Below are 56845 nucleotides of genomic sequence, written 5' to 3'. Positions count from 1 at the left end.
CGCCGCTCGGCGTCGATCTCTCCGGTCAGGCGATCGTCGTCACCGGCGCCACCGCTGGCATCGGCCACGAGGCCGCGCTCGAGCTGGCCCGGCTCGGCGCCGCGGTCACCGTGGTCGGGCGCACGCGCGCCAAGGCCGAGGCCGCGATCGCGGCGCTGGCGGCGCGCGGCGCCGCGGTCGAGCGGCTCACGCCCGAGCACGCCGATCTCGGCCGGCTCGATGACGTGCGCGCCCTGGCCGACCGGCTGGCGGCGCGCTTGCCGCGCCTCGACGTGCTGCTCAACAACGCCGGCTGCTACCCGGGCGCGCGGGTGCTGACGCCCGCCGGCCTCGAGGAGAGCTGGGTCACGAACGTGCTGGCGTACGAGATCCTGACGACCCGGCTGCGCGACGCGGTGGTCGCGGCGCGCGGGCGCGTCGTCTACACCGCGTCGACGATGGCCGGCGATCTCGACGTCGACGATCTGGCGTGGACGCGCCGGGGCTGGAGCGGCATCAAGGCCTACCGCCAGAGCAAGCAGGCCAACCGCATGCTGGCGTGGGCGTGGGCGCGGCGGCTCGACGGGTCGGGCGCGACGATCAACGTCGCGCACCCCGGCGGCGTGCGCACCAACATCGCGCACCGCCAGCGCGGGCTGTGGGGCGTGCTCAACCGGCTGGCGTTCTTGACCCAGCGCAGCCCGCGCCGCGGCGCCGACACGCTGGTGTGGCTGGCCGGCGGCGCCGAGGTCGCCGGCACCAGCGCCGGCTTCTACAAGGACCGCCGCGCCATCCCGTGCCAGTGGCGCGACGACGTCGACGCGCAGGAGCGGCTGTGGGCGCTGTGCCAGGCGCAGCTCGCGGCCGCGTGAGCGCTCACCGACACAGCGCGCGCAGGTCGTCCTCGAAGGTCGGGAACTCGGCCCGGGCGTCGGCGATGATCGCGGCCGGATCGCGCGGATCGCCGAGCGTCGCCGCGAACGCCGCCAGGGCCGGCTGGGCCGCGCGCGCGGCCTCGGCGCCGTAGCTGGTCGCCTCGTAGGGACCGACGCCGGCGGCGAGCAGCCAGACGAAGTCGCGGACCGAGCCCGCGACCACGCCGAGCTCGCCCTCGGAGCCGAACATCACGACCGGCTGGGCCTCGAGCGGCTGCGCGGCGCGCGTCAGCCACAGCGCCGCGTAGCCGCCGCTGCCGTCCTGGCCGAACACCCGATACGCGGCGCCGTCGAGGTCGTCGTTGCCGGTCCACGCGCGGATCCACGCGCCCGTGTCCTCGGCTGACAGGAACTGGTCGTACGGCTCGAAGTCGATCCCGTCGCCGTCGGCGTAGTCGAACGGCAGCGCGGCGAGCGCGGCCAGCGTGGGCGGCAGCGTGCGATCGAAGGTCATGGCGTGAGCCTGCGCCCGGCCAGCGCCGGCGGCAACGGCTCACGCCATCTGCGCCAGATCCTCGAACGACAGGTAGTAGCTCTTGCGGAACGCCTCGAGCGTGGCCCCCGACGCGGCGGCGCGGTGGGTGACCAGGTTGCGGACCGCGGCCAGCGTGTGCAGGCGGTGGGCCAGGCGGATGACCTGATCGCCGCCCTTGGCCGGCAGCTTGAACAGGTTCTTGATGCCCGACGGGTGGTCGACGGCGAAGAACACCATCAGCCGCGCCCACTCGGTCACCGACAGCGGCGAGTCGAGGCGCTTGCGCTTGTGGTCCTGGAAGTCGCGCAGCGTGTTGGGCAGCGAGCGGGCCGGCACCTCGACCCGGGCGGTGCCGAGCTCGACCTGATCCTTCCAGCGCTCGCCGACGTAGCGCTGGTAGGTGCCCCAGGCCGCGCCGACCCGATCGACGTAGTCGAACAGCGCGCTCGGCTCGCGCTGCACGGTCGACAGCCGCGCGCCGAGCCAGGCGTGGACGTAGTTCTCGAGCACCTTCATCCACAGCACGATCGGCGGCGACTGATCGGCGTCGGCCAGGCTGCCGGTCGAGCGGTACAGCGCCTCGGCGGTGCGCACGCTCTTCACCAGCGTGTCGAAGCCCTTGAGCTTGATGAAGTGCTCGAACGACGGGAACGCGCCGACGATGGCCGCGTCGATGTCGCCGGGGTTGGCGGCGCCGCCGGCGCGGGCCTCGAGCAGCTCGAGCTTGGCCGCCAGGATCGGCTCGTAGGCCGGATCGTCGGGGCCGAGCTTGGCGAGCGCGGCGTCGAGCCGGGGCAAGAAGTGCGGCGCCTCGCCCGGCGCGATCGCCAGGTGCGCGGCGACATGGCCGCGGGCGGCGTCGTCGCCGTCGCCGGCGACGTAGGCGAGGACCTCCTCGAGGGCGCGCCGGCCGCCGAGGTCGATCAGCGCCCGGGCCGCGCGCTCGTGGATGGCCGGGTCGGCGTCCTGGAACGCGGCGATCAGCAGCGGCTCGGCGTCGCGGGCGCCCAGCCGGCCGAGCGCGGTGAACGCCTCGGCCCGGACCCGGGCCGACGGATCGCCGGCGAGCTTGGCGACCGCCGGCGGCGGCACCGCGCCGCGGGCCAGGCCGGCGATCCTCACGGCGGCCTCGCGCACGAGCGCGTCGGCGTGGCCGAGCAGGCTCTGCGCGCGCCCGGCCAGCGGCCCGAGGTCGAGCGGCGTCGACGCGTGGGTCGCGACGATCGACGACAGCGCCCGCAGCGCCGCCACGAGCACCCGGGGCCCGGCGGCGCCGTCGAGCTTGCGCGCCAGGTCGAGGGTGTCGGCGAAGGCGTCGGCGGCGCGCAGCTCGCCGAGCGCGACGAACACCGCGATCCGCTGATCGTCGTCGGTGTCGCCGCGCGCGGTCGCGATCAGCGCCGCGGTCAGCTCGGTCAGCGCCAGGTTGCCGGCGACGTACGCCGCGCGCCGCCGCACCAGCGGATCGGCGTCGGCCAGGAGCGCCTTGACCGCGTCGAGGGTCTGCTTGCGCTGGGGCCCGATCAGCTTGACCGGGCGGGCCGCGAGCTGCAGCGCCCACAGGAACGCGCCGCGCAGGGCCGGCGCCGGCGCGGTCGCCAGCGCGCCGATGCGCGTGAACAGCTCGGCCAGGTCGGCGAACGCGCCCATCGTCTGGGCCGCGGCCACGCGCACGGCCTCGGGCTGGGTCGCGTCGGTGATGAGCGCGGTCAGGGCCTCGCGCTCCCACGGCTGGTTGGCCTCGATCGCCAGGGCCGCGCGCGCGCGCACGACCTCGGACAGCGCGCTCGTGCCGACCAGCGCCAGCAGGTACTTCGTGACCTCGGGCTCGCGCAGCTCGGCCAGCACCTGGACCACGCCCTCGGCGTCGTCGCTGATCAGCACGTCGGCCTGCTCGAGCACGTCGGTCACCGGCAGCGTGCGCAGCCGGCGGGCCAGGGCCGCGCGCACCGCGCGATCGCGCTCGGTCAGCGGCACCAGGAACCGCTCGCCGGCGTCCTTCTGCTGCTCGGCCTTCCACGCGCGCGACGCGAAGCTGGCGGCGGTGCGCAGCTCGGCGTCGTCGTCGCGCGCCAGCCGGCGCAGCACCGGCAGCACCTCGTTCGACCCGAGCTCGGCCAGGTAGCGGACCGCGGCGATCGTCACCTCGGGCTCGAGCTCGGCGGCCAGGAGCGCGGCGGCGTCGGCGATCGCCAGCGGCGAGCGGATCTCGGTCAGCGCGGTCAGCGCGGCGCCGGCCTCGCGCGGATCGCCGTGGACCAGGGGCACCAGCCGCGCGGCGGCGCCGGTCGAGCCCATGCGGCCGAGCGCGGCGATCGCGGCGAGCCGCAGCGGCGCCGGGGCGTCGTCGACCAGGAGCTCGGCGACCGCCTCCTCGAGCGCCGCGAAGCCGAGGCCGCCGGCGGCGCTGGCGGCGGCGACGACGGTGTCGGGATCGGCGTCGGACAGGCGCCGGTGCACGTACGGCAGGAGCCAGGCGTTGCGGAAGCCGCGGCCCATCGCGACGATCAGCGCGCGGCGCTCGTCGGGCGCGTCGACCACGCGGGCCAGCTCGAGCAGGCCGAACGCGGCGCGCTCGGCCACCTCCCACGGCGCGCCGAACGCGCGCCCGGCCAGATCGCCGAGCAGCCCGTAGGCGTGGGTGCGTTGACCGCGGGTCGGCGCGCCGCGCGCGAGCTCGACGATCGCGGGCAGCGCCTCGTCGGGCGCGGTCGTGCCGGCTTCGAGCGCGCCGCGGAGCGCGCGCGCATCAGTGGCTGTCCCCATGCCGGCAGTATCACCCGCCGGCGGCGGTCGCGGTGGCGAGAGATCCCGCCAGCGCGTCGATGATCGCGGCCAGCGCGGCGGGGCGCTCGAGCGTCGGATCGTGGCCGCTGCCGTCGACGACGGTCGGCCCCAGGGCCGGGGCGCGGGCCGCCAGCTCGACCGCGCGCTGCCGGAACGTGCCGTCGTCGGCGCCGACCACCAGCCGCGCGCGCGCGGCCCGCGCCACCAGCGCGTCGGCCAGATCCGGCATCGCCCCGAGGCCGAGCACGTCGAGGGCGTCGGCCAGCGCGCGCGGATCGAGCGCGGCCCGGGCCGCGCGGCGGGCGGCGCGGACGTCGGCGTCGGCGCGGGCGGCGGTGGCGAAGATCGGCTGCGCCTCCCACGCGGCGAGGAACGCGGCCATGTCGCCGGCGCGCAGGCGCGCGGCCCAGGCGTCATCGGCGGCGCGGCGCGCGGCCCGGTCCTCGGCGCGCGCGAGCCCCGGTTGGCGCTGATCAGGATCGCGCCGGCGATCGCGTCCTGCGCCAGGAGGCCCAGCGCGACCCGCGCGCCCAGCGAGTAGCCGACCACGATCGCGGCGCGCGGGATCCGCTGCGCCAGCGCGGCCAGCGTCGCGTCCCAGTCCGCGGCCACCGGCCAGCGCGGGTCGTGGCCGGGCACGGCCAGCGCGCGCGCCGGTCGCGCCAGCGTCGCGACCACCGGGGCCCACGCGCTCGGCGGGTGCGCGAACCCGTGCAGCAGGATCAGCTCGGGCATCGTGCGCCACCTATATACTGCAACCGCGCGTGGGCGACTGGAGACACCAGGCCCCGGCAAGTGCGGCTGATCGATCTTCCAGTGGACTGGCGACCCCACTAGCCAACTTCAAGCAACACCTCGTAATTCCTGGCCAGACCACCTGGCAAACGGATTGCTTGATGGTCGGACCATGCGCCTTGTCCATCTCGCACCGTTGTTTGCCCTGGCCGTGGCCGCGTGTGCCGGAGAATCGCCGGTGATCGACTCGCTCGATCAAGCCAACGCGATCGACGACTACATCCGGACCCTGCCGTACCTCCCGGCCGACCCGCCGGGCGTGGTCGAGGGGGACACCACCAGCCCCGCCCGCGAGGGCGACTACCAGTGCGTGCGCCAGAACCTGACCGAGACCCGGCAGTTCGATCGCATCGTCGCGTACGCCGCCAACTCGGACTCGCTGTGGCCGGGGGCGATCGTCGCCGGCGAGTCGGTCTACTCGGGCCTGTTCGCGCAGATCGGGTTCGAGCGCAAGCCGCTGACCATCTCGATCGGGCTCGAGAACCTGAACGGCACCAAGAGCGCGGTGCTCGAGTCGCCCAGCCTGTCGAGCTACCGCGACGCGCTGACGACGATCCTCGACAGCGAGCTCGACGGCGCGACCCCCGCGAACATCTACTCCGAGATCGAGGAGGTCCACTCGGACGAGCAGCTGGCCCTGGCGCTGGGCGCCGAGGTGTCGTGGCTGGGCTCGGCCGGGCGGGTCAGCGCGTCGTTCGACTGGAGCTCGCAGCAGACCCGGAGCCGCTACCTGGTCAAGTACACCCAGGCCTACTACACGGTCGATCTCGACGCGCCGCCGCGGCCCAGCGCGTTCTTCGCCGACTCGGTCCAGCTCGGCGACGTCGAGGACCGCCTGAGCGAGGACAACCCGCCGCTCTACGTCGCGAGCATCACCTACGGGCGCATGGTCGTCTTCACGTTCGAGTCCGAGTACTCGGGCGAGGAGATGGAGGCCGCGCTCGACTTCGCGTACTCGGGCGGCGTCGACGTGTCGGGCGACGTCTCGGTCACGTACAAGGACATCATCTCGAAGTCAAAGATCACCGCGTTCATCCTGGGCGGCTCGGGCGGCGAGGCGGCGCGGACGATCGACAGCTACGAGGCGCTGATCGACTTCGTCAAGGCCGGCGGCAACTACTCCAAGGACTCGCCCGGCGCGCCGATCGCCTACAAGCTCAACTACCTGCGCGACAACTCGCCCGGGCGCATCTCGCTCACGACCGACTACGAGGTCAAGAACTGCGAGCGCGTCAGCCAGAAGGTCAAGGTCACGCTCAAGAGCATCCGCGTCGAGAGCGACGGCGGCGACGCCGGCAACGACCTCGAGCTCTACGGCCGCATCAGCGCCACCGGCGAGTCGACCGCGATGCTGTTCGACAAGGGCACCAGCAACTACGTGACGATCGGCGAGGGCCAGACCTGGCCCCAGGGCACGTTCGTGAGCGAGGCCATCCTCAACGTCAAGCCCCAGGGCGGCAACGCGATCTCGTTCGACCTCGACCTCTGGGACTACGATCCGATCGGCGCCAACGACTCGATGGGCCGCGAGACCGTGCGGGCCGCGTTCGAGGCCGGCTGGCGCCGCGACGTCACCGCGATCCTCACCGGCGACAGCGCCCGGGTCGTGGTCACGTTCGGGCTGCAGCCCATCTGAGCTGGCGCGGGCTCGTGGCGTGCGCCGCGTTCGTGCTGGAGCCGACGGGCGCTCGTCGCCGACGCCCCGCGCGGCGCGCCACGTCGGCGTCATGACGTCACAGCGGGACCAGCTTCCAGTAGGCCCACTCGCCGAAGCGGGTCGTGAGGTAGTCGGGCTGGACCAGGTCGGCGGTGAGGCGCTGGTACGGGAACGCGCGCGACAGGAAGATGACCTCGTCCTCGAGGTAGATCGGCGCGCCGGCGACGCGGTACGACGGCAGCCGCAGCTCCCAGTCCTGGCCGCTGTGGCCGACGGTGTAGTAGTAGAGGAAGTGATTGCCCGACCACGCGCCGAGCGTGTTGTACGTGCCGACCGAGGCCTCGGTGGTGACGAGCTGGACGATGTCGTTGTTGCCGACCGGCGCGCCGTTGGTCTTGGTGGCGGAGGTCAGCTGCAGCTTGATCGCGCCCTCGGCGGCCAGCGACGGGAACCAGTTGGCGAGCCGGTTCGCCTGGGTGGCGGGGCCGACGTAGAGATCGCCCGGCGGCGGATCGGGCGGCTCGACCCCGGGCCCCTGGTAGGGCCACTTGTTGCCGATGTACTTCAGCTTGAACGTGGCGCCGTAGGTCAGCGCGGTGGCGTTGGGCGCGCGGCGCGGCGGCGCGCCGAACTTGATGCCGACCTGGGCGTCGGTGGGATCGCGCTGCTGCCCGCCGATGACGGTGTCGAAGGTCGGGGCCGCCGCGGTGCGCTGGCCCAGGTTCCACTTGCTCGGGTCGATCTTCTGCCACTTCAGGATGGTCGCGATCACCGAGGTGTGATCGAACGGTGTCGCGGTGCCGGAGCGGAACACGGTGCTCTTGGCGATCCACGGTGACACGGCGATCGCCGGCACCCGCACCCCGTAGTAGTTGAAGCGGAAGCCGAACTGGGTCTGGGTCTGCGGGTCGAGGTCGTTGTTCTGGTAGTTGCTCGGCGCCTTGTCCTGCGACGACGCGATCGCGGCCGGCGGGGGCACGTGATCGTAGGTGCCGCCGTTCTCGTCGAACGTGATCAGCAGCAGGGTCTTGCCCCATTTGGGGCCGGTGGCGAGCGCGTTGTAGACCTTGAGGACGAAGTCCTCGCCCTTGGTCGTGTCGCTGACCGGGTGGTAGTCGTTGCCGTTGCTCTGGGGCTCGCCCTTGAGCGGCTTGCTCGTGAGCTGTTCGCCGCCGCCCCACTCGGGCTCGAGGATGCTGATCGCCGGCAGCGTGCCGAGCGCGCACCGGTCGTAGAAGTTGTCGAGCTTGGCGAAGCGCGCGTCGTAGCGATCGTCGAGCAGCTTCGGGAACATGATCCGGACGTACTGGTTCTCGCCGTAGGCGGTCGGCGGCCAGTTGGCCTGCCAGAACAGCATCCAGCTGTCGCCCTTGCCGTTCTCCTCGAGCACGTCGAAGATGGTGCGGGTGTCGGCCGGGAGCTGATCCGACGCGAGCTTGCCGCCGAGCGCCTTGCTGCCGGCGGTGCGGCGCGGATAGAAGCCGTTCTTGACCATGCCGCGCGCGGTGCCGGCCAGGAGGAACGCGCGGTTGGTGTTGGTCTGACTCGGGACCGAGCAGAACCACTGGTCGGACACCCCGTAGTGCTTGGCCAGCCCGTTGAGCACCGGCAGCTGCTCCGGGGCGTACGTGTCCATGATCTCCGAGATCTGCTCGGCGCTGCCGTAGTTGTGGAAGTGCGTCGAGTAGTCGAGCACGTAGCCCTGCTGATCGATCTTGGCCGGGCTGAAGTCGATGATCTGCTCGTAGGGCTGCGTGAACAGATCGGCGAGGATGTTCTTGTAGCTCTCGTGCGGGTTGTGCAGCGGCGAGCTCGGCGTCCGGGCGCCGCGGACCGGCGGGTAGATGCCCGTGGTCACCAGCACCTCGCCCTCGTCCTGGACGTCGTACATCTTGTTGGCGAGCGCGTCGAGATCGGCGCCGGCCAGGCCGACGTACGCCGGCTGGTTGGGCCCGAGCGGCGGGATGTTGACCGCCGGGGCGTCGTCCTCGTACAGCCACCCGAGGACGTGATCGAAGCCCCGGTTCTCGAGCATCAGCACGACGACGTGATCGATGTTGTCCATGGAACCTCCGGCCTGACCGTCGTTCGACGCGCGCTGGGCCCAGGCGCCGGCGACGCCGGCGACACCCTGCCAGGCGGCGTGGTCGAGCGCGTCGAGCGACGGCTGCGGCTGCGTGATCGTGATGGGGATCGTCGCCGGCTGGGCGCCGTCGGCGGTGAGGGTGAACGTGAACGTGCCGGTGTAGCCGCCCTGGACGGCCTGCGGATTCTTGGTCGTGAGCGTGATGGTCGTGGCCACGGGGGCTCCTCCAGCGGGCGCGCGGGCGGCCGCGTCCCGGCTCATCAGGACCTGCAAGAGGGCGAGCGTCTTGCGCGAGGGCATGGGGGCTCGATGCGGAAGATCCGCGGTTCACATCTGACCGATCCCGGCGCGGTCACGCCATGGTCATCTGGATGACCGTGGCGTCGGCGTGCCCGCGGCGATGCGGCGCTCGATCGCGGCCAGCCGGCGCGCGATCAGCTGCTCGGTGGCGTGGATCCGCGCGCCGGTCGCGCGGGCCGCGGCCTTGAGGGCCTCGGGCGTCGGCAGGGGCGTGGTCGTCGTCGGGGGCGTCGTCGACGACGGGGTGATCGTCGGGGGCGTGATCGTCGGGGGCGTGATCGTCGGGGGCGTGATCGTCGGGGGCGGGGTGGTCGTCGGGGGCGTGATCGTCGGGGGCGTGATCGTCGGGGGCGTGGTCGTCGGGAGCTGGTACTCGGGGACCGGCACCGTCGGGATCGTGATGGCCGGTGGCGTGAGCTCGGGCACGACGATCGACGGCAGCGAGTAGTCTGGCGACCGTGGCGGCGGCGCCTCGTCGTCGGGGCCGGTGGTCATGACGGGCCCATCATGAACGGGCCGACCGGGGACGTCGGCGTGGCCCGGGGGGTGAGCACGTCCAGCAGCAGCTGGGCCAGCGCGCGCGCGTAGCGCACGTGGTCCTCGTTGGCGCGGCGGCCGATGTGCTCGCGCGCGAACCCGGCGTTGATCGAGCGGACCAGCTGCGAGCTGACCCAGGGCAGCTGGTGGTTCTCGGTCTTGTTGCCGAGCGCGCACAGCGCGGCGTCGAGCTGGAACCAGCGGACGTTGTTGTACGCGAGCGACCCGGTGCGGCCCTCGCCGATGGCGAGGTTGATCGCGTCGGCCTCGACGCCGGTCGGGTTGGTGACCTGGAAGAACGTGTCGACGCTGTCGGCGCACAGGGGGGACAGCGCGCTCGGGTCGAGCTTCACGCCCAGGTCGCCGAGCTCGCGCACCGCGGCGTCGATCGGCTGCTCGCCGCTGCGCACCAGGCCGCCGGGCAGGACGTACTGCACCGCGCTGCGGCCGATCGTGACGAACTGGTAGCGGCCGTGGGGCGGCAGGTAGATGTTCTTCTGGCCCAGCAGCACCTCGGCGGGCGAGCCGGGGCTGCGGCGGACGACGGCGGCGTAGGCGTGCATGGATCCTCCTACGCGCCGCCGCCGGTCCCGCCGGGCGCGGGCGGCGCGCCGCCAGCCGCGGGGGTCGCGTCGGTCGGCGGGGGCGGGGGCGGCGGCACGGTCGCGCCGGGCTGGAAGTAGCCCATCACCTGGGCCGCCGCGTTGCCGACCTGGACGAAGGCCTGGCTGGCGGTGGTCAGGTTGGTGGTGACGGTCGTGAACGCCTTGACCCAGTTCGGGTCGGCGCCCTCGGTCTGGACGATCTTCTCGGTGATCACCGCGAGCGCGGCGGTGGTCAGCGTCCCGAGCTGCCGCATCAACGAGGCCGCGTCCTGGACGACCATCGCCGACGCCTGCGACACCGCCTCGTAGGCGAGGCCGGGCCCGAGGAAGACGCCGGTCGTCTTCGACGGGGCGGCGGCGGTCGGCGCGGGCGCCGCCTTGACCGGGAGGTTGGTGGACACGGGCATCGCGGGCTCCTGCGGGCATCGAGGTGGGGCGCGCCGCCTCGGGCCGGTCGTCCGGGCGGGACGGCGGCCGGGGCGACGCCGGCGATCACGGCTTCGACAGGAGCGCCATGATCTTCGCGGTCGCGACCGCGGTGATGGCCTCGCCGATCTGGTTGATGTTGTGCTGCGAGGTCACGGCGTTCTGCATCCCCTGCGCGAACGCCTGCGCCTCGGCCTGGAAGAACATGCCGAGCGCGACCGAGGCCGACTGGCCGACAGTGGCGGTCACCGTCTGGGTGATCGCGTCGGTGATCTGGGGGTTGACAGCGTCGGCCATCGGCGTGCTCCTGGCGGCAGAACGAGCGGCGGATCAACGAGCGGTCGGGGCGCGCGCGCCGGTCACGGGTACGGCGGCTTGGTCGCGCGGAGGATCTCGGCGATCCCGACCGACTCGGCCGCGGTGTCGACGCCATACATCAGCGCGACGCCCTGGGTGGTGACCGCCTGCAGGACGGTGTTGGCGTTCTGGCCTGCGGCGGTCGCGTTGTGCGCGGCGTTGCCGAGCGCGTTCGCGGTGGCCTGCAACAGGTTGCCCATCGCGCTGCCGGGCGCGCTGCCCAGGATCTGCACGTTGGTCTGGGTGACGGCGTCGGTGATCTGCGAGTTCACAATGTCGGCCATGACGGCTCCTGTCGCGGGTTGGGACGAGCGGGCGGTTCAGGACGAGCGGACGCTCACTTCTTGCCGGCGGCGAGGATCTCGGCGATGCCGACCGACGTCGACGCCGTGTCGACGCCGTAGAGCAGCGCGACGCCCTGGGTGGTCGTCGCCTGCAGGATCGTGTTGGCGTTCTGCTGCGCGGTCGTGGCGTTGTGGGCCGCGTTCGCGAGCGCCTGGGCGGTCGCCTGGTACAGCGCGCCCATGGCCATGCCCGGCGCGTCGCCGAGGATCTTCACGTTGGTCTGGGTGACGGCGTCGGTGATCTGGGGGTTGACGATGTCGGCCACGGTAGTTCCCTTTCTCGGAGGTTGTCAGCGCAGTGGAGGCGGCGCGCGGCGCGCGCCCAAGGTGGTTGTCGCTGATCGCCGCGCGATCGATCCATGGTCATTTCGTCGACGGGCGAACGATCGTGGTGACCAGATCGCTGAGCTGCGCGGGGCGGTCGCCGGCGAGCACGACGCTGCCGTCGACGGCGCCGAGCACCGGCGCGGCCGCGGGGAAGTCGGTCGCGTTGATCGTGCCGTCGGTGTACTGCCACAGCACGACCTGCTCGATCGGCCAGCCGGCGGCGGGCACGGGGTGCGCGGTGTACGACGGGTTCCACAGGTACGCGGCGCCCATCTGCGACCGGATGCCGAGGTCGCGCATGGCGCCGCGGCCGTAGAGCAACACCCGCTGGCCGGTGGCCCGGATGACCGCGGCGATGAACGCGCTGGTGGTGTCCTCGACCTGCTGCGCGCTCGCGTGGAAGTTCGGGCCGCGCTCGCCGCCGCGCTCGACGTCGACGATCGGGATCAGGTCGCCGACGTCCCAGCCGCCGCCGGCGTCGATGGTGCGCAGGTAGTAGTCGGCCTGGTCTTGCACGCGCGCGGCGTCGAAGATGAGGTAGTGGTACGCGCCGCGGAAGAAGCTCTGGCCGTAGCGCGCGCCCGCGGCGGCGCGGACCTGGGGCCAGGTCGCCTTGAACCACGCGTCGCTGCGCACGCTCCACGGCGCGGCCGAGCCCCAGGCCTCGCTGGCCTTGAGGATCGCGCCGACATAGCGCGGGTCCGCGACCAGCCCGGCCCAGTCCGAGGCGTCGCCGTGGAGGAAGTGGGTGTCGTGGTAGACGTCCACGATCAAGAGCTCGGTCATCGGCCTTCTCCGAGGGCGGCGATCGGCAGCGCCTGCACCAGCTCGGCGCGTGACGCGAGGTTGAGCTTGGTCATCGCGCGGCGCAGGTAGGTCGCGATCGTCGAGGTCGTCAGGCCGAGCTCGAACGCGGCGACCTTGTTCGAGTGCCCTTGCACGGCCAGCGCGAGCACCTGGCGCTCGCGCGCGGTGAGCGCCGCGCGCGGATCGGCGGTGGCGCGCTTGCGCGCGACCACGAACCAGCGGTCGTCCTGCTCGAACGAGTCGAGCAGGGCCCAGCCGCCGTCGACCAGGCCGCGCCACACCGCGCGCACCAGCTCGGCGGCCTCGGCCGTCGGCGGGACCTCGTGATCGAGCATCGCCGCCAGGCGGCGCAGGTCGGGCACGAGCCGGCGGTCGTGGTGATCGGGCGGCTCGTCGAGGTCGATCGCGAGGGTGCGCTCGATGCGGATGGACCGGACCTGCTGGGTCATGGGGGGCGCCTCGCGATCATGGGCCGAACAGGGTGACGAGGACGTCGCCGCCCTCGACGGTGGTGGCGCCGCGCGGCGCGCGCGGCAGGACGATCCCGCGGAAGCTGGTGGGCCCGCCGGCGAGTCGGACCACGCGCACGCGCACGCACCCGGCGGCGGCTCGGCCGATCACGTCGAGGTCGACGCCGGCCGGCGTCGGCGCCACCTGCACCAGCGGTCCGCCGGCCATGTCGGCGAGCAGCAGCGGCACCAGCGCGCCGGCCGACAGCGACGCCGAGCGGCCGGCCAGCGCGACCAGCGTGTCGCGGGCGGCGCCGTCGCGGATCGGCGTGACCTCGCCGTCGACCGTGGCGGCCATGCGGGTCCCGAGGCTCTGGATCTCGGCGCGGGCCCAGTCGGCGAGCGCGGCCTTGAACGCCTGGCGCGGGCGGTCGCTGCGGTAGGGCTCACGCGGCGTCGCGTCGGCGGTGCGATCGAGCGCGACGCCGACCAGCGCGTCGAGGTCGGCGTCGTCGGGGCTGCGCCACGGGTTGCGGCCGAGCTCGGTGAGCGCGCGCCAGCTCGGCAGCCAGGCCGGGGTCGCCACGACCTCAGGCGCGCAGGCCGCGGCCACCGCGGCCGTCGCCGGGCCGATCGCCAGCAGCTGCGCGCCCTCGAGCCACACGTACGTGCGTGGCCCGCGACCGTCGAGCAGCGCGCGATCGATCCGCGGCGCGCCGACGGTGACGCCGGGCACGCCCTTGACCAGCGCCCGCAGCGCCGCGACCTGTATCGGCGGCGGCGGCGGGCACGCGCCGGCGGGCGCCGGGGACGGTGGCGAGGTGGCCGGGGTGATCGCGCCGCGCGCCGGTGTGGCCGGCGTGATCGCGCCGCGCGCCGGCGTGGCCGGCGTGATCGCGCCGCGCGCCGGCGTGGCCGGCGTGGGCGTGCGCCCGAGGTCGGCCTCGAGCGCCGCCGCCAGCGCGTGCACGCGGTGCTCGACCGCGCTCAGGAACGACGGCGCGCCGGGCGCGGCCGCCACGAGCTCGCGCAGGTGGGCCTCGAGCGCCGTCACCGCGACGACCTCGCCGCGGGCGGCCAGCTCGCGGGCCAGCTGCTCGGCCAGCGGCTTCAGATCGGAGGCGGCGACGCGCGCGATGAGCTCTGCCAGCATGGGTCCTCGGTCAGCGCTTGACGCTCAGCAGCGTCGCGACCGCCACCACGGTGCTGGCGCCGAGCACGGTCGCGTGGTTGGCCTGGAACGTGGTTGCGTTGTGGGCCGCGAGCCCGAGGCTGCTGCTGAGCGCGATCATCTGTTCGGCCAGCGCGACGCCCGGCGCGACGCCGACCACGGCGACGGTGACGTCGGCGTCGTGGCCGCCGTGGCGGTGCGGTCGGCGCGGCGCGTCGTCCGGCGGCGGCGGCGGCGGGCCCGCGACGAGCTCGGCCGTGACCGTCTCGGTCAGGAGCACCTTGCGCGCCATGGCTCAGCTCCTCACGGGTAGCCGGACTTGTTCCGCGCGCTGAGGATCTCGGTGATGCCGACCGACTCGGCCGCGGTGTCGACGCCGTAGAGCAGCGCGACGCCCTGGGTGGTCGAGGCCTGGAGCACGGTGTTGGCGTTCTGGCCGGCGGTCGTGGCGTTGTGGGCTGCGTTGGCGAGCGCCTGAGCGCTGGCCTGGAACAAGGTCCCCATCGCCATGCCGGGCGCGTCGCCCAGGATCTTGACGTTGGCCTGCGTGACGGCGTCCGTGATCTGCGGATTGACGATGTCAGCCATCTCTCACCTCGTGGTCGTTGGAGTGGGTTACTTGAGCGCGAGGATCCGGGCGATCCCCGCGGCGGTGGCGCTGGTGTCGAGCCCGTAGAGCAGCGCGACGCCCTGGGTCGTCGTCGCCTGCAAGATCGTGTTGGCCTGCTGCTGCATCACCGTGGCGTTGTGCGCGGCGTTGGCGAGCGCTTGCGCGGTCGCCTGGTAGAGGAGCCCCATCGCCATCGCGGGCGCGTCGCCCAGGATCTTGACGTTCGTCTGGGTGACCGCGTCGGTGATCTGGGGATTGACGATGTCGGCCATCGGCTAGCTATGCGCGGCGCGGGCGTGATCGTTCCATAGTCAATTCGTCGACCATGACGATCAGCCGTCGCGCACGAGCACGAGCAGCTCGGCGCGCGACATCACGTTGAGCTTCTGGAACAGCGCCGCGATCTGGTTCGCGACCGTGCGTTCGGACGTGCCGCGCCGCTGCGCGATGCGCCGGTTCGATTCGCCGCGCACGAGCCCCGCGACGATGTCGCGCTCGGCGATCGTCAGCTCGTGCGCGAGCGCGCGGCCGCGGGCGGGCGCGCTGACCACGGCCACGAGCTCGCCGTGGACCTCGAGCGTCCACGCGCGCAGCTCGAGCCCCGTCTCGGTTCGGTCGATCTTCGACATGCAGCTCCTGACTTCGCCACTGTTCACGCCGCGTCCATCATCGGGAATAGTCATTTGACCTACAAGATTTTCTGGGACCGGCTCATACGTAAATGGGGCCGAATGATCGGACCCAAATACATGAAAACACCTGTTCTGGGTGATCGGGGTGAGCCGTTGACGGCGCTATCGATGGCAGTTCGCACGGACCCTCGGTGCCGTCACCCCGCCGCGGTGGGCGAGCGCGCGCATACCGCGCGCGCGTCGCTCGACCCGACGTACGATGCGCGGGTGTCCGACGTGTCGAGCTGGGAGCCGCTGCCGCTGCGGGTCGCGTCGGCGGCGCCGGAGGCGGTGCCGGCGCTCTTGGCGTGGGCGGCCGACGGCGGCGCCGCGTTCGAGCCGATCGAGCTCCGCGTCGACGCCGCCGGGAACCGCAGCGTGTACGCGCGCCGGGCGGTCGCCGCGGGGGCGCCGCTGGTGGTCGTGCCGCGACGGCTGATGATCACCGACGTCGACCTCGGCGGCGACGAGGCGGTCGCCGCGGTGCGCGGGTTCGACGCGATGATGCACTCGCGCCACAGCCCGATGGCGCTGTGGCTGGCGCGGGCGCGCGCCGTCGGCGCGGGACCCTGGACGACGTACCTCGACGCGCTGCCGCAGGCGTCGCCGTGGGTGCCGGCGTTCCGGCCGGCGTCGGCCCTGGCGCCGCTGGCCGGGACCTTCGCGCTCGACGTGGTGCGGGAGGTGGCGGCCGGCTATCGCGACGACCACGACCTGGCGACCACCCTGGTCGCCGAGCTGGCCGACCTGCCGCTGGCCGAGTTCGCGTGGGGCCGCGCGATCGCGGCCAGCCGGTGCTTCCGGATCGCCAGCGCCGACGGCGGCGCGCGCGCGCTGGTCCCGGTCGCCGACATGTTCGATCACGGGCGCGTCGACGCGACCTGGGCGTACGACGATAGCGCTGGCGCGTTCACGGTCCGCGCCGCGCGCGCGCTCGACGCCGGGCAGGAGATCCAGATCTCCTATGGCGCCCACGACAACGCGAAGTTCGTCGCGTCGTACGGCTTCGCGGTCGACGGCAACCCCGAGGACGAGGTCGCGCTCGACCTGACCACCGCGACCGGCGTGGCCAGCGCGCCGGTCGGGACGATCTACGATCATCGCTTCCACCGCGCGTTCGAGCTGGCGCGGATCTGGCCCGACGGGCCCGACGCCGAGGCCGCCCGGACCCGGCTGGCCGCGGCCGCGATGGCGCGCCGCGCGGCGATCGCGCTGGCGTCGACGCCGGCCGACGTCGATCCGGCCTGGGCGCGGACCTGCGCGGTGGTCCGGGCCGGCGAGTGCGCGATCCTCGACGCGGTCGTCACGTTCGTCACCGGCCTGACCGCGGCCGACGATGCCCGCGCGCCCGCGGCCTGGCGCGACGTCGCCGCGGCGATCCCGTCCACGGCGGTCGGGGTCGACCGCCTGCGCCGCAGCTACGCGCTGGTCGCGGCCGGCGAGCTCCCGTGAGGTCGCATCGATCGGCGCGGTCGAGGCATCGGTAACGCATCGGCGAGCTCGACGCGATCGCGCACGCGCTCGGCGGCCGGGGGGGGGGTCGCGGGCCGTACCGATGACGGCTGGGGTCGGGCAGACCCAGCGTCGCTGGGCGCGTGGGTCGTCGCGCACCCGATCGCCCGCGCCGGCGCGACACGATCGCGGTTGCGTCGGTGGCCCGCATCGTGCTCACTCGCGGTGCGCGCGCCTGAGGATGCTCCTCGCGCGCGCTCTCCTCACGCGACCAGGACAACGACCATGGGATTCTTCGACAAGCTCAAGGGGGCCGTGCACGCCGTCACCGGCGGCGCCGCCACCGTAGAGATCCAGTACGCCGAGAAGGTGAACGCCGGCGCGGCGGTGCCGGTGCGGGTCACCGTCACGTCGAAGGGCGCCGAGATCAAGAGCAAGGGCGTGTTCGTCGACTTCGAGGGCGTCGAGCGCATCTCGATCCCCAAGAAGGAGGAGCAGAAGTTCTCCGAGGACTACCACCGCTCGGTGTCGCACTCGACGCAGGAGTTCCAGCTGTGCGGCGAGTTCGTGCTCGGCGCCGGCGAGACCAAGACCTTCGAGGGCTCGATCAACCTGCCGTCGACGCTGCAGCCGACCTTCGAGGGCCGCTGGTCCAAGAACCTCTACCAGGTGCGCGGCCGGCTCGAGGCCAAGGGCAACGATCCCGACTCGGGCTACAAGCCGATGCGGGTCGTGGTCCCGGCCTGATCCGCGCCGGAGTCAACGCGTCCCGCGCGGGCGAACCGGCGCCGGCGTGGCGTCGCGCGGGCCGCGCCTGTGGCACGCTCGGGCGATGTCGACCCGCAAGCCCCGGGCGCGGACCGAGCGCCGCGCCGCTGATCGCGCGGCCCAGGCCGATGTCCGCGCGCGCGAGCGGATCGCGCGCCTCGAGCCAGGCGGCGCGCGCGAGTGGCCGATCGTGGTGCCGTCCGCGGTCGTGATCGAGGGCCGGGCCGCGGCGACGCTGTGCGGGCACTGCGCCGGGCCGCTCAAGGTGATCGACCACGATCTGGCGGTGATCGACGACGCCCGGCGCCGCCAGGTGCGCGCGCGCTGTCAGCGCTGCAGCCGCGACCGCACGCTCTGGTTCGAGATCGTGGCGCCGGCGGAGAACTGATCTGACCGGCCGAGACGCGCTCGGCGCACCATTGTCGCACCCGATCCTCACGCAGCCGCGCTACGCTCGGACGCCGGAGGCTTCGATGAAGATGGCGATCGTCGTGGGGGGCTTGATGGCGCTGCTGGTGGCGGCGGCGCCCGCGCACGCCGATCCGGAGGTCGGCACCGCGCTGGTCGAGTTCGGCGCCGGCGGGCTCCGGGTCGGCGGGGTGGTCATGGTCAAGGGCGCGATCGGCGGCGCCACGCTCGACCGTTCGCAGGATCTGATCTGGTTCACCCAGAAGAAGACCTTGTTCGTGCTCGATCTGCGCGCCGCCACGCCGCGGCCGGTCGCGATCGCCAAGAACATGCCGACCGGCGCGTTCTCGGTGAGCGGGTTCTCCGGCGCCACGTACGGCGCCGACCAGGCCGGGGTGTATCCGCGCCTCGAGGTCGACAAGCTCGCGATCGACACGGCGACCGGGCCGGTGGTCGGTCACTTCCCCACGATCGACGCCCGCGCGCGCAAGGCGGCCAGGGCGATCAAGGTGGTCGGCGCCAGCTGGCTCAAGGCGCAGCGCGCCCGACCTCGCCGGGAGACCGATCTCTACTGGCAGACCACGCGCTCCGACTACTACCAGCGGTCGGAGGCGCCCAGCGGCGACGAGCCGTGCACCAGCGGCGAGCTGGACTGCGGCGCCACCGCGTCGTTCGGACTGCAGGACGCGATCAAGCTGGTGGTCGCGACGTCGACCTGCGACAAGGTCGGCTGCCAGGCCCGGTGCTTGCTCCGCCTCGGCGACCAGCGGTGGGCGGTGCCGACCACGACCGCGGCCTGGCAGACGACGGTGCCGAGCGAGGCCGGCCCTTGCTTTGGCTTCGCGCTCGGTCCCCACAACCGCTACGTCGTCGGCGATGCCCGCTGCACGGTCGCGGTCGCCGGCGTCACCTGTGAGACCGATCTCGGCTGGACCGCCGCGGCGTGGATCGACCTGCCGGTGGGCTACGCGCGCCCGCAGAACGAGATCGATCAGGTCTACGGGCCCCTCACCGACATCGACCGTGCAAGTCCGCGGTTGGGGCTGCCGGCGTTCTCCGAGGATGGCGCCAAGGTGGTGCTGCCGGGCGTGCGCCAGGATCCTGGCCAGGGCGCCGCCACCACGTTCGTCATCACCGACCGCGGCAGCGTCGATGACGCGTGGCTGCAGACCCTCGGCCACGATGCGGACGCCGCGATGAACGGCGAGTTCACCACCGAGGCCTGGCTCCGGCAGCGCACCTTCAGGCCGATGCCGTCGTGGACCTTCGGGACCCCTGCGCCGCGGACGGTGATCACCGACTGGGGGACGTTCACCCTCGCGCTCACCGCGAGCGCCGTGACCGTGACGCTGACCTCCGCGGGCACCGAGCTCGGCAAGCAGTCCTGGGCGATCCGGGCCGGCACCAAGCTCCACCGGGTCGCGATCGCGCCCGGTGATCCTGCCTTCGTCTATGTCCAGCTCGACGTCCCGAACGGCAAGGAGTTCGACACCCAGTGGGTCGTGATGCCGTTGGCGGCGCCCGTCGAGCCCTGATCGGGACGCGGCGCGGGTCGCCGCGACGAGCGCGTCGGTGAGCGCTCTCGCCGTGGGGGTACGGGCCGCGCGCGCCCTGGGCCAACGCGCGCATCGCCATCGCTTACACTGGTGGCGCGATGCGAACGTTCCGCTACGCGAGCTTGCCGGGGCTGCCGGCGCCGGCGACCGGCCGGCCCTACGAGTTCCAGGTGCTCGACGACCTCCGGCTCATGATCCCCGCCGATCACCGCGGCCCCGACGTCGCCTACGCCGTCGCGCCCGAGCAGGAGGCCTGGCTCGACCGATGGACCGACGGACTCACGCGGACCTGGGACTGTCAGTGGACGTTCGTCGATGAAGCGGCGATCGACCGCCTGCTCGCCGCCCTCGGCCCGCCGCTGGTCGAGCCGCCGATCGTCGTCGCGGCGTTGGGGCCGGCGCCGGTCGCGGTGGCCGCCCTGGGGCCGACCCCCGACGGTGATCACGAGCTGGTGCTGACCGGCGGCGAGCGTGGCAACCGCGTGGAGGTGGCGCGGGTCGGCCAGGTGATCGCCTCGGTCGGGCTGTGCGACGGCTGGCCGAAGCCCTGGGACGTCGTCGCGCGCCGCGCGGCCGACGCCGGCGCCGGCGCGTTCGACGCCCTGGTCGCGCACTGGGCGACGCGGTTCCCGCTCGTCGCGCCGGGGCGTGGCACGCGGGCCCGCGCGCTCGCGGCCGCGCTCGGTCCGCAGCCGCGGCTCTGGGTCGAGTATCGCCACGGCGGCATCGACGGCGGGCCGACGTGCCGCGTGCTCGAGCTCGGCGATCGGGTCGCGATCGAGCGGCTCGGCAAGCGCCGCACGCTCGAGGTCTACGCCGCCGTCGCGCCGGCGCTGGCCACGATCGGACCGGCGGACGTCGCCTGCGGCCTGGCCATCCCGATCGCCGCCGAGCTCGACGCGATCGCCGCCCTCGGCCCACCGAAGGCGCGACGTCCCCGTCGGCCCGTGGCCCTGCGGCCGGGCGCTCCGCTGGCCGCCCGCTTGGCCGAGGCGTTCCGCCGGCTCCAGGCGACCGGCGTGCTGGCGATGGCCCGGGTCGCCGGGACCCAGTCGGCGGCCTGGGCGACCGCGGGCGAGGCCCGACGGCGGAACCACACCGGCGCGGTCCTTTACCTCGCCGACCACTGGCGTCGCCGCGCGACCCGACCCGTCCTCCACCTCTACTGGGCGTGCTGGGCGCCCGACGCCGACCCGCTCGTCTTCGCCGGCCGTGTCGTCGACGTCCTGCGCGCCGTCGGCGTCGACGCCGCCCCGCCCAACCGCGACACCGAAGCGATCGTCGTGTCGATGTAGCGCGGCGAGGCACGCTCACGGGTCGGTCACGGGTCGGCCTGAGCCCGGCCCCGCCGCGAGGTGTGGCAAGCTCGGGGCCATGCGCAACCAGGGCATCGCGTGTGTGTTCGCGTTCGTCGCCGCGTGCGGCGGCACCCAGAAGGCGGTCGAGGTCAAGGGCGGCGACGCCGAGCTGGCCAAGCTCGCCGGCGACTGGTCCGGCGACTACCACGGCAACGAGTCGGGCCGCGACGGCACGATCGACTTCGCGCTCGAGCTGGGCCGCCACACGGCGACCGGCGAGGTCCACATGGGCGCGCCCGATGCGCCACCGCTCAAGATCGAGTTCGTGGCGATCGAGGGCGGGCAGCTGTCGGGCACGATCGCGCCGTACACCGATCCCAACTGCACCTGTGAGGTCCAGACCACCTTCACCGGCGCGGCGGGGCCCGACACCATCGGCGGCACCTTCGAGACCAAGATCAGCGCCACCGGCGACGTCCAGACGGGCACCTGGCAGGTCACGCGCAAGCCGTGACGACACGGTGACGACGCGCTGAGCGGGCCCGCGTGGTCACTGGCGCGCCCGCGCCGTCGAGGCCACCGTCGCTCCGCCAGCGCGCCCGCCCCATCGGAGCGGGCCGCCGGTCACGCGCGCGGGCCCCCCTGCGCCGGCTGCGCGGTCACCTGCGCCGCCGATCATCACCGTCCCCGCCACCCGCCGACTGAGCGGGCCGCGCGGTCACCCGCGCGCCCGCCCCGTCGAATCAAGACCGGCCGCCCGCCGCGCGGATCGCCACCGCGCCCGCCGCCCGGTCAGGGCTGGATCGTGTCGAGGGTCGGGTCCGACTGCTCGTCGACGACGTTGCCGGTGATGCCGGTGAGCTTGAACTCGACGCGGCGGTTCTTGGCGCGGCCCTTCTTGGTGGTGTTGTCGGCCAGCGGGCGCTCCTCGCCGTAGCCGATCGCGGTCAGGATCGCGGCGTCGACGCCGTTGGCGACGAGCATGTCGACCACGGCCTGGGCCCGGCGCTGCGACAGGTCCTTGTTGTAGGCGTCGTCGCCCTGATCGTCGGTGTGGCCCTCGACCGTCACGCCCTTGAGCTCCGGGTGCGCCGCGATCACCTGGGCGACGCTGCGGATCAGCTTGAACGACCGCTTCTGGATGACGTCCTTGTTGGTCTTGAAGTAGATGACGTCGAGCAGCTCGATGCTGCCGCCCTTCATCACGACGACCTGCTTCTCCTTGCAGCCGAAGTTCTTGACCGTGCCGGGCTCGTCGGGGCAGTTGTCGAGGCGGTCGACCACGGTGTCGCCGTCGCGGTCGGTGTCGGGGCAGCCGCCGTTGTCGACGACGCCGGCCTCGTCGCGGCAGCGGTCGGCGGTGTCGAGCACGGTGTCGCCGTCGTTGTCGAGGTCGGGGCAGCCGTCGTCGTCCTCGAAGCCGTCGGCGTCCTCGGGCTTGGTCGGGCAGCTGTCGGCCGGATCCGACAGGCCGTCGCCGTCGGTGTCGGGCACGGCGTCGGGGCAGCCGTCCTGGTCCTGGAAGCCGTTCTTGGTCTCGGGCTCGGTCGGGCAGGCGTCGGCGTCGCCGAGGAAGCCGTCCTTGTCGGGGTCGTCGTCGTCGGGGCAGCCGTCCTCGTCCTGGAAGCCGTTCTTGGTCTCGGGCTCGGTCGGGCACTGGTCGTCGGGGTCGAGCAGGCCGTCGCCGTCGCGGTCGCCGGGGCCGGCCTCGACCGCGGGCGCCGGCTTGGAGCCGAACCACAGCCCGCCGAGCGCGCGCCAGTCGGGGGTGCCGAAGCCCGAGGCCAGGCCGGCGCCGCCGGCGGCGAACAGCCGGAGGCCCGGCATCACGTCGACGCCGACGCCGGCGCGGGCCTCGGCGTGGTTGTCGTTGTAGTCGCCGAGCGGCGCGCTCGCCGCGGTCGCGAACGCGACGTCGGCCATGAGGTCGGCGCGGCCCGCGCGGTAGCCGAAGCCGACCCGCGCGAACAGCTCGTCGTCGATGACCAGGTCGACCATCTCCTGTTGCTTGCGGACCCGGTAGCCCAGGTTCGCGAGCACGCGCACCGCGCCCTGGCTGCGGCCGATCAGCAGCATCGGCGCGGCGGTGACGCCGTCGTCGCCGAAGTAGTCGCTGCCGCCCGAGGTCGGCACGGTCAGGGTGAGGGCCACGGCCAGATCGACCCCGCCCTGGACCAGCATCGCCTTGGGCGTGAGCGCGAGATCGCCGAGGCCGGCGCCGGCCAGCGCGCCGGTCGAGGTCATCAGCCCGCCGAGCGACTCGGACTGCGACAGGATCAGCGGCGCGGCCAGGCCGAGCGCGAAGCGCTTGCCGAGCCCGACCGAGCCGACCAGATCGCCGCCGATCCGATCGCTGACCAGGGCGCCGAGGCGCTCGCGATCGCTGCCGACGCGCACGGTCATCGGATCGTTGGCGTAGCCGAGCCACAGCCCGACGTCGACCTTGAGGTGCCCGGGCGTGCGCGGCGACTCGACGTCGAGCACGCCGTGACGATCCATCGCGAGCCGGAAGCGCTCGACCGGGTAGGCGGTCGAGCCCTCGACCACCTGGGCCTGGACCGGGCCGACGCCGCCGACGAGCGCGGCCAGGCCGAGCGCGGCCAGGGCGGCCCCGCGCCGGCGCCGGAGCGCCAGCGCCAGCGCCACCACGATCGCGGCCAGCGGCAGCCCGGCGCCGCCGCCGGTCGAGCAGCCGCCGCCCGCGACGCTGAGCGGCTGGCAGGTCGTCGGCTCGGCGGTGTCGTCGCAGTCCCAGTTGTTCTCGATCAGGCACTGATCGGAGCAGCCGTCGCCGTTGGTCTCGTTGTCGTCGTCGCAGGCCTCGGCGCCGGCCGTGATGCCGTCGCCGCAGGTGGTCTCGCACACGCTGGGCTCGTCGGCGCAGGACCACCCGCGCTCGGTCGCGCACGCGGCCGAGCAGCCGTCGCCGTCGACCATGTTGCCGTCGTCGCAGGTCTCGGCGCCGGCGATGACGCCGTCGCCGCAGCCGGTGGTGCAGACGCTGGGCTCGTCGGTGCACGACCAGCCCGGCTCGATCGTGCACGTGGCCGAGCAGCCGTCGTCGGCGGTGGTGTTCATGTCGTCGCACTGCTCGTCGCCGACCACCAAGCCGTCGCCGCACAGCTCGGTGCAGGCGCTGGGCTCGTTGAGGCAGTACCAGCCGGGCTCGACCGCGCAGGTGGCGGAGCAGCCGTCGCCGGCGACCATGTTGCCGGCGTCGCAGGTCTCGGCGCCGGCGATCACGCCGTCGCCGCAGCTGGTCGTGCAGCGGCTGGGCGCGCCGACGCAGGTCCAGCCGGGCTCGATCGCGCAGGTGCCCGAGCAGCCATCGCCGCTGTTCGGGTTGCCGTCGTCGCAGGTCTCGGCGCCGGCGATGACGCCGTCGCCGCAGGTGGTCGTGCAGGTGCTCGGCGAGCCGACGCAGGTCCAGCCGGGCTCGACCGCGCAGGTGGCCGAGCAGCCGTCGCCGGCGGTCGTGCCGCCGTCGTCGCAGGCCTCGGCGCCCGCCACGACGCCGTCGCCGCAGGTCGTCATGCAGACGCTCGGTGCGCCGACGCAGGTCCAGCCAGGTTCGGTCGTGCAGGCCGCGGAGCAGCCGTCGCCGGGGGTCGTGCCGCCGTCGTCGCAGGTCTCGGCCCCGGCGACGATGCCGTCGCCGCAGGTCGTGACGCACACCGACGGTGTGTTGCCGGCGCAGGTCCAGCCAGGTTCGATCGCGCAGGTCGAGCTGCAGCCATCGCCGCTCATGGTGTCGCCGTCGTCGCAGGCCTCGGCGCCGGCGCGGATGCCGTCGCCGCAGCGGGTGGTGCAGACCGACGGCGTGTTGCCCACGCAGGTCCAGCCGGGCTCGATCGCGCAGGTGTTGCTGCAGCCGTCGCCGCTCATCGTGTCGCCGTCGTCGCAGGCCTCGGCGCCGGCGCGGACGCCGTCGCCGCAGCGGGTGGTGCACACGCTGGGCGAGCCGGCGCAGGTCCAGCCGGGCTCGATCTGGCAGGTCGACGAGCAGCCGTCGCCGTTGGTGGTGTTGCCCTGATCGCACTGCTCGGCGCCGGCGCGGACGCCGTCGCCGCAGACCGTCGTGCACACGCTGGGCGAGCCGGTGCAGGTCCAGCCGGTCTCGACCTGGCAGGTCGACGAGCAGCCGTCGCCGTTGGTGGTGTTGCCGCCGCCCTGGTCGCACGTCTCGCCGCCGGTGCGGATGCCGTCGCCGCAGATCGGCGTGCAGACGCTGGGGTTGGTCGCGGAGCAGGTCCAGCCCGGCTCGACGTCGCAGGTCGCGGAGCAGCCGTCGCCGTTGGTGGTGTTGCCCTGATCGCAGGCCTCGCCGCCGGTGCGGACGCCGTCGCCGCAGGTCGCGACGTTCCAGTCGAGCACCGACGCCGTGTAGATCAGGCAGTCGGAACCGGTGGTGCCCGACCAGGCGGCGCTGGCGAGCCCGGCCGGCACGGTGACGTTGTAGGAGTTGACGTCCCACAGCGACCCGTCCGAGCCCTGGAACTGATCGGCGCCGAGGCCGACGCCGTTGAAGGACAGCGCGGTGTCGGGGAAGGACTGGCCGTCACCGACGACCACGTGGAAGCGGCCAGCGCTGGCCAGCGGGGCGGCCACGCCGGCGAACGTGTCGGTGACGACCTCGCCGCTGCCCGAGGTGCTGATCGCGCCGTCGCGGATCATGACGCGGCGACGGTTGCCCGAGCTCGCGACCTGGTAGACCACGACCAGCCCGACGCCGTCGGTGTCGTTGGTCGAGGTCGTCGACGACGGCAGGCCGGCGATCGTGTAGACGCCGTTGCCGCTGACCCGCGCGGTCACGTCAGCGCGGAACGTGCTGTTGTTGGCGCCCCAGCAGGTGTCGCCGGCGGTGCCGAGCAGCGTCCCGGTGACCGCGACCGAGTTGATCGTGGCGGTGGTGTCGGTGCCGCCGGAGATCGACCAGTACAGCAGCGCCCGCTGGACGGTGGCGCCGGCCGGGATGCCGGCGATGGTGATCGCGGCGGAGGCGTTGACGGTCGCGTCCTCGCGGCCGGCCAGCGACGCGCCCTGGGCGACCACGCCGCCGCCGCGGACGGTGTCGTCGAAGCGGGCGGCGAAGGTGCCGACGATGACCTCCTGCGAGGCCTCGCCCAGGGTCGCGCCACCGTTCGCATCGTCGCCGGTGCACCCGCCGATCGCCGCCAACAACCCGAGACTCAAGACAAGGCTAACGCCAGAGATTCCCCGCATGATCGACAGTGTCGCGCGTCTGTCGCGGCAACTCAAGAATCCGCGGTAGCCGGCCGGGTAGCCGAGCGGTTGACAGGGGACCGGCGGGCCCGCCACCCTCGCTGGGTGATCGTCTTCCTGGTCCGCCACGCCCACGCGATCGAGGAGCGCCGCGATCTGCCCGACCACGCGCGGCCGCTCAGCGCGGCCGGCCGCGATCACGCGCGCGCGCTCGGTCAGCGCCTGCGCTGGCACGACTGCACGCCGACCGCGGTGTGGACCAGCCCGCTGACCCGCGCGGTCATGACCGCCGAGCTGGTCGCCGCCGCGATCGAGTGGACCGGCCCGATCGACAGCGTCCCGGCGCTGGCGCCCGAGGGCCGCGTCGCCGACGTGGTCGCGGCCCTGGCCGCGATCGACGCCGACAGCGCCGTGATCCTGTTTGGCCACGAGCCCAGCATCTCGGCGCTGGGCGTGCGCCTGACCGGCGATCCCGACTTCGCGCCGCTGACCAAGGCCTGCGCGGTGCGGATCGATGGCCAGGTCGTGCGCTGGCGGTTCGCCCACGACGACGACGCGCCGCGCGCCCCGTGAACGATTTTTCCGAGGGTGCGTAGCGGGCTACGCGCCTCCGATGTAGGCGCACGGTTTCGCGCGATCTCCTGCTGACGGTCGTCGTCGCCTTGCTACATTCGTCGCATGGAGATCAACTACCAGCACGCGTTGCCCGTCGGGGACGCGCGCGCACGCCTCGAGGTCCTGGGCGAGTACCTCCACAACCGCCACGGCATCAAGGTCACCTGGGACGGCGATCGCGCGCGCTTCGCCGGCAAGTACCTCGTCGTGAAGATCGACGGCGTCATGTCGGTCGGGCCCAGCGCGGTCGAGTTCCGCGGTGAGGATCCGGGGTTCCTGTGGCGCAAGAAGGCGATCGCGTACATCGAGGGCAAGCTCAAGGCCTACCTCGATCCCAAGGTCACCATCTCCGACCTGCCGCGCGCGCAGTAACCCCGCCGGGGGCACTGGCGCTGACCGGCGCCCCGGCTCGCTGGCGCCGCCTCGCTGGCGCCGGGGTGGCATCGGCTCGCTGGCACCGCCTTGCTGGCCCACCGGCTCACTGCCGCCGCCTCGCTGGCGCCCCGGCTCGCTGGCGCCGCCTCGCTGGCGCCGCCTCGCTGGTAGCAACGCCGCTCGCAGCGGCTACTGGCAGCAGGCGCGTCGCCGGCGCCGCCGGAGCAAGATCGCGGCCACGGCGCCACCGATGATCAGGGCCGGCGCCGCGGCGTCTGAGGCCTGACAGCAGCCGCCGTCCCCGGGCGGGCGCGGCCCCGGCGCGTCGACGCCGGCGTCGACCGGCGGCCGGATGCCGAACTGCTCGCGGATCGCCGGCCACTCGAGCGCCTCGCACTGATCGTGCTGCATGGTGCCGGCCGGGCACTCGAGCGGGCCGACCATCTCGACGAACCGGAACACCTTCGTCCACGCGGTGCCGTCGGGCGAGCGCCCGAGCGAGAACAGGTCTGGGTCCCAGTTGGCGCCGCACGCGAACAGCTGATCGGCGCGATCGCCGAGGCACGCGGCCTGGGGCGGCGACGGCACGGCCGCGAACGTCTGGCCGAGGTCGGGCGACCGGAAGACGCCGCCCATCTGGGTCGCGACCAGGACCTCGCCGCTGGCGCGGATGACCACGCCGCGGATGGCGTCGGTGGTGGTCAGCACCTCGGCGAACGACTGGCCGCCGTCGGTCGAGCGGTAGAGCTTGTCGATGGCCGGGGTGTCGGCCCGCACCGACCGCACGAACAGCAGGTCGGGATCGGTCGCCGACACCGCTTCGATCAGGATCAGCGGGCTGCCGCCGAGCGCGAACGCGGTGATCGGCAGCTCGGTCCAGGTGGCGCCGGCGTCGTCGGAGGTGCGCAGGTGCACGGCCGGCGAGGTGGTGCCGCCGTCGTCGGCGACCTGGGTCACCTGGTAGCCCGAGACGTAGACGCGGGCGGGCCGGCTGGGGGCGGTGGCGATGCTGCGCCACCAGATCTGCATCGACCGGTTGTCGGTCGGCGTGAACGTGCGCGCGCCGTCGGTCGAGCGGTAGACGTTGTTCTCGCGGGCCGACTCGGCGGTCGCGACCCAGACGTCGCCGTTGCTGGCGACGTCGACGGCGTCGACCCAGATGTTGGCGATGTAGCCGGGGTCGGTCGCGGGCCGATCGGCGGTGGCGGTGGCGAACGAGCAGCCGCCGTCGCGGCTGACCCGCAGCCCGTTGAAGGTCGTGGCGTAGATCGTGCCGTCGGCGCCGATCCGGTACTTGGGATCGAACGTGCCCTCGTAGCCGATGTTCTTCTCGCACAGCCAGCGGAAGTGGCCGTCGTCGTGGCTGATCAGGAACCCGAACGTGGTGCCCAGGTACAGGTCGCTGGTGTCGCCGGGCCGGAAGTTGATCGACACCGACGACGGGAACCGGCCGTTGGCGCGCGCCGCGCCGAAGCTGGCGACGAGCGCGAGGGCGACGAGCGACGAGCGACGCACGGCCCAACGATACCCGAGAACCGCGGAGGCGTCAGCGCCGACGTCGGCGGCGGAGCAGGCCGAGGACGGTCGCGCCGGCGGCGAGCGAGCCGGGGCCGCCCGATGACGAGCAGCAGCCGCCGTCGTCGCCGCCGCCGGTGTCGTCGGGGAAGCAGTTGTAGCTCGCGCCCATGTCGCGGCTGCCGCAGGTGTAGCTGGTCGGGCACGTGAGCCCGCGCGGCACGTCGCACGGGTACGTGCACAGCCCGTCGGCGCAGACGTAGGCCGAGCACTCGGTCGGCGCGGCGCAGGCCTGGCCGAGCGCGCCGGGCGGCTCGCCCGCGTAGGTGCAGATCAGGCCCTCGCCGGCGACGTCGGCGCAGGTCATGCCGGTCACGGGGCAGTCGGCCGGGCCCGCGCACGGCTGCGAGCAGAACCGCGAGTGGGGATCGCCGGGCCAGGCGACGCACACGCCGGTCATGCACTGGGTGTCGGCCCGGCAGATCTCGCCGAGCGCGCTGGTGGGGCAGTCGGGATCGGGCAGCGGGCAGTCGGTCGCGCAGGTGCCGTCGGGACCGCACGGCAGGCAGTCGGGGTCGTTCGAGCAGCCCAGGCGCACGCACTGCCCGTCGGCGCGGCAGGTGAGATCGTTGGCGTCGATGTACGGCTGGATGAACGTCGTCATGTACAGATCGGGCCGGGCGTCGCCGCTGGGGTTGAAGCAGCCGACGATCGAGTACGAGTGAGTGCCGGCGAGCACCTCGACGCCGTCGACGGTGATGAACCCGGGCCCGCCCGAGTCGCCCTGGCAGATCGCGGTGGCCTGGTCGGGATCGACGTCCTCGGCCTCGAGGTAGTCGCCGTCGAGCCGCGCGATCCGCATGTGCCCGACCCGCTTCTTGCCGTCGAGCTCGCGGGTGTCGCGATCGTGGATGCCGAAGCCGACGACGCGGTAGTCGGCGCCGACGTACGCCGCCAGATCGGTGGTGTTCATCGGCTTGACCAGCGCCAGCGGCTGCGGGACCACGAGCCGCAGGACCGCGAGGTCGTGGCCGCCCGACAGGTCGCCGGTCCAGCCGGGGTGGGTCTGGTAGCCGTCGACGCCGATGCGGGCGCCGGGGGCGCCGGTGTCGTTGCCGAAAAACGCCGCGACCGCGGGATCGCCGTTGGCCTCGGCGATGCAGTGCGCCGCCGTCAGCACGGTCATCGGCGACACCAGCGTGCCGGTGCAGAACACCCGGCCGCTCGAGGTCACGAGCGCGACGACGCCGGGATCGTCGAGGTCGAGGTCGGCGCCGACCACCGGCGCGGCCGAGGTGCCGGTCTCAGGCACGGCGGTACACGCGGCCGCGGCGGCGGCCACAGCGAAGACGATCGGGCGCATCGCCCGACTATGCCCGAGCCGCCCCGGTCCTGGTAGCGTGCCGGTGATGCGCCTCGTCACATGGAACGTCAACTCGATCCGGGCCCGGGCCGCGCGGCTCACCGCCTGGCTCGAGGCCAACCGCCCCGACTGCGTCTGCCTGCAGGAGACCAAGGTCGAGGACGCCGACTTCCCGACCGCGCTGTTCACCGACCTCGGCTACCACGTCGCGATCCATGGGCAGAAGTCCTACAACGGCGTCGCGATCGCGGCGCGCGGCGCGATCACCGACGTCGCCACCGGGCTGGGCGAGGTCGAGCTCGACGAGCAGGCCCGGCTGATCGCCGCGACCGTCGACGGCGTCCGCGTGGCGTCGGTCTACGTGCCCAACGGCCAGGCGGTCGGCACCGACAAGTACAGCTACAAGCTGGCGTGGCTGGCGGGGCTGCGGCGCTGGCTCGATCGCCACGACCGCGCGCGGCCGCTGGTGCTGGGCGGCGACTGGAACATCGCGCCCGACGATCGCGACGTCCACGATCCGGCGCGGTGGGCCGGCGACGTGCTCTGCAGCGAGCCCGAGCGGGCCGGCCTCCGGGCGCTGCTCGACTGGGGCCTGGTGGACGTGTTCCGGGCGCAGCACCCCGACCTGCGCGCGTACTCGTGGTGGGACTACCGCGGCGTGTCGTTCTTCAAGGATCAGGGCCTGCGCATCGACCACTTCCTCGCCGACCCGACGGTGGCGGCCCGGGTCAGCGCGTGCACGATCGACCGCGAGGCCCGCAAGGGCAAGGACGCGTCGGATCACGCGCCGGTCATCGCGACGCTGACGTGAGCGGGTGGTGCGCGCCGCGTCAGGTCACGCGCCGGTCATCGCGACGCTGACGTGAGCGGGTGGTGCGCGCCGCGTCAGGTCACGCGCCGGTCATCGCGACGCTGACGTGAGCGGGTGGCGCGCGCCGCGTCAGGTCACGCGCCGGTCATCGCGACGCTGACGTGAGCGGGTGGCGCGCGCCGCGTCGTGCCCCGCGCGCGTGAGCCGGATTACCGACGCTGCGGCCGGCGTCGTCGGCGTGCAACCCTGCGCGCGCGCGCGTGTCTGACTGGAATAGGCGCCGTGCGGCTCTGGTTCCCAGATCGACCGTCGCCGTCACGCGTCAGGAGATCCCATGAAGAAGCGCAGCGCCCCCCTCAGCCTGTGGTCGATCGTCGAGTCGCTCCAGCGCCGCCTCGAGCGGCAGGGGTGCACGCGCGAGGCGGTCGACGCCGCCGTCGTGAACGTGCTCGCCCGGGCGATGGCGCAGGCCTGAGCCGCGCCGCGTCGCCGTAGCGTACAGTCGGGCGGGTGAGCACCGACCTCGGGACAGCGGCGCGGGCGGTCCGGACCGCGCTCGATCGTGCGGCGCACGGGCTGGTCGATCGGCACGTGCTGGTCGACCTCGTCGCGCTGGCCGCGGTGGCGGGCGAGCACTTGCTGGTGCTCGGGCCGCCGGGCACCGCCAAGAGCCAGGCGGTGCGCCAGGTGGCGCGGGCGCTGGGCGGGCGGTACTTCGAGTACCTGCTGGGGCGGTTCACCGAGCCCAGCGAGCTGGTGGGGCCGATCGATCTGCGGCGCCTGCGCGATGGCGTGGTCGAGACCCACACCGCCGGGATGCTGCCCGAGGCCGAGGTGGCGTTCCTCGACGAGGTGTTCCTGGGCTCGACCGCGATCTTGAACACGCTCTTGAGCCTGCTCAACGAGCGCACGTTCCGACGCGGCGCGACCGCGGTCGCGGTGCCGCTGCGCGTGTGCGTCGGCGCGGCCAACCAGCTGCCCGACGACGAGGCGCTGGCGGCGTTCGCCGATCGCTTCCTCCTGCGCTGCTTCGTGGCGCCGGTCGGCGACGCCCAGCTCGAGGAGCTGCTCGAGGGCGGCTGGCAGGTCGAGCAGGCGGCGGTGGCGGCGGCGGCGGGCCTCGCCGAGCTCGATCGGCTGGCGACGGCGGCGCGCGCGGCCGACCTGGGCGCGGTGCGGCCGCGCCTGGCCGAGGCGGTGCGGACGCTGCGCGGCGTCGGCGTGGCGCTGAGCGATCGCCGGGTCGTCAAGCTGCAGCGCCTGATCGCGGCGGCGGCGGCGCTCGACGGGCGCACGGCCGCGACCGCGGCCGATCTGTGGCCGATCGTGTACGCGGTGCCGACCGCCGAGGGCCAGGCCCAGGCCCGGGACGCGCTGCGCGGGCTGCTCGAGGCCAGCGCCAGCGCCGCGCTCGGGGCGGCGGCGGCCGAGGCGTCGATGGCGGCGCCGGCGCGCGCGGCCCGGCTGGTCGCGGCGGCGCGGGCGCTGCTCGCCGACGAGGTCGACGCGCCGGGGCGGGCGCTGCGGCTCGAGAGCGTGGTCCGCGAGATCGACGCGGGCTTCGACGCGGCGGCGCGGCCCGACGAGCTGACCGAGGCGCGCGGCGCGATCGTCGCCGCGCTCGCGCAGGCCCGGGCCGCGGACGATGGCGGCGACGCCTGAGCCGGCGCGGGTGCCGGTCGCGTGGGCGCCGCGGGCCGAGCCGCTGGCGCCGCGCGCGGTGATCGCGACCGGCGCGGTCGCGGCGGCGCTGGGCCGGCGGCTGGCGCAGCTCGACGACGCGGCGCTCGCGGCGCTGACCGCCGTGGCCGCGCGCGGCGCGCTGGTGGTGCTCGGCGACGGCGCGGCGCTGCCGTGGGTCGAGGGCGTCACCTACCTCGGCCGCGCGCCGGCCGCGCCCGAGCTGCTGGTGCCGACCGCGCTGGCGCCGACGGTGCCGGCGCCGGTGCTGGTGCGCGCGCTGACGGCGTGGCTCGACGGGCGGGCGGTGGCGTGGCCGCTGGCGCTGGCGCCGGCGCCGCTGCGGGTGGTGCCGTGCGGCGGCGCGCGCGCGATCGAGCGCGCGCGGCTGACGGCGTGGCTGGCCGCCGAGGTCGCCGCGTGATCGCCCTGCCGGCGGCGCTGGCGGCGTGGGCCGACGAGCTGGCGGCGCTGCCGACCGAGCTGGCGCTGGCGCTGGCGCCGTGGGTCGGCCGGCTGGCGCTGGCGGTGGGGCCGATGGCCGAGCGGCGCGCGGTCGACGTCGGCGAGCCCGACGGCTTCACCGGCCTGGCGCGGCGCGGCTCGTACGAGCGGCTGATCGCCAGCGAGTGGGCGCTGGCGGAGGCGGCGCCCGACGAGTTCTTGCGGCGCGCGGCCAGCGGCGAGCACCTGTTCCACGAGCTGGCGCGGCGCGGGAGCCGCGGCGCGCAGCGCACCGTCGCGATCGTGTCGGCCGGGCCGGCGCAGCTGGGCGCGCCGCGGCTGGCCCACGTCGCGGCGCTGGTCGTGCTGGCGCGGCGCGCGGCGGCGGCCGGCGCGTCGTTCGCGTGGGGCGTGCTCGAGGATCCGGACCGCGTGTTGGTCGAGGGCGTCGACGCGATCGCGGTGCGGCGGCTGCTCGACGCGCGGACCGTGCGTCCCGGCGGCGACGCCGCGCTGGCCGGGTGGCGCGAGGCCCTGGCGGCCGCGGGCGAGCTCGAGCCGTGGTGGATCGGCGACGGCGGCGAGCTGGCCGAGGCGCGCGGGCGCGGCGCGCGCTGTCTGGTCGTGCGCGACGTGCTGGCGCCGGGCGAGCGCGCGCTCGAGGTCGAGGTCCACCACCGCGGGCCGCCGCGGCGCGTGCGGTTCGAGCTGCCGGCGGCGGCCGTCTGCGCCCAGATCATGCGCGACGCGGGCCGCGCGGGCGTGGGCCGCGTGGCGTACCTCGGCGGGCGCGCGCGCGGGATCCAGTTCGCCGCGGGCGGGCGGCGGCTGCTGGTCGAGCTCGACGGCCGGGTCGAGTGCTGGCCGGTCCCGAACTCGCCGCGCGACCAGATCGGTCGGCCGCGGCCCTGGGACGTGCCGGCGGACCGGCGCGTGATCGCCCTCGGCGTCGAGGACCGCACGGTGCTCGCGGTGGTCGGACGCCGCGGCGGATCGGTCACGATCGAGGTCCGCTCGCCGCGTGCGCCGACGGTGATCACGGCGACCGTGCCGCTCCAGGTGGCCGCGCGCCTGACGCCGCCGCTGGTCGGCGCGTGCGGGCTCGTGACCCTGAGCGGCGCTCCGCCGGCGCTCGTGCTCGAGTACGACGGCGCGCTGCTGGCGATCGATGGCGTGCACGCACCTTCGCGCCGCGGTGCGATCCCGAGCCGGTTCGTCTACACCGGCGCGGGTCGGGTCGTGGCCACGGCGATCTTCGCGCGCCAGGTGCTGTGGGCGGCGCGCGAGGACGACCGGGTCGACGTGTGGCGCTGGGACGGCGACGGTCAGCGGGTGGTGGCCCGCGCCGACGCCGACGCGCTGGTCTGGTTCGGGCACGACCCGGCGCCGGTGGGGGTGTGGGGGCCGGTGGTGACGTCGGCGGGGCGGAGCTGCACGATCCACGCGGACGGTCGCGGCGCGCGCACGTTCGCCATCGACGGCGAGATCGTCGGGGGCGGCGCCGACGCGGCGCTGGTGCGCGTCGACGACCATCACCTCGAGTGGCAGGGGCCCGAGGGCCGGCGGCCGGTGCCGCGATCGTCCGGGCCGATCGCCGAGGTCGTGGTCGCGACCAGCGTTCCGTACCTGGCGTGGCTGACGCCGTCCGGCGAGGTGATCGTGCGCTCGACCCGGCACGACGCGGTGTTGATGCACCTGGTGCCGGGGCCGCGGAGGCCCGCGTGACGCCGCCGGTGCGGCTGCGGCGGGTCGCACACCGCGGCAGCGTGGTCGCGACCGGGTTCGTCGTCGACGCGGCGGTGGTCGGTCTCGCCGAGGCGCGACGGCGCGTGCTGGCGGTGTGGGCGCCCGGCGCGCGGGTGCGGAGCGCCGACGCGCTGCTGATCGTGACCGAGCTGCCGGCGCGGCGGGTGCGGGCCGAGCTGGCGCCGGGCGCGCCGCTGGTCGACGACGACGGCCTCGCGGTCGCGGCGCCGCTGACCGCCGACGAGCGCGCGCAGGTGCGGGCGCACGCGCCGGCCGGTTCGGCGGTGGTGGCGTGCGCCGGCGTGGCGGTGGTCGTCGACGGCGCGGCGCTCGACGTCGCGGCCTGGATCGATCTCGGCGAGCCGGCGCTGGTGGCCACGACGGCGCTGGCGGCGCCGCCGGTCGTCGTCGGGGTGCCCGTGCCGGCGGCGCTCGACGTGCGCGCCGCGCTGGGCGTCGCGCCGATGACCGCGGCGGCCGCGGCGGCGGCCGCAGGTCTGGCGAGGCTGCGCGCGGGCGACGCGCCCGAGGACGAGCCCGCGGCCGACGCCGCGCCGTCGCGGTGGCAGCGCCTGATGGCCTGGATCGGCGAGCGCCTGGCGACCCGCCCCGGTCGTGGCGGCGACGGTGACGGCGGCGCGGGCGGTGGCGGTGGCGGTGGCGGTGGCGGTGGCGGTGGCGGTGGCGGTGGCGCGCGCGCGCGCGCGTCGGTGCCGAGCGTCGCGCTGGCGAGGCCGTCGTGGCTGGCGCGCCAGCGCGCGCGCCTGGCCGAGCTGTTGTGGCGCAGCCGCCTGGGCGCCGCGCTCGGACGCCGCCACGCCGACTACCTGCGCCGCATGCTCGAGCTGTTCGATCATGGCGACCTCGACGAGGCGCTGCGCCACGCGATCCCGATCGGCGGCGGCGACGACGGGCCGGCGTCACTGGGCGTCTTGCCGCCGCGGCCGCGCGCGGGCGTCGAGCTGTCGCTGGCGCCGCGGCACGGCAACACCGCGATCCCGGTCGGCCTGAGCGCCACCGACGCCATCCGCGAGCGCTACCGCGCGGCGCTGGCGCGGCTGATCCGGGCCGAGCGGATCGAGGAGGCGGCGTTCGTGCTCGCCGATCTGCTGGGCGACGTCGCCGGCGCGGCGGCGCTGCTCGAGCGCCACGGTCGGTTCGCGCTGGCGGCGCGGCTGGCCGAGGGCCACGGGCTCGAGCCCGGGCTGATCGTGCGGCTGTGGTGGCTGGCCGACGAGCGCGACCGGGCGGTGGCCGCGGCGCGGCGGCACCAGGCCTGGGCCGACGCGGTCGCGCGGCTCGAGCGCGCCGGCGAGCCCGGCGCCGACACGCTGCGCCTGACCTGGGCCGATCACCTGGCGTCGTGCGGCGACTACGGCGTCGCGGTCGCGGTCGCCGCGCCGGTCGCCGCGGCCCGGGCGCTGGTGCTGACCTGGATCGAGCGCGGGCTCGCCGGCGGCGGCACCGTCGCCGCGCGGCTGCTGGTGACCAAGGTCGTGCTGGTCCCGACCTCGTTCGCCGAGGTCGCGCCGGCGGTGGTCGCGATCCTCGACGACCGCGACGACGCCGCGGTCGGCGAGCGGCGGGTGATCGCCGAGGCGCTGCTGGCCGCGCCGACCGGGCCCGCGGTCGCGACCCTGGCGCGGGCCACGGTCCGGGCGCTGGCCCGCGACGTCGGTCGCGGCGTCGACGGTGACGCGCCGGCGCTGTTGCCGCGGCTGGTGCGCGTGGCCGACGACGACGCGCTGCGCGTCGATCTGCCGCCGCTGCGGGTCGGCCCGCGCGCGCCGGCGCTGGTCGATCGCGCGACGCCGCCGGTGTGGCGCTGGATGGCGACCGACGCCGGGGCGGTGCCCGCGCACGACGCGGCGCTCTTGCCGGGCGGGCGCCTGCTGGTGGCGATGGGTGAGCTGGGCGTGCGCATGTATGGTCGCGGCGGCGCGGTCGCGGCCCACTTCGATCAGCCCGCGACCGCGCTGGTCGTCGCCGACCACGGCGCCCGGGCGCTGGCGCTGGTCCGGCGCGGCGGCTACCTCCGGGTCGCGCAGCTCGATCTGGCGACGCGGCGCGGGCGCTGGTGGTGCGACGCGATCTGCGACGGCGGCGCCGACACCTACGACGGCGACGCCTGGCTGACGTCGCGCGGCGGCGAGGTGCTGGCGATCGACACCGCCGCCGCGCGCTGGACCGCGAGCTGGGGCGTCGACACCGGCGCGTCGACGTGCGCGATCACCCGCGACGGCGCGCGCTTCGCGGCGGTCGTGACGGGGCCCGACGCGCCGGAGGCGTGGTTCTACGATCGCAACGTGCTGCGCCAGCGCAGCCCGCTGCCCGACGCGGGCCCGGGCCAGGCGCCGGCGATCGTGGCCGTCCGCCCGGTCGCGTGCGACGCCCTGGCGGTGAGCGCGACCGCCCCGATGAAGGTGCTCGCGCAGGCCCAGGCGCCCGGCTGCGCGCTGGTCGGGATGGGCTGGTCGGTCGCGCTGCCGGCGCTGGCGGCGCTGGCGCTGGTCACCGACGCGCGCTTCGCCGCGGTCGTGCAGCGCGGCCCGGCCGGCGTCGTCGTGACGATCGTCTACGTGCCGCGGCGCGCGGCGGTGGCGACCCTCGAGCTCGGCGGCGCGACGCACGCGCGCGTGCGGTTGAACGATCTGATCGCCACGGTCGCGGACGATCGCGGCCGGGTCATCGCGCTCGACCTGCGCACCGGCGCGATCAAGGCCGATCTGCGCCTCGGCGCGTGACGACGGCGCCGCTTTACACGCGGCGCGGGGCCGCTCATGATCGCGCGCGATGGCAGGGCCCCAGCCGGACCAGGGCGGCGCGGCGTCGCCGCCGGGCTCGCGGCTGCCCGAGCTGTTCGCCGAGGCCATGGCGCGCACGCCCGCCGAGCGCGCGGCGCTGGTGACCGAGGTCGCGCAGGCCGATCCGCAGCTCGCGGCCGAGCTCGCCGAGCTGCTGGCGGTGGGCGCGCGCTCGGCGTCGGCGTCGACCGCGCAGGCGCCGCTGGCGACGGCCCCGGGGCGGCCGATGCGGCGCCCGGCCGCCGCGGCCGACGCGCCGACCGTGGCGGCCGCCGTCGACGTCGACGGCGAGACCATCAGCGGCGCCGACGCGCCGCCGACGCCGGGCTCGGTGGTCCAGCGCGGGCCGCGGGCGAGCGCGGCGCCGCCGGCGATCGACGGCTTCCGCCTGATCGAGGTGCTCGGCCGCGGCGGCATGGGCACGGTCTGGGCCGGCGAGCAGCAGGCGCCGCGCCGACCGGTCGCGATCAAGCTCCTGCACGCGACCTCGGCCTCGGCGACCGCGCGGTTCTGGGCCGAGGCCGAGATCATGGCGCGGCTCGATCACCCCGGCCTGGCCAAGGTGCTCGAGGCCGGCGTCGCCGACGGCCACCCGTACTTCGTCATGGAGCGGGTCGACGGGGTCACGCTCGACGTGCACCTGCGCCAGGCGACGCCGGGGCTGGCGGCGCGGGTCGCGCTGTTCGCCGAGGTGTGCGACGCCGTCCACCACGCCCACTGCAAGGGCGTGATCCACCGCGACCTCAAGCCGTCGAACGTGATGGTGCGCGGCGACGGGCGGGTCGCGGTGCTCGATTTCGGCATCGCCCGGGTCGCGACCGGCACCAGCGCCAGCGGCGGCGCCACCCAGGCCGGCGAGCTGATCGGCACGCCGCTGTACATGAGCCCCGAGCAGGCGCGGCTGCGCCCCGACGAGGTCGACGCGCGCTCCGACGTCTACACGCTCGGCGTGATCCTCTACGAGGTGCTGGTCGACGAGCTGCCGTACGACGTGCGCGGCAAGGCGCTGCCCGACGTCGCGCGCGCGATCTGCCACGATCCGCCGGCGCCGCTCGGGCGCCGCGATCCGCGGCTGCGCGGCGATCTGCAGGCGATCGTCGAGCACGCGCTGGCCAAGGACCCGGCCCACCGCTACCAGTCGGCGTCGGCGCTCGGCGACGACGTCCGCGCCTACCTGGCCGGCGCGACGATCTCGGTGCGCGCGCCCGGGCTGTACGAGCAGACCCGACGGTTCGCGCGGCGCCGGCCGGCGGTGGCCGCGGCGCTCGGCGGCGGCGCGCTCGCGGCGGTGGTGTTCGCGGCGGTGGTGACGCGGCTGTGGCTCGAAGCGCGCGCGGCCCGGCGCGGCGCCGAGCAGGCCCGGGCCCGGGCGGTCGCGGCGCGCGATCAGCTCGAGGAGCGCACCAACCAGCTCGTGCTCGACCGCGCGGCGGCCGCGCTGACCCGCGACCCGACCGAGGCGCTGCGGTGGCTGGCGACCCTCGGCGACCGCGGCGTCGACGCCGACGCCGCCTGGGCGATCGCCGACGTCGCGCTCGGCAGCGGCGTGGCCCGGCTGGTGCGGCACGCCTCGGACGATGAGCTGCGCTGGGTCGAGGCGACCGACGACGGCTTCGTCACCGGCGGCTACGACGGCCGCGCGCGCTGGTGGCGCGGCGACGACCCGACGCCGGTCGAGCTGGCGCAGCTGGCCGGGCGCGTGCACGTGACCCGCCCGTCCCCCGACGGCGCGCTGATCGCGCTGGGCGGCGACGCCGGCGTCGCGCAGGTGATCGATCGCGCCGGCGCGGTGGTCGCGTCGTCGATCATGGCCGGCGACGTGCAGCTCGCGTCGTGGTCCGCCGACGGCGCCTGGCTGGTGTTCGGCGACGACCACGGCGGGGTGTGGGCCTGGCCGCGGGCCGGCGGCGCCGGGCGGGCGCTGAGCGGGCCGACGGTCGGGCTCGAGTCGCTGGCGACCGCGGCCGACAGCGCCAGCGTCGTGGCGGGCGACAACGACGGCGGCGTCTGGCGCTGGTCGCTGGCCGAGCCGAGCCCGCCGCAGACGATCACGATCGCCGGGGGCCAGGTGTCCGCGGTCTGGGCCATGGGCGCGCAGGTGGCGGCGGTCGGCTCCGACGGCGCGGTCCACCGCTGGCGCGTGCTCGGCGCGGCGCTGGTGGCGGAGGCGACGATCGCGTCGGGCGTGCCGCTCAAGACCGCGAGCTTCGCCGCCGACGGCAGCGTCGCCATCCTCGGCGGCCTCGACGGGCGCGTGGTCGAGGTCACCGACGCCGGCGCGCGCGCGCTGGCCCCGCAGCGCCAGCAGGTGCGCTCGACCGCGGCCAGCGCCGACGGCCGGCGCCTGGCCACCGGCGGCGAGGACGGACAGGTGCAGGTCTGGGATCGGGTCAGCGGGCGCCTGCTGGCGCTGCGGGGCCACCGCCAGCGGGTGCGTCAGCTCGCGTTCGCGCGCGGCGGCCGCGAGCTGTGGGCCGCCGACAGCGCCGGCGACGTCCGGCGCTGGGACCTCGACGCGATCCCGCCGACGGTGCTGGCGGGCCCGACCGCCCCGATCGAGCAGGTCGCCGGCAGCCCCGACGCGACCGCCGTGGCCGCGATCGACGGCGGCGGCACGGTCTGGCGCTGGGCGCTGCGCGGCGGCGGCGGCGGCGCGGTCGGCCACCTCGACGCCCGCGCCACCGGCGTCGGCTTCGGTCGCGATCACCAGGTGATCAGCGCGGGCACCGACGGCGTGCTGGCGTGGTGGGGCGCGACGCCGGGGCCGCGGCGCACGCTCGCGGCGGCGATCACCGCGCTGGCGGTCGCGCCCGACGGCGCGCGGGTCGCGGCCGCGACCGCCGCCGGCCCGATCGAGCTGATCGCCGACGACGGCGCGACGATCGCGACCTGGGCCGGCCACCCCGGCGGCACCGAGGCGGTGGCGTTCTCGCCGGACGGCGCGCTGGTGGCGTCGGGCGGGCAGGATCGGGTGATCCGCATCTGGCAGGTCGCGGCGCCGACCGCGCCGTCGCTCGAACTGGGGCCGTTGCCCGACGACACCCGCGCGGTCGCGTTCTCGGCCACCGGCGCGCTCGTGCTCGGCGCCGGCGACGACGGCGCGGTCCGGGCCTGGTCCGTGCGCGGCGGCGCGGTCGACGGCGCCAGCGGCCGCGTGCTCACCAGCCACCGCGGCGCGGTGCGCACGCTCTCGATCGATCCGGTCGCCGACGCGATCGAGGTGACCTGGCGCGATCGGCACGCCGAGCGCGTCGCCGCCGCCGCGCCGTACGCGGTGACGGTGCGCCGCGCGCCGGTCGACGAGCACGTCGCGCCGCTGGCGCTGGCGGGCGCGCCGGCGCGCGTGCTGACGGTCGATGGCGCCGCGGTCGTGATCCGCACCCGCGCCGCGCGGACCCTGGCCGAGCTGCGCGCCGCGATCGTCGCGGCGATCGGCCCCCCGGCGCCGTGACCGCGGCGCCTCACGGCCTGGAACGTGTTCGGTCGGGCACCGGTCGGCGCGCCGGGAGTCTCGCGTCTCCGAGGTCTCCGAGGGGCGGCTCGTCGGGGCTTGCCCCCGCCGAGGGGAGGCCGGCCGACAGGCCGCCCTGGGAACTCAATTGCGCTGCTGCGCCACCTGGTGCTGCGCGACCCAGGCGTTGACCTTGCGCCACTCGGCGCGCAGGAACGCGGCGCGGGCCTCGGGCTCGGTCGGCACGTCGGCGGCGGCGACCCGCCACATCTTGACCTTGACGGTGCACCGGTAGAGGCCCCCGGCGACGAAGTCGTCGAGCCGGGCGCTGCGCTCGTAGCCGGTGTGGGCGCAGAACACCAGGGCCGCGTCGGGCGCGCCCTCCATCAGGGCCATCGTGCCGCCGGTGCGGAACGGCAGGACGTGGGTGAGCGCCTCGGCCTCGGCCGCCGCGGCCGGGTCCTTGGTGCGCAGCTTCGCGATGATCTGCGCCCGCCGCTCGGGCGAGAACCGCGTGCCCTCGGGGAAGATCATGATCGCCTCGCGGGCGTGCAGCTCGGGCGTGATCGCGCGCACCGCCTCGAGCTCGCGCGCCGGGTCGCCCGACGAGCGCCGGATGAACGCGGTCGGGACGCGGTGGCCGATGCCGTCGACGATCGGCGCCCACAGCAGCTCGGCCTTGAGCACGATACGCAGGCGCACGCCGTGGCCGTGGGTGGCCAGGCCGATCGGCAGGATCGTGTCGTTGGTCGAGGCGTGGCGCATCAGCAGGAGCGACGGCCCGTCGCGCAGGACCTCGGTGCCCTCGACGTCGTAGGTGATGCCGTAGATCGCGGCCATGACGCGGGCGTTCCAGTCGGACCAGTAGGCCTCGGCGCGCAAGAGCAAGCGGTTCTGCCGGCGCCACGCCAGCCCGAACCCGCTGGCCAGCCACACCGACAGCAGGAGCCACATGCCCCAGGTCTGGCCGAACACGATCGCGCCGATGCACAGGTAGAAGCGCGCCAGCAGCAGCGGTCGCCGGCGGATCAGATCGACGACGACCAGGATCGGCAGGACCACCGGCGCCACGCCCCACCACACCAGCGTGAACAGGTGCAGCAAGGTCACCGACACCGAACGCCGCGCCAGCTTGCGGTGCCATGGGTCGCGGCGGATGTACGGCCGGACGTCGACGTCCTCCAGCGGTCCAGGCGCTGGGCGAGCAGGCGCCGGGCTCGGCTGCGGCGTCGCGGTCGGGGCGCTCGCGGTCGGGGCGCGGCCGACCGGGACGGACGAGGCGGACATCTCCGACATGCTGGCCGAAGGATGTACGACGTGAGGGCGGGTCCCCGCTAGCCGAAAACATCGGGGTGGCCTGTGGTCGGAGGCGTCGACGTTCGAACGTTGAAGGCGTCGAGACTTGGACGGAAATGCGCTGAGTCACAGAGCGAATGCCTGCGATTTCAATCCCATATGGGTGATATTGAGATGGCCCGACCGGTGCAAGTAGGCCCCGTCATGACCAGCCGAATGATCACGGCGCTGTTGCTGGCGTGCTCCCTGGGCCTGGGTGGATGTGTCGAGGTCGATCCGGCCGAGGCGGGCCTCGACCCAGATGCCATCGCCGAGCCGGTGCTCGACGAGGTGCTCGACAACTCGGAGCTGCCGGCGCCGACGCGCCCGTCGCAGGAGCTGCCGCAGGACCCCGGGCCCGGCGACGTGCTCGACCTCGAGCAGCTCCCGGACGCGCCATCGACGCGCGACGACCTGCCGATCGAGCCCGTGCCCGGCGACGTGCTCGACATCGGCGCGGTGCTGACCAACCCGAGCGCGCGCCCCGGGCGCTGACCGACGCGTCGGTCAGCCGGCGCGCAGCTCGGCCGCGAGCGCGGTGCGCCAGCTCGGGTAGCGCGGCGTCCAGCCGAGGTCGCGCTTGAGCCGACCGGCGTCGACCCGGCGATCGGCCGCGAGCATGCCGACGACCTCGGCGTCGACCGCGGCCGGTGGCACGCGCGGCGGCGGCGGCAGCCCGAGGGCGGCCGCGGCGGCGTCGGCGATCTCGGCGGACGGGCACGGATCGTCGTCGGCGACGTTGTAGACCGCGGCCGGGGACGCGGCGTCGCCGATCGCGATCAGCGCGGCGACCAGATCGTCGACGTGGACCCGGCTGACGTGGGCGCGCCCCTCGCCGATCACCCGGTAGCCGCCGGCGCGCAGCCGCGCGACCACGCCGCGCCCCGGGCCGTAGATGCCGGGCGGGCGCGCGACCGTCGCGGGCACCGCGGTCCCGGCGATCGCCGCCTCGGCCGCGACCCGCGCGACCCCGCTGCGCGTGATCGGCGCGATCGTGAAGGCCTCGTCGACCCAGGCGCCGCCGGCGGCCGCGTAGACGCCGGTCGACGACACGTAGACGATGCGCGCGACCCCGGCCGCTGCTGCGGCGGCGGCCAGGGCGCGCTCGCCGGTGCCGCGCTCGTCGATCGGCGGCGCGGTCACGACCACGACGTCGCCGGGCGCGAACAGCCCCGCCAGCGTCGTCGGCTCGGCCAGGTCGACCGCGCGCGCCGGCGGCTCGGCCGACCGGCGGGTCGCGACCACGTCGTCGCCGCGCTCGGTCAGCGCCGCGACCAGCCGCGCGCCGGTGTAGCCCGCGCCGATGACGACCCAGCGGCTCACGCGACCAGGACGCAGTTCGGCGCCAGCTCGCGCGCCTTGGCCGCGGCGGCCGCGGCCGCCGCCTCGTCGCCGAGCTTGGTCTCGGCGCCCGCGACGATCGCGTAGAGCTGCCCGCGCGCGCCCGGGCCCAGGCGGATGTCCTTCACCAGCGGCGCCACCAGGTCGCGGGCGCCGGCGGCGTCGCCCTCGCACAGCCGCACCCGGGCCTCGGCCTCGGTGGCGATCAGGTCGATCCCGCGCGCCGGCATGATGCGCGTGAACGGCACCATGACCTTGTCGAACGTCGCGCGGGCGCCGGCGGCGTCGCCGAGCTGGGTGCGCGCGTCGATGTCGGCCGCGGCCCAGAGCAGCTGCCAGGTGCGGGTCGCGCGCTCGCCGGGCCGGACCTGCGCCGCCGCCAGCGCGGCCTGCGCGTCCTTCGGCCGCCCGGCCAGGTTGTGGGCCATCGCCCGGTAGATGTGCAGCGGGGTCTTGCCGGTCGGGAACCAGCGCCGCGCCAGCTCGTCGTCGGCCAGCGCCAGGAGCTGCTCGGGCTCGCCGATCGCCGCCAGCCGGGCCGCGCCCGCGTGCAGGCGCAGGCGCCGGAACCCGACCCACATGCCGAGCGCGATGAACATGAACCCGGCCGCGAGCACGCGCGCCCACCCGGTCGCGCTCGAGGTCAGGACGAACGCGAGGTAGACGAGCACGAGCGCGGCCGGCACCAGGATGGCGTCGCCGTAGTGCCGGGCCCAGCCCGGGATCTTCACGACGGCCTCCGCAGGTGGCGCGCCACCAGGAGCGCCAGCTCGAGCGCCTGCTCGTAGTTGAGGCGCGGATCGACGCGCGACTTGTAGGCGCGCTCGAGATCGATCTCGGCCAGGCCGCGGGCGCCGCCGATGCACTCGGTGACGTCCTCGCCGGTCATCTCGAAGTGCACGCCGCCGAGGTGGCCGCCGAGCTGGTGGTGCAGGCGAAGCTGTCCTCGATCTCCGACAGGATCTTGTCGAAGCGCCGGGTCTTCACGCCCTGCGGCGTGGTCTCGGTGTTGCCGTGCATCGGGTCGCACATCCACAGCACCGTGCGGCCGGTGGCGCGCACCGCCTCGACCAGCGCGGGCAGGTAGGTCTCGACCTTGCCGGCGCCCATGCGGTGGATGAGCGTGATCCGACCCGGCACCCGGGCGGGATCGAGCACCGCGAGCAGCTCGGTCAACCACTCGGGCGTCATCGCCGGGCCGATCTTGATGCCGAGCGGGTTCTCGATGCCGCGGTGGTACTCGACGTGGGCGCCGTCGACCGCGGCGGTGCGCATGCCGATCCACGGCATGTGGGTCGACAGGTTGTACCAGCCGGGCCGGCGCGGCACCGCGCGGGTCTGGGCCGCGTCGTAGGGCAGGGCCAGCGCCTCGTGGCTGGTGTAGATGTCGACGCGCTTGAGCGGCGTCGCGTCGATGCCGGTCACCGCGGTCACGAACGAGATCGACTCGCGGATCCCGTCGACGATGCGGTGGTACTCCTCGACGTGGCGGGCGCCGTGGGCGAACGAGATGTCCCAGTACTCGGGGTGGTGCAGGTCAGCGAAGCCGCCGTCGGCCAGGGCCCGGACGAAGTTGAGCGTCAGCGCGGCGCGCTCGTAGCTGCGCAGCAGCAGCACCGGATCGGGGGTGCGATCGCCCTCGGTGAACGCCTCGCGGTTGACGCTGTCGCCGCGGTACGACGGCAGGGTCACGCCGTCCTTGGTCTCGGTGTCGGTCGAGCGCGGCTTGGCGTACTGGCCGGCGATCCGGCCGATGCGCACGACCGGGCGCCGGGTGCCGTGGACGAGCACCAGGCTCATCTGCATGAGGATCTTCAGCTTGGCGGCGATCGGCTCGGAGCGACAGTCGTCGAAGCTCTCGGCGCAGTCGCCGCCCTGCAGCACGAACGCGTCGCCGCGCGCGGCCGCGGCCAGCTGCGTGCGCAGGCCCTCGATCTCCCACGAGGTCACCAGCGGCGGCAGCTGGCGCATCTCGGTCAGCACGCGCGCCAGCGCGGCCTCATCGGGGTAGCGCACCTGCTGCGCGACCACCTTGGCTTGCCACGACTCAGGGCTCCAGTCGGTCACGCGGCGCAGCCTAGCAGGTTACGCTGCGCGCGATGTCCCTCCACGCTCGGGCGCTCGTCGGGCTCGTCCTCGGCGCGTGCGCCGCCCGCGTCAACTCGCCGCCGGCGCCGGCGGTCGCGTCGCCGCCGGGCCCGGTCGCGGTCGCGGTCGCGCCGCCGCACCACCTCGGCTGCGACGGTGCGCGCCTGCCGGGGGCGGTCGACCTGGCCCGCGATCGCCCGGGCGGCGGTCCGGTCGGCGCGCGCACCGTCGTGATCGATGGCGTCACCACCGAGGTCTGGTACCCCGCGCGGCCCGGCAGTGACGTCGGCGTGGCGCCGGTCCGCTACGACCTGCGCGCGCACATGCCGCCGGCCGAGGCCGCCAAGATCCCCGACGCCGACAACGCGTGGCTGCCGTGCGCCTGCGCGCGCGACCTGCCGGTCGACGACGATCTCGGGCCGCTGCCGGTGGTCGTGTTCCTGCACGGCGCGGCCTCGTTCCGCGGCCAGAGCGCGACGCTCGTGACCCACTGGGCCAGCCGGGGCTACGTCGTGCTGGCGCCGGATCTGCCCGGCGTCGGCCTGCGCGCGGCGCTCGGCGGCGAGCCGACAGGGTTCCCGCTGGGGGTGCCCGGGGCGCTGGTGGCGATCGCGGCCGCGGCCCCGGCCGACGGCGCCGACGATCCGCTGGGGTTCGTGCGCGCGCGCCTGGCGCCGCGGGTGGCGCTGGCCGGGCACTCGCTGGGCGCGCTGCTGATGGGCGCCGCCGCGGATCAGCCTGCGGTCGTCGCGCTGGTGTCGCTGGCCGGCGCCGGCGGGCTCGCGCCCGAGCGCCCGCTTCTCGTGGTCGCCGGCGATCGCGACGGCGTCGTGCCGTACGCGGCCAAGCGCGACCTCGCGGCCGAGGCGCCGGATCCGGCGCGGCGCTTCGTCGGGCTCCGCGGCGCGGGCCACCTCGCGTTCTCGGACCTGTGCGCGGTCGGCGCCGATCGCGGCGGCGCGCTGGCGATCGCCGCGGCCCACGGCGTCGTCGTGCCCGAGCTCCTGACCAGGCTGGGCCGCGACGGCTGCGGCGGTGACGCCGCGCCGATCGCCGAGACCAACCCGCGGCTCCTGGCCGCGACCACGGCGTTCCTCGACGAGCGCCTGCAGTGCGCCGACGCCGCCGCGACCTGGCGCGCGCTGGCCGCCGACGACGCGGTCGAGCTGATCCCCGGGGCGCCGTAGCGGCGAGAACACCGACCGGCTTGAATGCCGTCGCGAGGCGCGGACGTGCGAGGCAGATCCGGGCGCACGCCCGAAGCGCAGCGAGGAGAGAAGGCACCTACGTGACGAGCGAGCATCGGACGTACGTCCGGAGGTGCCCGCACGGTCGCGTCGCAGCAGGCACTCCAAAAGCGGTCGGTGTTCTAGAGGCCCAGGCGCGTCGTCAGGTAGGCCTTGCGCGCGCGCACGAACGCGCGGGCGTCGACGACCGCGCCCTCGAACCGGCCCAGGTTCTCGAGCGACGCGCCGGTGAGCGGGCGCGCGTGCAGCGCCGCCTCGACCTGATCGATCCGGGCCTCGAGGGTCGCCACGTCGAACGCGGCGGTGGTGACGCGCTCGAGCTCGGCGCGGTAGCGCGCGGCCAGCGCCGGGATCTGGTTGACGCGATCGCACAGGTACCCAGGCGGCGCGCTGGCGTTCCACGGGTCGGTGTGGAGGTCGAACGGATCCATGTCGGCGTGCCAGTACGGCCAGTTGACGCCGTGGGTGAGCATCACGAAGCGGCCGCCGGGCACGTGGTAGAGGTAGAAGTTCCACGCGACGATCGCGTAGTTGTCCCAGAGCGCCGCGGCCATCTCGACGGCGTAGTTGGTGAGGAAGCGATCGACGTCGAGGTGCGCGTCGAGCGCGGCCGCGAGCTGGCCGTCGGGCGTGTCCATGACGACCGCGGTCAGGGCCTCGAGGTCGGCGCGCGAGCGGCCGTCGATCACCTCGTCGCGCAGCTCGGCGGCGGCCGCGCCGCGCGGGAAGTCCCACGGGCCCTCGTAGACGTTGCCGGTGCCGTCGCCGAACTGGGCCTCGAGGTAGGCGCTGTCGGTGGCCTCCTCGAGGACGAACAGGCCCTTGTCGACGCCGTTGAAGCGCACGGTCGCGTGGGCGGTGCGCGGCGCCGGCAGCCCGGCGCGCCGGTAGACCTCGTAGGCCAGGTGGCCGACCAGCAGCGACGGATCCTCGATCGCGTTGTCGATCACCAGCTTCTCGAGGCCGTCGAGGCGCTGGCCCGGCACGAACGCGTTGAGCTTGACGGTGAAGCCCGACTTGCCCGACAGCGGTCGCCGGCTCGACGTGCCCTTCTTGCGCAGGCCGACCTGAGCGACGGTCGTGCCGTCGAACACCAGCGTCGCCGGCACCCGCGCGATCGAGGCGTCGTCGTCGAGCGTGGCCAGCTGATCGGGCGCGACCACCAGCTCGAGCGTGTGCAGGACCGACGGATCGAACACCGCCTGCCCGACCGGGGTGATCGCGCCGTCGCCGGTGGTGGCGCCGTCGCCGGGGGCGCCGCCGTCGCCGAGGTCACCGCCGCCGCTGCCGCAGGCGGCCAGCACGGCCACGATCGCCAGGGCGCGTCGGCACATCGGTCCAGCCTACCGGAGCGGCCGTCGCCCGACCACCCGGGCGATCGCGATCGCGGTATACGAGGGTGTGTCCGCGAGCGAGGTCCTGGCCGGCGTGCGCGCGCAGCTCGCGAAGGTGTCGCTGTTCCCGGCCGCCGGCGAGCGCGCCCCGGCCTGGCCGACGGTGGTCGTGGTCGCGGCCGGGCTGCTGATCGGCCTGGGCGCGTGGCTGGCGGGCCGCGGCTTCCTCGCGATCGGCGTCGCGCCGGCGATCGCCGGGCCGGTCGCGATCCTCGCCGGCGTCCTCCTGGGGGCGGCGGTGATCGAGCGCGGCATGGGCGCGGCCTACGATCGCTGGCTGGGCGCGCGCTGGGCGCCGCTGGCGATCGGCGGCTCGATGCTCTTGCGGGTGGTGGCGCTGTGGTCGACGGCGCCGAGCGCGTGGTGGGCGGCGCTGTGCCTGCCGGCCGGCCTCGGGCGCCTGGCCGCGGTCGGCCTGCAGCGGCTCGGCGACGTCGCGCCGGCGCCGCGCGGCCGCTCGTTCGTGATCGGCCGCGTCGCCGCGATCGAGCTGGTGGTCGCGACCGCGCTGGTCGCGATGGTCGCGGTGGCGGCCGCCGGCGGGATGGGCCTGGCGCTGCTCGGCATCGCGGCGGTGGTCGCGGTCGTGCTGGGCCTGGCGCTCGACATGGGCGAGGGCGAGCTGTCGGCCGACTCGCTCGCGGTCGCGGCCGCGGCGATCGAGCTGGTCGCCGCGGTCGGCCTGGCCGCGCTCGATCCGGCCGCGCGGTCGCCGTTCGTGGGCTGAGCCACGTCCGGGCGCGCTGGTGGCCGATCGGCCTCGGCAGCGCCGGGGTCCCGTGGTCAACTGGGGCGGCATGCGCTCGACGCTCCCCCTGGTGATCTGCGCGCTCGGCGCGTGTAGCAGCGGCAGCGGCGGTGATCCCGACGCGGCGCCGAGCGACGGCCGCGACGGCGGCGATCCGCCCGCGACCTGCGTGACGCCGGTGGCCGACCGCGCCGGCACCGCGCGCTGGACCGACGCGCTGGGCCAGGCCACCGTCGAGATCGCCGACGCCGCCGCGTGCGCGCGCCGCTACACGCTGGCCACGACCGCGCCGCGCCGCGACGACCTGCCCGCTAACCCGCGGGTGATCGACGAGCTGCCGGGCGCGCCGACCGTGCGCACCGGCCACGATCTGTTCGACGCGCTGTACGCGCTGGCGCTGGCCGAGGTGCGCGAGGCCTCGGTCGACGCGATCTCCGATGGCGCGTTCAACGGCGGCGCGCCGCTGCCGTGCCCGGCCGGCGGCTGCTTCGAGACCGGCCGGCTGTGGAAGTACGTCTGGACCCGCGACGTCTCGTACGCGGTCGACCTCGGCCTGGCCGCGCTCGATCCGCAGCGGGCCCGCAACTCGCTCGAGTTCAAGCTGAGCGCGCTGCGCGCCGGCGGCGCCGAGCAGATCGTCCAGGACACCGGCACCGGCGGCAGCTACCCGGTGTCGTCGGATCGCGTCGTCTGGGCGCTGGGCGCCGACGCGCTGCTGCCGTACCTGACCGGCGCCGCGCGGACCGCGTTCGCCGACCGCGCGTTCGCCGCGATCGCGGCCACGGTCGAGCACGACCGCGGCGTGGTGTTCGACGCCGTCGACGGCCTGTACTTCGGCGAGCAGTCGTTCCTCGACTGGCGCGAGCAGAGCTACGCCGACTGGACCGCGACCGCGCCGGCGGCGATCGCGTCGAGCAAGGCGCTCGGCACCAACGTCGTGCACCTGCGCGCCCTCGAGATCGCGGCCGCGCTGGCCGAGGCCCACGGCGACGCCGCCGCCCGCGATCGCTACGCCGGCTGGGCGACGGCGCTGCGCGATCGCATCCGCGCGCGGTTCTGGGACGAGGCGGCCGGGCAGTTCGCGACGTTCGCGCCGACCTTCCTCGACCCGGCCCCGGCGCGGCGCTGGGACCTGCTGGGCGCGTCGCTGGCGATCGTCTCGGGCGTGGCCACCGACGCCCAGGCCGACCGGATGCTGTCGAGCTACCCGCACCTGGGCCCGGGCGCCGCGCCGGTGATCTTCCCCGAGCAGCAGCTCACGCCGATCTATCACAACCGCGCCGAGTGGCCGTTCGTCACCGCGTACTGGCTGCGCGCGGCCGCGGCCGCGGGCCACGACGCCGCGGCCGATCGCGCGCTGCTGGCGCTGGTGCGCGGCGCCGCGCTCAACCTGTCGAACATGGAGAACCTCGAGACCGTCAGCGGCGCGCCGTGGGTCGACGACGGCGCCGCGTCGGGCCCGGTGGTCAACTCGCAGCGGCAGCTGTGGTCGGTCGCGGGCTACCTGTCGATGGTGCACCACACGCTGTTCGGGCTGCGCCCCGGCGTCGACGGCCTGCGCCTGACGCCGTACCTGACCCGCGGGCTGCGCAACGGCCTGTTCGCCGGCACCAGCGAGCTGGCGCTCAACGATCTGCCGTGGCACGGCCACGCGGTGACCGTGGTCCTGCACCTGCCGCCGGTCGGCGGCGCCGGCGGCAGCTACGCCGTCGGCGAGGTCCGCGTCGACGGCGCGGTCGTGACCGGGCCGATCACCGACGATCGCCTGGGCGCGCGCAGCCGGGTCGACGTGACGCTGCTGGATCCCGGGCCGGTCGCGGCGACGTCGATCACCGTGCGCGGCGCCGCCGACTGGCGCGACGTGTTCGGCCCGCGCACGCCGCGCATCACCGCGGTCACGCGCGTCGGCGCCAGCCTGGCGCTCGGCCTCGACGTCGGCGGCGAGGACCCAGCGACGATCCGCCTGTCGGTCTACCGCGACGGCGCCCGGGTCGCGACCGATCTGCTCGGCACCACGACCAGCTACACCGACGCCACGGCCACCGTCACGACCTCGCCCTGCTACACGATCGAGGCCTGCTTCACCGGCAGCGGCAACTGCTCACAGCACGCCGCGCCGATGTGCTGGTGGGGCGACGGCGGCGCGGCGATCGCCAGCTACGGCGCCGGCCAGCTGACCGCGGTCGGCGGCGCGCTCGCCGCCACCAACGGCCGGCCGCACTGGGGCGACTGGGGCGACCCCGGCCACACGCTGCAGGTGACCGTGACCGCGACCCGCACCGGCGCGCACCTGCTGCAGCTGGTCTACGCCAACGGCGCCGGCGGGCTCACGACCGGCATCACCTGCGCGGTCAAGCGGATCGTCGTCGAGGACGTCGGCACCGGCGCGGTCGTCGGCGACGGCGTCGTGATCATGCCGCAGCTCGGCGCCTGGGATCGCTGGGGCGACAGCACGTTCGTGCCCGCCGAGCTGCAGGCCGGCCGCGCCTACCGCGTGACCGTCCGCGGCGACGCCGGCACCGTCAACATGTCGGCGTTCGCGCACTTCGCGCGCTACACCGGCGGCACCGGCGGCGCCGGCGGCGAGTTCGCCCGGGTCGACATCGCCGAGCTCAAGCTGCTGGCGCGCTAGCTCGCGGCTCGCGGCCGCAGCGCCACCAGGGTCGCGCCCCAGCCGCCGCGGCGCTCGTCGGCCAGCGCGAACGACGCGACCGCCGGATGGCGGCGCAGCACCGCGTGGACGCGCTCGCGCAGGATGCCCTGGCCCTTGCCGTGGACGACGCGCACGGCGGTGAGGCCCGCGTCCTGCGCGGCGTCGAGGTACTCGGCGACCAGCGACGCGGCCTCGGCCGGGCGGAAGGTGTGGAGGTCGAGCTCGTCGGTGAGCGGGACCGCGATGATGGCGTCGGCGTCCGGCTCCGATTCGGATCCCGCTCCGGCTCCGGCTCCGGGTCCGGCTCCGGCTCCGGGTCCGGCTCCGGCTCCGGCTCCGGCTCCGGCTCCGGCTCCGGCTCCGGCTCCGGCTCCGGCTCCGGCTCCGGCTCCGGCTCCGGCTCCGGGTCCGGCTCCGGCTCCGGCTCCGGCTCCGGGTCCGGCTCCGGCTCCGGGTCCGGCTCCGGCTCCGGCTCCGGCTCCGGCTCCGGCTCCGGCTCCGGCTCCGGCTCCGCCGCCCGCCAGCCAGCGGCGCAGCCGCTCGATCAGCCCGGCCACGGCCCGGCCGGCACGAACAGCTGCGTGCGCGCGCGCAGGTCCGGCGGCAGGCGCGCGTCGAGGATCGGCGCCACCTCGGGCGGCTGGTACAGCTGCGACACGTGCATCAGCACGAGGTGCGGCATCGTGAACGCGTCGGCGCGCTCGACGATCTCGTCGAGGTGGACGTGGCAGCCGGCGCGCGCGGCGTCGCGCGACTTGCGCGCGTCGAGGAACGTCGACTCCAGGATCACGACCCGGGCGCCCAGCACCTCGGGGCTGTGGTCGATCACCGAGATCAGCGTGTCGGTCAGGTACGCCAGCTCGGCGCGCTCGTGGCGCTCGAACAGATCGTGGCCAGCGGCGCGGCGCCGGGCGATCTCGGACCCGGGCAGACCGATGAACTCCTGGCGCAGCTTGTCGATCCGCCGCACCACCAGGAAGCCGAGCGACGGCACCGGGTGGAAGGTCTTGATCGCGCGCACGCTCAGGTCCTTGCGCAGCGGGTAGCTGTCGCCGGGCTCGAGGCCGATCGCCTCGATCGTCAGCGGCCAGCGCTGCAGCGCCGACATCGCCCGCAGGCCGGCCTGGAGCTCGTCGACGATCTCGGCCGGCATGATCACCCGCAGCGGCGTGCGCCCGCCGTGCAGCGCGCGGATGCCCAGGAACGTGGTCAGCGCGCCGACGTGGTCGGCGTGGCCGTGCGACAGGAGCAGCGTGCTCACCGCCGACGCCGAGCGCAGCGCGATGCCGACGTCGAAGACCAGATCGAGCTCGGGCACGTGCAGCGACGTGTAGACGCCGCCGAGCGACATGCCGCGGATCGTGTACGGGTCGGCCCGGACCTCGGCCAGGACCGGCATCAGTCGACCGTGAGCGCGATCTGCTGCCAGACCACGCCGCCGACGCCGTCGCGGATGACCACGATCAGCGGTCCGCTGGCGGCGTCCATCGGCACCACCAGCTCGCACGGGTTCGACTGGTAGTACTGGATGTCGCCGACCGGCGTGTACCAGGCGAAGCGGGCGTCGCCGGTCGCGGGCGGGTCGGTGGTGACCGTCAGCGCCACGGTGGCGCCGCGGGTGACGGTCGCGGTCCCGGCGAGCGCGTCGGCGCCGGCGACGGTCAGCGCGGTCAGGGTCGGGTTGGCGGTCGCGGCCGGCAGCACCGGCATGGCCTTGATCGCGGTCAGCGGGCCGGCGCTGGTCTCGACCGTCACCGCCGCGGTGTCGACCGGCGGGATGTCGCCGCGGTCCGGGATCGTGGCCGGGGCGGTGTAGAGCGCGCCGGCGGCGTCCCCGGTGATCGTGCCCAGCGGGGCGACGCCGGGGTAGGCCTCGATCAGCGCCCACGTCGTCGGCGGCATGGTCAGCACGCCCGCCGCGTCGGCGACGACGACCGCCACGGTCGCGGTCGTGCCGGGCGCGATCACCGGCGGATCGGCGACGACCGCGATGATCGTGGGCCGCTCGAGCTGGTTGGGCGTGGCGAAGTCGGTGCACGCGGCGAGCGCGAGGACCGCGAGGGCGGGGACGACGAGGCGAGGCATCGGCAGGTGCGCAGTATAGCGGCGTCGGCGCCACGAGCACGTCCCCGGACCCGGGGACCGGTGCTACCATCGCCGGCCGGAGGCTCGATGCTCTGGTATGTCCTCGCCGTCCTCGGCGCGCTGATCTTGCTGACCGCCCTGTTGCCGGTGCCCCGGCGGGTCTGGGCGTTCGGCCTGTACATGTGGAAGTACATCGGGCTGTGGCTGCTCGACGTCACGCGGCTGCGCTGGCTCGCGTTCAAGCTGACCGGCCGCGGCGCCCGCTACCGCCGGCTCGAGCGGCCGGTGCTCCTGCGGAAGTTCTGCGAGGACATGGGCCCGACCTTCATCAAGTTCGGCCAGATCATCGCGTCGTCGGCGGGCCTGTTCCCCGACCGGTACGTCAAGGAGTTCCAGAAGGTCCTCGACCGGGTCCGGCCGTTCCCGTTCGCCGACGTCGAGCGCATCCTGCAGGAGGATCTCGGCCCCGAGCGCGCCGCGCGGCTGACCAAGATCGTCGAGAAGCCGCTGGCCTCGGCGTCGATCGCCCAGGTCCACACCGCCGAGCTCGACGACGGCACCCAGGTGGTGTTCAAGGTCCAGCGGCCCGGCATCGACAAGCGCTGCGCCGCCGACATGAAGATCATGCGGTTCGCGGCCAAGCTGTTCTCGAAGGTCAACCGCGACGCCGAGCTGGCCAACCCGGTCGGGATCATCGACGACTTCACCGCGACGTTGTCGGAGGAGCTCGACTTCCGCAAGGAGGCGGCCAACCTGGCTCGCTTCAACGAGATCATGAAGGAGCTGGGCCACGCCAACATCCACGCGCCGGTGCCCCACGACGGCCTGGTCACCAAGCGCGTGCTGGTGATGGAGCGGTTCAGCGGCGTGCGCGTCGATCAGTACGACGAGATCAGGCGCCGCGGCATCAACGGCGAGGAGAAGCTGGTGGCCGGGCTGCGGGCCTGGTTCCAGTGCGTCGTGTTCTACGGCTTCTTCCACGGCGACGTCCACGCCGGCAACCTGATGCTGCTCGACGACGGCGACATCGGCTTCCTCGACTTCGGCATCGTCGGGCGGTTCGACGACGGCCAGCGGTTCCTGGTCACCGACTACATGATCGCGTTCGCCAGCGGCAACTACAAGCGGCTGGCCGAGGTCATCGTCGAGATGGGCGGGGCGATCTCGACCAAGAACCTCGAGATGGACGCGTTCGTGAAAGACCTGGGCGAGACCTACTCGCCGCTGCTCAAGCTGTCGTTCGCCGAGGTCAACTACGCCGACTTCTTGCCCGGCATCCAGCGCGTCGCGACCAAGCACCGGGTCAAGATGCCCAACGAGTTCATCCTGATCACGAAGCAGCTGCTCTACTTCGATCGGTACGCGAAGGCGCTGGCGCCGAACCTCAACGTGTTCACCGATCCGCGCCTGATCTTCTCGATGATGACCGACATCCAGAAGGCGCGCGCGCAGCTGGACGCCAAGGCCAAGGCCCAGGCGTCCTGACCGCAGCCCGCTGCGGCGGCGCGGCGACGGCGTGACGCGCGCGCAGATGGACGCCGACGTCCTGACCGCGGCCCGCCGCGGCGGGCCGCGCGGCGGCGGCGTCAGGCGCGGGCGGCCGCGACGGTCGCGGGCCAGTCGGAGATCGCGGGCAGCCGGCCCTCGGCGTGGGTCGGCTTGCCGCCGCCGCGGCCGCCGGTGGCCGCCGCCAGGCGCTTGAGCAGCGCGCCGCAGTCGAGGCTCGAGCCGTCGGCGCGGGCCAGCAGCACCTGGGTGCCGTCGGGTCCAGGCGCGGCCACGAGCGCGTCGCGCCCGGCCGCGGTCAGCGCCGCCGCCAGCGGGCGCAGCAGGGCGGCGTCGTCGACGGTGGTGATCACCTCGCCGGGGCCCGGCGTCGGCGCCAGCCCCGCGGCCAGCGCCACCGCCAGGCGCTCGCGCACCGCCGCGACCTCGGTCCGGGCGTCGGTGAGCGCGCGCCGGAGCTTGTCGACCGCGGCCGGCACGTCGGTCGGGCCGCAGGTCAGCGCGCGCGCGATCCGCCCCAGGGCCTCGCTGTGATCAGCCAGGAGCGCGCGGGCGCGGCCGCCGGCGGCGAAGGTGACGCGGGTCATGCCCTTGTAGCGCTCGCTGCCGAGCACGCGCACGCCGCCGATCTGCGCCGCTGACGCGCAGTGGGTGCCGCCGCACGGCGACACGTCGAAGTCGCCGATCGCGACCACGCGGATCTCGGCGGTGACCTTGGGCTCGCGCCGGAGCGGCAGGACGGCCAGCTCGTCGGGCTCGGGGAACCACGCCCGGATCGGGACGTCGTCGTCGATGATCGCGTTGGCCAGGGCCTCGGCGGCGGCCAGCTCGCGCTCGGGCACGTCGGCGCGCGTGACGTCGATCGTGCAGCCGCGCTCGCCGAGCCGGGCCGACACGGTCGGCGCGCCCGCGGCCTCGATCAGCGCCCGCGACAGCAGGTGCTGGCCGGTGTGCAGCGCCATGTGCACGCGGCGGCGCGGCCACGCGATCGCGCCGGCGACGACCGCGCCCGGCGTCGGCAGCGGGCCCGCGAGGACGTGGTGGATCACGCCGTCGTCGTCGACCTGGACGTCGACCACCGCGGTGGCGACGCCGTCGACCGTGACCTCGCCGTGGTCGGCCATCTGGCCGCCGGCCTCGGGGTAGAACCCGGTCTGGTCGAGCACCAGCGACGGTCGGTCGGCGTGGCGGGCGTGGGCCACGACCGTGGCCGAGAACTGACGCGCGAACGCGTCCTGCTGGTAGAGGCGGACGGTGGCCATCGCGGCGCAGCCTACCGCGGCGACCGGCGGCGCGGCGCCGCGCCGCGAAGATTGGCCAGCGCTCTGGTACGGTGGGCCATGGATCGCCTCACGCCCCGACGCGCGCTGCGCGCGACGCTCGCCGCCACCGCCGTCGTCGCGCTCCTCGGGTGCGGCGGCGACGACGCCCCGACCGTCCGCGCCGGCGCCGACGTGGTCGTCACCGCGCTCGCCGGCGAGCACGTCTACTTCGGTGATCCCAACCGGCGCGCGGTCGACGTGGCCGTGGCGTTCCCCGAGGCAGGCCTGCGCTACCAGCAGGTGACCTTGCGCATCGGGCTCGGCTGCCCCACCGGCGGCTGCGACTGGTGGGACCGGCT

51 protein-coding genes and 1 pseudogene (2 of these 52 running past the window's edge) are annotated in these 56845 nt (G+C 74.9%); 23 read left to right on the top strand and 29 right to left on the bottom strand.

Features of this window, described 5'->3' with window-relative positions; all coding sequences use genetic code 11:
• Positions 1-851 carry the 3' portion of an SDR family NAD(P)-dependent oxidoreductase gene (locus tag IPL61_33915; GenBank protein ID MBK9036187.1) on the top strand. Its footprint begins 16 nt before the window's first position, so the window shows 851 of its 867 coding nt (coding positions 17-867); its start codon lies off the left edge, out of view; the stop codon is at positions 849-851.
• Between the two features lie 4 nt (positions 852-855).
• Here the strand turns inward: IPL61_33915 and IPL61_33910 are convergent, their stop codons facing one another.
• The 3 genes from IPL61_33910 to IPL61_33900 are packed head-to-tail and all read right to left on the bottom strand — an operon-like array spanning position 856 to position 4558.
• Positions 856-1368 (bottom strand): SMI1/KNR4 family protein, encoded by a 513-nt coding sequence (locus IPL61_33910; protein MBK9036186.1) that lies wholly within the window; start codon positions 1366-1368, stop codon positions 856-858.
• A 39-nt stretch (positions 1369-1407) separates the two neighbouring features.
• Complete coding sequence (locus IPL61_33905) at positions 1408-4155, bottom strand: HEAT repeat domain-containing protein (GenBank protein ID MBK9036185.1); 2748 nt, start codon at positions 4153-4155, stop codon at positions 1408-1410.
• A 10-nt stretch (positions 4156-4165) separates the two neighbouring features.
• A complete protein-coding gene (locus IPL61_33900) occupies positions 4166-4558 on the bottom strand; it encodes a hypothetical protein (protein MBK9036184.1) in 393 nt (130 codons plus the stop codon).
• Between the two features lie 591 nt (positions 4559-5149).
• On the opposite strand from IPL61_33900, the gene IPL61_33895 reads away from it, so the two are divergent.
• Positions 5150-6607: a thiol-activated cytolysin family protein gene (locus IPL61_33895; protein ID MBK9036183.1), complete on the top strand. Its 1458-nt coding sequence runs from the start codon at positions 5150-5152 to the stop codon at positions 6605-6607.
• A 97-nt stretch (positions 6608-6704) separates the two neighbouring features.
• Here IPL61_33895 and IPL61_33890 read toward each other — a convergent pair whose 3' ends face one another.
• The 14 genes from IPL61_33890 to IPL61_33825 all read right to left on the bottom strand — a co-directional run bounded on the left by IPL61_33890 (position 6705) and on the right by IPL61_33825 (position 15276).
• Positions 6705-8930: a hypothetical protein gene (locus tag IPL61_33890; GenBank protein ID MBK9036182.1), complete on the bottom strand. Its 2226-nt coding sequence runs from the start codon at positions 8928-8930 to the stop codon at positions 6705-6707.
• Positions 8931-9077: 147 nt separating this feature from the next.
• Positions 9078-9509, bottom strand: a complete 432-nt coding sequence (locus IPL61_33885) for a hypothetical protein (GenBank protein MBK9036181.1) — start codon at positions 9507-9509, stop codon at positions 9078-9080.
• Positions 9506-10114 carry an NUDIX hydrolase gene (locus IPL61_33880; protein MBK9036180.1) on the bottom strand — a complete coding sequence of 203 codons (609 nt, stop codon included), beginning with the start codon at positions 10112-10114 and terminating at the stop codon, positions 9506-9508. Before IPL61_33880 ends, IPL61_33885 begins: the two co-directional genes overlap by 4 nt.
• 8 nt (positions 10115-10122) lie before the next feature.
• Positions 10123-10563, bottom strand: a complete 441-nt coding sequence (locus IPL61_33875) for a hypothetical protein (protein MBK9036179.1) — start codon at positions 10561-10563, stop codon at positions 10123-10125.
• An 85-nt stretch (positions 10564-10648) separates the two neighbouring features.
• A complete protein-coding gene (locus IPL61_33870) occupies positions 10649-10879 on the bottom strand; it encodes a RebB family R body protein (GenBank protein MBK9036178.1) in 231 nt (76 codons plus the stop codon).
• 62 nt (positions 10880-10941) lie between these two features.
• Entirely contained in the window at positions 10942-11223 is a 282-nt protein-coding gene (locus IPL61_33865) for a RebB family R body protein (protein ID MBK9036177.1), read from the bottom strand.
• Between the two features lie 53 nt (positions 11224-11276).
• Positions 11277-11549: a RebB family R body protein gene (locus IPL61_33860; GenBank protein ID MBK9036176.1), complete on the bottom strand. Its 273-nt coding sequence runs from the start codon at positions 11547-11549 to the stop codon at positions 11277-11279.
• Between the two features lie 97 nt (positions 11550-11646).
• The gene (locus IPL61_33855) at positions 11647-12396 is read right to left on the bottom strand and encodes a hypothetical protein (protein ID MBK9036175.1); all 750 of its coding nucleotides are present in this window, start codon (positions 12394-12396) and stop codon (positions 11647-11649) included.
• The gene (locus tag IPL61_33850) at positions 12393-12866 is read right to left on the bottom strand and encodes a helix-turn-helix transcriptional regulator (protein ID MBK9036174.1); all 474 of its coding nucleotides are present in this window, start codon (positions 12864-12866) and stop codon (positions 12393-12395) included. Before IPL61_33850 ends, IPL61_33855 begins: the two co-directional genes overlap by 4 nt.
• Before the next feature lie 16 nt (positions 12867-12882).
• On the bottom strand, positions 12883-14019 hold the full coding sequence (locus tag IPL61_33845) for a hypothetical protein (protein ID MBK9036173.1): 1137 nt from the start codon (positions 14017-14019) through the stop codon (positions 12883-12885).
• A gap of 10 nt (positions 14020-14029) precedes the next feature.
• On the bottom strand, positions 14030-14329 hold the full coding sequence (locus IPL61_33840) for a RebB family R body protein (protein MBK9036172.1): 300 nt from the start codon (positions 14327-14329) through the stop codon (positions 14030-14032).
• Positions 14330-14340: 11 nt separating this feature from the next.
• Positions 14341-14625 carry a RebB family R body protein gene (locus tag IPL61_33835; GenBank protein ID MBK9036171.1) on the bottom strand — a complete coding sequence of 95 codons (285 nt, stop codon included), beginning with the start codon at positions 14623-14625 and terminating at the stop codon, positions 14341-14343.
• Positions 14626-14652: 27 nt separating this feature from the next.
• Positions 14653-14919, bottom strand: coding sequence for a RebB family R body protein (locus IPL61_33830; GenBank protein MBK9036170.1), 267 nt, complete (start codon positions 14917-14919; stop codon positions 14653-14655).
• Positions 14920-14979: 60 nt separating this feature from the next.
• A complete protein-coding gene (locus IPL61_33825) occupies positions 14980-15276 on the bottom strand; it encodes a response regulator transcription factor (protein MBK9036169.1) in 297 nt (98 codons plus the stop codon).
• Positions 15277-15546: 270 nt separating this feature from the next.
• Here IPL61_33825 and IPL61_33820 point away from each other — a divergent pair, with 270 nt between their 5' ends.
• The 6 genes from IPL61_33820 to IPL61_33795 all read left to right on the top strand — a co-directional run bounded on the left by IPL61_33820 (position 15547) and on the right by IPL61_33795 (position 21314).
• Positions 15547-16770 (top strand): SET domain-containing protein, encoded by a 1224-nt coding sequence (locus IPL61_33820; GenBank protein ID MBK9036168.1) that lies wholly within the window; start codon positions 15547-15549, stop codon positions 16768-16770.
• Positions 16771-17055: 285 nt separating this feature from the next.
• Positions 17056-17517: a hypothetical protein gene (locus IPL61_33815; GenBank protein MBK9036167.1), complete on the top strand. Its 462-nt coding sequence runs from the start codon at positions 17056-17058 to the stop codon at positions 17515-17517.
• A gap of 85 nt (positions 17518-17602) precedes the next feature.
• Positions 17603-17926, top strand: coding sequence for a hypothetical protein (locus IPL61_33810; protein ID MBK9036166.1), 324 nt, complete (start codon positions 17603-17605; stop codon positions 17924-17926).
• A gap of 85 nt (positions 17927-18011) precedes the next feature.
• A complete protein-coding gene (locus IPL61_33805) occupies positions 18012-19481 on the top strand; it encodes a hypothetical protein (protein MBK9036165.1) in 1470 nt (489 codons plus the stop codon).
• A 119-nt stretch (positions 19482-19600) separates the two neighbouring features.
• Positions 19601-20797: a hypothetical protein gene (locus IPL61_33800; protein MBK9036164.1), complete on the top strand. Its 1197-nt coding sequence runs from the start codon at positions 19601-19603 to the stop codon at positions 20795-20797.
• Positions 20798-20876: 79 nt separating this feature from the next.
• Positions 20877-21314, top strand: a complete 438-nt coding sequence (locus IPL61_33795; GenBank protein MBK9036163.1) for a hypothetical protein — start codon at positions 20877-20879, stop codon at positions 21312-21314.
• A gap of 278 nt (positions 21315-21592) precedes the next feature.
• Here IPL61_33795 and IPL61_33790 read toward each other — a convergent pair whose 3' ends face one another.
• Positions 21593-25981, bottom strand: a complete 4389-nt coding sequence (locus IPL61_33790; protein MBK9036162.1) for a DUF4215 domain-containing protein — start codon at positions 25979-25981, stop codon at positions 21593-21595.
• Positions 25982-26128: 147 nt separating this feature from the next.
• On the opposite strand from IPL61_33790, the gene IPL61_33785 reads away from it, so the two are divergent.
• Both IPL61_33785 and IPL61_33780 read left to right on the top strand, forming a co-directional pair.
• Positions 26129-26596 carry a histidine phosphatase family protein gene (locus IPL61_33785; GenBank protein MBK9036161.1) on the top strand — a complete coding sequence of 156 codons (468 nt, stop codon included), beginning with the start codon at positions 26129-26131 and terminating at the stop codon, positions 26594-26596.
• A 105-nt stretch (positions 26597-26701) separates the two neighbouring features.
• The gene (locus IPL61_33780) at positions 26702-27010 is read left to right on the top strand and encodes a polyhydroxyalkanoic acid system family protein (protein MBK9036160.1); all 309 of its coding nucleotides are present in this window, start codon (positions 26702-26704) and stop codon (positions 27008-27010) included.
• Between the two features lie 192 nt (positions 27011-27202).
• Here the strand turns inward: IPL61_33780 and IPL61_33775 are convergent, their stop codons facing one another.
• Entirely contained in the window at positions 27203-28528 is a 1326-nt protein-coding gene (locus tag IPL61_33775; GenBank protein MBK9036159.1) for an exo-alpha-sialidase, read from the bottom strand.
• A gap of 31 nt (positions 28529-28559) precedes the next feature.
• Positions 28560-29891: a S1 family peptidase gene (locus tag IPL61_33770; protein ID MBK9036158.1), complete on the bottom strand. Its 1332-nt coding sequence runs from the start codon at positions 29889-29891 to the stop codon at positions 28560-28562.
• Between the two features lie 46 nt (positions 29892-29937).
• Here IPL61_33770 and xth point away from each other — a divergent pair, with 46 nt between their 5' ends.
• The 7 genes from xth to IPL61_33735 all read left to right on the top strand — a co-directional run bounded on the left by xth (position 29938) and on the right by IPL61_33735 (position 40827).
• Positions 29938-30702, top strand: coding sequence for an exodeoxyribonuclease III (xth, locus tag IPL61_33765; protein ID MBK9036157.1), 765 nt, complete (start codon positions 29938-29940; stop codon positions 30700-30702).
• A gap of 334 nt (positions 30703-31036) precedes the next feature.
• A complete protein-coding gene (locus IPL61_33760; GenBank protein ID MBK9036156.1) occupies positions 31037-31177 on the top strand; it encodes a hypothetical protein in 141 nt (46 codons plus the stop codon).
• 35 nt (positions 31178-31212) lie between these two features.
• Positions 31213-32364: an AAA family ATPase gene (locus IPL61_33755; protein MBK9036155.1), complete on the top strand. Its 1152-nt coding sequence runs from the start codon at positions 31213-31215 to the stop codon at positions 32362-32364.
• A complete protein-coding gene (locus tag IPL61_33750; protein ID MBK9036154.1) occupies positions 32348-32806 on the top strand; it encodes a hypothetical protein in 459 nt (152 codons plus the stop codon). The genes IPL61_33755 and IPL61_33750 overlap by 17 nt, the downstream gene beginning before the upstream one ends.
• A complete protein-coding gene (locus IPL61_33745) occupies positions 32803-34551 on the top strand; it encodes a hypothetical protein (GenBank protein ID MBK9036153.1) in 1749 nt (582 codons plus the stop codon). Before IPL61_33750 ends, IPL61_33745 begins: the two co-directional genes overlap by 4 nt.
• Positions 34548-37316, top strand: a complete 2769-nt coding sequence (locus IPL61_33740; protein MBK9036152.1) for a hypothetical protein — start codon at positions 34548-34550, stop codon at positions 37314-37316. The genes IPL61_33745 and IPL61_33740 overlap by 4 nt, the downstream gene beginning before the upstream one ends.
• A gap of 49 nt (positions 37317-37365) precedes the next feature.
• Positions 37366-40827, top strand: coding sequence for a protein kinase (locus tag IPL61_33735; protein ID MBK9036151.1), 3462 nt, complete (start codon positions 37366-37368; stop codon positions 40825-40827).
• A 144-nt stretch (positions 40828-40971) separates the two neighbouring features.
• On the opposite strand, the gene IPL61_33730 is transcribed toward IPL61_33735, so the two are convergent.
• Positions 40972-42114, bottom strand: a complete 1143-nt coding sequence (locus IPL61_33730) for a lysophospholipid acyltransferase family protein (protein MBK9036150.1) — start codon at positions 42112-42114, stop codon at positions 40972-40974.
• Between the two features lie 213 nt (positions 42115-42327).
• Here IPL61_33730 and IPL61_33725 point away from each other — a divergent pair, with 213 nt between their 5' ends.
• Positions 42328-42657 (top strand): hypothetical protein, encoded by a 330-nt coding sequence (locus IPL61_33725; GenBank protein ID MBK9036149.1) that lies wholly within the window; start codon positions 42328-42330, stop codon positions 42655-42657.
• 12 nt (positions 42658-42669) lie between these two features.
• Here the strand turns inward: IPL61_33725 and IPL61_33720 are convergent, their stop codons facing one another.
• The 3 genes and pseudogenes from IPL61_33720 to IPL61_33710 form a co-directional block, all read right to left on the bottom strand.
• Positions 42670-43485 (bottom strand): NAD(P)H-binding protein, encoded by an 816-nt coding sequence (locus IPL61_33720; GenBank protein MBK9036148.1) that lies wholly within the window; start codon positions 43483-43485, stop codon positions 42670-42672.
• On the bottom strand, positions 43482-44234 hold the full coding sequence (locus IPL61_33715; protein MBK9036147.1) for a hypothetical protein: 753 nt from the start codon (positions 44232-44234) through the stop codon (positions 43482-43484). Before IPL61_33715 ends, IPL61_33720 begins: the two co-directional genes overlap by 4 nt.
• Positions 44231-45474, bottom strand: a pseudogene (locus tag IPL61_33710) (3-deoxy-7-phosphoheptulonate synthase). The gene IPL61_33715 and the pseudogene IPL61_33710 overlap by 4 nt, the downstream one beginning before the upstream one ends.
• 128 nt (positions 45475-45602) lie before the next feature.
• Here IPL61_33710 and IPL61_33705 point away from each other — a divergent pair.
• Positions 45603-46778, top strand: a complete 1176-nt coding sequence (locus IPL61_33705; GenBank protein ID MBK9036146.1) for a hypothetical protein — start codon at positions 45603-45605, stop codon at positions 46776-46778.
• Between the two features lie 182 nt (positions 46779-46960).
• Here IPL61_33705 and IPL61_33700 read toward each other — a convergent pair whose 3' ends face one another.
• The gene (locus IPL61_33700; GenBank protein ID MBK9036145.1) at positions 46961-48172 is read right to left on the bottom strand and encodes a CotH kinase family protein; all 1212 of its coding nucleotides are present in this window, start codon (positions 48170-48172) and stop codon (positions 46961-46963) included.
• 67 nt (positions 48173-48239) lie between these two features.
• Between IPL61_33700 and IPL61_33695 the strand changes: the two genes are divergently transcribed.
• Positions 48240-48959 (top strand): hypothetical protein, encoded by a 720-nt coding sequence (locus IPL61_33695; GenBank protein MBK9036144.1) that lies wholly within the window; start codon positions 48240-48242, stop codon positions 48957-48959.
• A 70-nt stretch (positions 48960-49029) separates the two neighbouring features.
• Positions 49030-51612, top strand: a complete 2583-nt coding sequence (locus tag IPL61_33690) for a hypothetical protein (protein MBK9036143.1) — start codon at positions 49030-49032, stop codon at positions 51610-51612.
• On the opposite strand, the gene IPL61_33685 is transcribed toward IPL61_33690, so the two are convergent.
• From IPL61_33685 to IPL61_33675, 3 genes are all read right to left on the bottom strand, one after another.
• Positions 51609-51881 (bottom strand): Smr/MutS family protein, encoded by a 273-nt coding sequence (locus tag IPL61_33685; GenBank protein MBK9036142.1) that lies wholly within the window; start codon positions 51879-51881, stop codon positions 51609-51611. The two genes, IPL61_33690 and IPL61_33685, sit on opposite strands and share 4 nt — an antisense overlap.
• A gap of 296 nt (positions 51882-52177) precedes the next feature.
• Positions 52178-53032, bottom strand: a complete 855-nt coding sequence (locus IPL61_33680; GenBank protein ID MBK9036141.1) for an MBL fold metallo-hydrolase — start codon at positions 53030-53032, stop codon at positions 52178-52180.
• On the bottom strand, positions 53032-53718 hold the full coding sequence (locus tag IPL61_33675) for a hypothetical protein (protein ID MBK9036140.1): 687 nt from the start codon (positions 53716-53718) through the stop codon (positions 53032-53034). The genes IPL61_33680 and IPL61_33675 overlap by 1 nt, the downstream gene beginning before the upstream one ends.
• Before the next feature lie 87 nt (positions 53719-53805).
• On the opposite strand from IPL61_33675, the gene IPL61_33670 reads away from it, so the two are divergent.
• On the top strand, positions 53806-55203 hold the full coding sequence (locus IPL61_33670; GenBank protein MBK9036139.1) for an AarF/ABC1/UbiB kinase family protein: 1398 nt from the start codon (positions 53806-53808) through the stop codon (positions 55201-55203).
• Between the two features lie 101 nt (positions 55204-55304).
• On the opposite strand, the gene IPL61_33665 is transcribed toward IPL61_33670, so the two are convergent.
• Positions 55305-56486 carry an alanyl-tRNA editing protein gene (locus IPL61_33665; GenBank protein MBK9036138.1) on the bottom strand — a complete coding sequence of 394 codons (1182 nt, stop codon included), beginning with the start codon at positions 56484-56486 and terminating at the stop codon, positions 55305-55307.
• A gap of 78 nt (positions 56487-56564) precedes the next feature.
• Between IPL61_33665 and IPL61_33660 the strand changes: the two genes are divergently transcribed.
• Positions 56565-56845 carry the beginning of a hypothetical protein gene (locus IPL61_33660; GenBank protein ID MBK9036137.1) on the top strand. The gene runs 766 nt beyond the window's last position, so only the first 281 of its 1047 coding nucleotides appear in the window; it begins with the start codon at positions 56565-56567; its stop codon lies beyond the right edge, outside the window.

The sequence above is a fragment of the Myxococcales bacterium genome (genome assembly GCA_016717005.1).
Lineage (GTDB): Bacteria > Myxococcota_A > Polyangia > Haliangiales > Haliangiaceae > UBA2376.
The sequence above is the reverse complement of the archived record's forward strand: the minus strand, read 5'-3'. Positions and strand labels throughout refer to the sequence as shown.

Coding starts and splice junctions, on each gene's coding strand:
- IPL61_33910 (MBK9036186.1), bottom strand. CDS start 1,368: ATGACCTTCGATCGCACGCTGCCGCCCACGCTGGCCGCGCTCGCCGCG.
- IPL61_33905 (MBK9036185.1), bottom strand. CDS start 4,155: ATGGGGACAGCCACTGATGCGCGCGCGCTCCGCGGCGCGCTCGAAGCC.
- IPL61_33900 (MBK9036184.1), bottom strand. CDS start 4,558: ATGGCCGCGTTCCTCGCCGCGTGGGAGGCGCAGCCGATCTTCGCCACC.
- IPL61_33885 (MBK9036181.1), bottom strand. CDS start 9,509: ATGACCACCGGCCCCGACGACGAGGCGCCGCCGCCACGGTCGCCAGAC.
- IPL61_33880 (MBK9036180.1), bottom strand. CDS start 10,114: ATGCACGCCTACGCCGCCGTCGTCCGCCGCAGCCCCGGCTCGCCCGCC.
- IPL61_33875 (MBK9036179.1), bottom strand. CDS start 10,563: ATGCCCGTGTCCACCAACCTCCCGGTCAAGGCGGCGCCCGCGCCGACC.
- IPL61_33870 (MBK9036178.1), bottom strand. CDS start 10,879: ATGGCCGACGCTGTCAACCCCCAGATCACCGACGCGATCACCCAGACG.
- IPL61_33865 (MBK9036177.1), bottom strand. CDS start 11,223: ATGGCCGACATTGTGAACTCGCAGATCACCGACGCCGTCACCCAGACC.
- IPL61_33855 (MBK9036175.1), bottom strand. CDS start 12,396: ATGACCGAGCTCTTGATCGTGGACGTCTACCACGACACCCACTTCCTC.
- IPL61_33850 (MBK9036174.1), bottom strand. CDS start 12,866: ATGACCCAGCAGGTCCGGTCCATCCGCATCGAGCGCACCCTCGCGATC.
- IPL61_33845 (MBK9036173.1), bottom strand. CDS start 14,019: ATGCTGGCAGAGCTCATCGCGCGCGTCGCCGCCTCCGATCTGAAGCCG.
- IPL61_33840 (MBK9036172.1), bottom strand. CDS start 14,329: ATGGCGCGCAAGGTGCTCCTGACCGAGACGGTCACGGCCGAGCTCGTC.
- IPL61_33835 (MBK9036171.1), bottom strand. CDS start 14,625: ATGGCTGACATCGTCAATCCGCAGATCACGGACGCCGTCACGCAGGCC.
- IPL61_33830 (MBK9036170.1), bottom strand. CDS start 14,919: ATGGCCGACATCGTCAATCCCCAGATCACCGACGCGGTCACCCAGACG.
- IPL61_33825 (MBK9036169.1), bottom strand. CDS start 15,276: ATGTCGAAGATCGACCGAACCGAGACGGGGCTCGAGCTGCGCGCGTGG.
- IPL61_33815 (MBK9036167.1), top strand. CDS start 17,056: ATGGGATTCTTCGACAAGCTCAAGGGGGCCGTGCACGCCGTCACCGGC.
- IPL61_33810 (MBK9036166.1), top strand. CDS start 17,603: ATGTCGACCCGCAAGCCCCGGGCGCGGACCGAGCGCCGCGCCGCTGAT.
- IPL61_33805 (MBK9036165.1), top strand. CDS start 18,012: ATGAAGATGGCGATCGTCGTGGGGGGCTTGATGGCGCTGCTGGTGGCG.
- IPL61_33800 (MBK9036164.1), top strand. CDS start 19,601: ATGCGAACGTTCCGCTACGCGAGCTTGCCGGGGCTGCCGGCGCCGGCG.
- IPL61_33795 (MBK9036163.1), top strand. CDS start 20,877: ATGCGCAACCAGGGCATCGCGTGTGTGTTCGCGTTCGTCGCCGCGTGC.
- IPL61_33780 (MBK9036160.1), top strand. CDS start 26,702: ATGGAGATCAACTACCAGCACGCGTTGCCCGTCGGGGACGCGCGCGCA.
- IPL61_33770 (MBK9036158.1), bottom strand. CDS start 29,891: ATGCGCCCGATCGTCTTCGCTGTGGCCGCCGCCGCGGCCGCGTGTACC.
- xth (MBK9036157.1), top strand. CDS start 29,938: ATGCGCCTCGTCACATGGAACGTCAACTCGATCCGGGCCCGGGCCGCG.
- IPL61_33760 (MBK9036156.1), top strand. CDS start 31,037: ATGAAGAAGCGCAGCGCCCCCCTCAGCCTGTGGTCGATCGTCGAGTCG.
- IPL61_33750 (MBK9036154.1), top strand. CDS start 32,348: ATGGCGGCGACGCCTGAGCCGGCGCGGGTGCCGGTCGCGTGGGCGCCG.
- IPL61_33735 (MBK9036151.1), top strand. CDS start 37,366: ATGGCAGGGCCCCAGCCGGACCAGGGCGGCGCGGCGTCGCCGCCGGGC.
- IPL61_33730 (MBK9036150.1), bottom strand. CDS start 42,114: ATGTCCGCCTCGTCCGTCCCGGTCGGCCGCGCCCCGACCGCGAGCGCC.
- IPL61_33725 (MBK9036149.1), top strand. CDS start 42,328: ATGACCAGCCGAATGATCACGGCGCTGTTGCTGGCGTGCTCCCTGGGC.
- IPL61_33705 (MBK9036146.1), top strand. CDS start 45,603: ATGTCCCTCCACGCTCGGGCGCTCGTCGGGCTCGTCCTCGGCGCGTGC.
- IPL61_33700 (MBK9036145.1), bottom strand. CDS start 48,172: ATGTGCCGACGCGCCCTGGCGATCGTGGCCGTGCTGGCCGCCTGCGGC.
- IPL61_33690 (MBK9036143.1), top strand. CDS start 49,030: ATGCGCTCGACGCTCCCCCTGGTGATCTGCGCGCTCGGCGCGTGTAGC.
- IPL61_33680 (MBK9036141.1), bottom strand. CDS start 53,032: ATGCCGGTCCTGGCCGAGGTCCGGGCCGACCCGTACACGATCCGCGGC.
- IPL61_33675 (MBK9036140.1), bottom strand. CDS start 53,718: ATGCCTCGCCTCGTCGTCCCCGCCCTCGCGGTCCTCGCGCTCGCCGCG.
- IPL61_33670 (MBK9036139.1), top strand. CDS start 53,806: ATGCTCTGGTATGTCCTCGCCGTCCTCGGCGCGCTGATCTTGCTGACC.
- IPL61_33665 (MBK9036138.1), bottom strand. CDS start 56,486: ATGGCCACCGTCCGCCTCTACCAGCAGGACGCGTTCGCGCGTCAGTTC.